The sequence below is a fragment of the Paenibacillus sp. F024 genome, from assembly GCF_057814255.1.
Map to the genome: position 1 here is coordinate 172,223 of NZ_JBVASZ010000005.1, position 44,664 is coordinate 216,886.

General features: G+C 47.5%; 49 protein-coding genes (1 of these 49 running past the window's edge). 43 read left to right on the plus strand and 6 right to left on the minus strand.

All coding sequences use genetic code 11. The features are described from left to right. From ACZYR9_RS08125 to ACZYR9_RS08135, 3 genes are all read left to right on the plus strand, one after another. A protein-coding gene (locus ACZYR9_RS08125) for a methyl-accepting chemotaxis protein (RefSeq protein ID WP_488977961.1) crosses the window boundary here: on the plus strand, positions 1-1,580 show its 3' portion. Its footprint begins 34 nt before the window's first position; the window shows 1,580 of its 1,614 coding nt (coding positions 35-1,614); its start codon lies off the left edge, out of view; it ends in the stop codon at positions 1,578-1,580. Between the two features lie 285 nt (positions 1,581-1,865). Then, positions 1,866-2,858, plus strand: a complete 993-nt coding sequence (locus ACZYR9_RS08130; RefSeq protein WP_488977962.1) for an ABC transporter substrate-binding protein — start codon at positions 1,866-1,868, stop codon at positions 2,856-2,858. A 62-nt stretch (positions 2,859-2,920) separates the two neighbouring features. Next, positions 2,921-3,586 (plus strand): isochorismatase family protein, encoded by a 666-nt coding sequence (locus ACZYR9_RS08135; protein WP_488977963.1) that lies wholly within the window; start codon positions 2,921-2,923, stop codon positions 3,584-3,586. 109 nt (positions 3,587-3,695) lie between these two features. Here the strand turns inward: ACZYR9_RS08135 and ACZYR9_RS08140 are convergent, their stop codons facing one another. The 5 genes from ACZYR9_RS08140 to ACZYR9_RS08160 form a co-directional block, all read right to left on the minus strand. Further along, entirely contained in the window at positions 3,696-4,880 is a 1,185-nt protein-coding gene (locus ACZYR9_RS08140; protein ID WP_488977964.1) for an FAD-dependent monooxygenase, read from the minus strand. A gap of 66 nt (positions 4,881-4,946) precedes the next feature. Then, positions 4,947-6,059, minus strand: a complete 1,113-nt coding sequence (locus ACZYR9_RS08145; RefSeq protein ID WP_488977965.1) for a cupin domain-containing protein — start codon at positions 6,057-6,059, stop codon at positions 4,947-4,949. A gap of 30 nt (positions 6,060-6,089) precedes the next feature. Beyond that, positions 6,090-6,575: a DinB family protein gene (locus ACZYR9_RS08150; RefSeq protein ID WP_488977966.1), complete on the minus strand. Its 486-nt coding sequence runs from the start codon at positions 6,573-6,575 to the stop codon at positions 6,090-6,092. A 2-nt stretch (positions 6,576-6,577) separates the two neighbouring features. Further along, the gene (locus ACZYR9_RS08155) at positions 6,578-7,519 is read right to left on the minus strand and encodes a fumarylacetoacetate hydrolase family protein (protein WP_488977967.1); all 942 of its coding nucleotides are present in this window, start codon (positions 7,517-7,519) and stop codon (positions 6,578-6,580) included. A gap of 40 nt (positions 7,520-7,559) precedes the next feature. Next, complete coding sequence (locus ACZYR9_RS08160; RefSeq protein ID WP_488977968.1) at positions 7,560-7,814, minus strand: YciI family protein; 255 nt, start codon at positions 7,812-7,814, stop codon at positions 7,560-7,562. Between the two features lie 686 nt (positions 7,815-8,500). On the opposite strand from ACZYR9_RS08160, the gene ACZYR9_RS08165 reads away from it, so the two are divergent. From ACZYR9_RS08165 to ACZYR9_RS08360, 40 genes are all read left to right on the plus strand, one after another. Continuing rightward, positions 8,501-9,529, plus strand: a complete 1,029-nt coding sequence (locus tag ACZYR9_RS08165) for a TRAP transporter substrate-binding protein (RefSeq protein WP_488977969.1) — start codon at positions 8,501-8,503, stop codon at positions 9,527-9,529. A 59-nt stretch (positions 9,530-9,588) separates the two neighbouring features. Further along, entirely contained in the window at positions 9,589-10,605 is a 1,017-nt protein-coding gene (locus ACZYR9_RS08170; RefSeq protein ID WP_488977970.1) for a TRAP transporter substrate-binding protein, read from the plus strand. A 139-nt stretch (positions 10,606-10,744) separates the two neighbouring features. Then, on the plus strand, positions 10,745-11,239 hold the full coding sequence (locus ACZYR9_RS08175) for a TRAP transporter small permease (RefSeq protein WP_488977971.1): 495 nt from the start codon (positions 10,745-10,747) through the stop codon (positions 11,237-11,239). Continuing rightward, entirely contained in the window at positions 11,240-12,514 is a 1,275-nt protein-coding gene (locus tag ACZYR9_RS08180; RefSeq protein WP_488977972.1) for a TRAP transporter large permease, read from the plus strand. It abuts the gene before it with no gap. Between the two features lie 111 nt (positions 12,515-12,625). Further along, positions 12,626-13,387: an IclR family transcriptional regulator gene (locus tag ACZYR9_RS08185; protein WP_488977973.1), complete on the plus strand. Its 762-nt coding sequence runs from the start codon at positions 12,626-12,628 to the stop codon at positions 13,385-13,387. A gap of 169 nt (positions 13,388-13,556) precedes the next feature. Further along, positions 13,557-14,237, plus strand: coding sequence for a nitrile hydratase subunit beta (gene nthB, locus ACZYR9_RS08190; protein WP_488977974.1), 681 nt, complete (start codon positions 13,557-13,559; stop codon positions 14,235-14,237). Positions 14,238-14,251: 14 nt separating this feature from the next. Further along, the gene (gene nthA, locus ACZYR9_RS08195) at positions 14,252-14,863 is read left to right on the plus strand and encodes a nitrile hydratase subunit alpha (protein WP_488977975.1); all 612 of its coding nucleotides are present in this window, start codon (positions 14,252-14,254) and stop codon (positions 14,861-14,863) included. A gap of 21 nt (positions 14,864-14,884) precedes the next feature. Then, positions 14,885-15,238, plus strand: coding sequence for a nitrile hydratase accessory protein (locus ACZYR9_RS08200; RefSeq protein WP_488977976.1), 354 nt, complete (start codon positions 14,885-14,887; stop codon positions 15,236-15,238). 310 nt (positions 15,239-15,548) lie between these two features. After that, on the plus strand, positions 15,549-16,208 hold the full coding sequence (locus ACZYR9_RS08205) for a GntR family transcriptional regulator (protein WP_488977977.1): 660 nt from the start codon (positions 15,549-15,551) through the stop codon (positions 16,206-16,208). Between the two features lie 281 nt (positions 16,209-16,489). Continuing rightward, entirely contained in the window at positions 16,490-17,959 is a 1,470-nt protein-coding gene (locus ACZYR9_RS08210) for an aldehyde dehydrogenase family protein (protein WP_488977978.1), read from the plus strand. A 60-nt stretch (positions 17,960-18,019) separates the two neighbouring features. Then, the gene (locus ACZYR9_RS08215) at positions 18,020-19,054 is read left to right on the plus strand and encodes a TRAP transporter substrate-binding protein (protein WP_488977979.1); all 1,035 of its coding nucleotides are present in this window, start codon (positions 18,020-18,022) and stop codon (positions 19,052-19,054) included. Positions 19,055-19,113: 59 nt separating this feature from the next. Next, on the plus strand, positions 19,114-19,644 hold the full coding sequence (locus ACZYR9_RS08220) for a TRAP transporter small permease (RefSeq protein ID WP_488977980.1): 531 nt from the start codon (positions 19,114-19,116) through the stop codon (positions 19,642-19,644). Further along, positions 19,641-20,915, plus strand: coding sequence for a TRAP transporter large permease (locus tag ACZYR9_RS08225; protein ID WP_488977981.1), 1,275 nt, complete (start codon positions 19,641-19,643; stop codon positions 20,913-20,915). Before ACZYR9_RS08220 ends, ACZYR9_RS08225 begins: the two co-directional genes overlap by 4 nt. Before the next feature lie 69 nt (positions 20,916-20,984). Beyond that, positions 20,985-22,073, plus strand: coding sequence for an amidohydrolase family protein (locus ACZYR9_RS08230; protein WP_488977982.1), 1,089 nt, complete (start codon positions 20,985-20,987; stop codon positions 22,071-22,073). A 19-nt stretch (positions 22,074-22,092) separates the two neighbouring features. After that, positions 22,093-22,488 carry a Rieske (2Fe-2S) protein gene (locus tag ACZYR9_RS08235; protein WP_488977983.1) on the plus strand — a complete coding sequence of 132 codons (396 nt, stop codon included), beginning with the start codon at positions 22,093-22,095 and terminating at the stop codon, positions 22,486-22,488. 64 nt (positions 22,489-22,552) lie between these two features. Next, positions 22,553-23,212 (plus strand): cyclase family protein, encoded by a 660-nt coding sequence (locus ACZYR9_RS08240; protein WP_488977984.1) that lies wholly within the window; start codon positions 22,553-22,555, stop codon positions 23,210-23,212. Between the two features lie 31 nt (positions 23,213-23,243). Next, positions 23,244-24,107: a 4Fe-4S binding protein gene (locus ACZYR9_RS08245; protein WP_488977985.1), complete on the plus strand. Its 864-nt coding sequence runs from the start codon at positions 23,244-23,246 to the stop codon at positions 24,105-24,107. A gap of 24 nt (positions 24,108-24,131) precedes the next feature. Next, on the plus strand, positions 24,132-24,830 hold the full coding sequence (locus tag ACZYR9_RS08250; RefSeq protein WP_488977986.1) for a hypothetical protein: 699 nt from the start codon (positions 24,132-24,134) through the stop codon (positions 24,828-24,830). Between the two features lie 50 nt (positions 24,831-24,880). After that, on the plus strand, positions 24,881-25,912 hold the full coding sequence (locus tag ACZYR9_RS08255; protein ID WP_488977987.1) for a TRAP transporter substrate-binding protein: 1,032 nt from the start codon (positions 24,881-24,883) through the stop codon (positions 25,910-25,912). 41 nt (positions 25,913-25,953) lie between these two features. Beyond that, the gene (locus tag ACZYR9_RS08260) at positions 25,954-26,742 is read left to right on the plus strand and encodes a cyclase family protein (RefSeq protein ID WP_488977988.1); all 789 of its coding nucleotides are present in this window, start codon (positions 25,954-25,956) and stop codon (positions 26,740-26,742) included. A 22-nt stretch (positions 26,743-26,764) separates the two neighbouring features. Then, the gene (locus ACZYR9_RS08265; RefSeq protein ID WP_488977989.1) at positions 26,765-27,676 is read left to right on the plus strand and encodes a fumarylacetoacetate hydrolase family protein; all 912 of its coding nucleotides are present in this window, start codon (positions 26,765-26,767) and stop codon (positions 27,674-27,676) included. Positions 27,677-27,995: 319 nt separating this feature from the next. Then, entirely contained in the window at positions 27,996-29,204 is a 1,209-nt protein-coding gene (locus ACZYR9_RS08270) for an ABC transporter substrate-binding protein (protein WP_488977990.1), read from the plus strand. Between the two features lie 23 nt (positions 29,205-29,227). Next, the gene (locus tag ACZYR9_RS08275) at positions 29,228-30,085 is read left to right on the plus strand and encodes a branched-chain amino acid ABC transporter permease (protein WP_488977991.1); all 858 of its coding nucleotides are present in this window, start codon (positions 29,228-29,230) and stop codon (positions 30,083-30,085) included. Beyond that, positions 30,082-31,017, plus strand: a complete 936-nt coding sequence (locus ACZYR9_RS08280) for a branched-chain amino acid ABC transporter permease (protein ID WP_488977992.1) — start codon at positions 30,082-30,084, stop codon at positions 31,015-31,017. The genes ACZYR9_RS08275 and ACZYR9_RS08280 overlap by 4 nt, the downstream gene beginning before the upstream one ends. A gap of 38 nt (positions 31,018-31,055) precedes the next feature. Further along, positions 31,056-31,826: an ABC transporter ATP-binding protein gene (locus ACZYR9_RS08285; protein WP_488977993.1), complete on the plus strand. Its 771-nt coding sequence runs from the start codon at positions 31,056-31,058 to the stop codon at positions 31,824-31,826. Further along, complete coding sequence (locus ACZYR9_RS08290; RefSeq protein ID WP_488977994.1) at positions 31,819-32,526, plus strand: ABC transporter ATP-binding protein; 708 nt, start codon at positions 31,819-31,821, stop codon at positions 32,524-32,526. Before ACZYR9_RS08285 ends, ACZYR9_RS08290 begins: the two co-directional genes overlap by 8 nt. A 27-nt stretch (positions 32,527-32,553) precedes the next feature. Further along, positions 32,554-33,936 (plus strand): phenylacetate--CoA ligase family protein, encoded by a 1,383-nt coding sequence (locus tag ACZYR9_RS08295; RefSeq protein ID WP_488977995.1) that lies wholly within the window; start codon positions 32,554-32,556, stop codon positions 33,934-33,936. 21 nt (positions 33,937-33,957) lie between these two features. Then, on the plus strand, positions 33,958-34,143 hold the full coding sequence (locus ACZYR9_RS08300) for a hypothetical protein (RefSeq protein WP_488977996.1): 186 nt from the start codon (positions 33,958-33,960) through the stop codon (positions 34,141-34,143). Between the two features lie 35 nt (positions 34,144-34,178). Continuing rightward, positions 34,179-34,577: an acyl-CoA thioesterase gene (locus ACZYR9_RS08305; protein ID WP_488977997.1), complete on the plus strand. Its 399-nt coding sequence runs from the start codon at positions 34,179-34,181 to the stop codon at positions 34,575-34,577. Next, positions 34,577-35,038 carry a MaoC family dehydratase gene (locus ACZYR9_RS08310; RefSeq protein WP_488977998.1) on the plus strand — a complete coding sequence of 154 codons (462 nt, stop codon included), beginning with the start codon at positions 34,577-34,579 and terminating at the stop codon, positions 35,036-35,038. The genes ACZYR9_RS08305 and ACZYR9_RS08310 overlap by 1 nt, the downstream gene beginning before the upstream one ends. Before the next feature lie 27 nt (positions 35,039-35,065). Continuing rightward, on the plus strand, positions 35,066-35,656 hold the full coding sequence (locus tag ACZYR9_RS08315) for a TetR/AcrR family transcriptional regulator (protein ID WP_488977999.1): 591 nt from the start codon (positions 35,066-35,068) through the stop codon (positions 35,654-35,656). 21 nt (positions 35,657-35,677) lie between these two features. Then, the gene (locus tag ACZYR9_RS08320; protein ID WP_488978000.1) at positions 35,678-36,847 is read left to right on the plus strand and encodes a thiolase family protein; all 1,170 of its coding nucleotides are present in this window, start codon (positions 35,678-35,680) and stop codon (positions 36,845-36,847) included. 41 nt (positions 36,848-36,888) lie between these two features. Further along, the gene (locus ACZYR9_RS08325; RefSeq protein WP_488978001.1) at positions 36,889-37,806 is read left to right on the plus strand and encodes a Phenylacetic acid catabolic protein; all 918 of its coding nucleotides are present in this window, start codon (positions 36,889-36,891) and stop codon (positions 37,804-37,806) included. Positions 37,807-37,821: 15 nt separating this feature from the next. Then, positions 37,822-38,097, plus strand: a complete 276-nt coding sequence (locus ACZYR9_RS08330; protein WP_488978002.1) for a hypothetical protein — start codon at positions 37,822-37,824, stop codon at positions 38,095-38,097. A 13-nt stretch (positions 38,098-38,110) separates the two neighbouring features. Then, positions 38,111-38,887 carry a Phenylacetic acid catabolic protein gene (locus ACZYR9_RS08335; protein ID WP_488978003.1) on the plus strand — a complete coding sequence of 259 codons (777 nt, stop codon included), beginning with the start codon at positions 38,111-38,113 and terminating at the stop codon, positions 38,885-38,887. A 20-nt stretch (positions 38,888-38,907) separates the two neighbouring features. Continuing rightward, on the plus strand, positions 38,908-39,363 hold the full coding sequence (paaD, locus tag ACZYR9_RS08340) for a 1,2-phenylacetyl-CoA epoxidase subunit PaaD (RefSeq protein ID WP_488978004.1): 456 nt from the start codon (positions 38,908-38,910) through the stop codon (positions 39,361-39,363). A 41-nt stretch (positions 39,364-39,404) separates the two neighbouring features. After that, the gene (locus ACZYR9_RS08345; RefSeq protein WP_488978005.1) at positions 39,405-40,262 is read left to right on the plus strand and encodes a 3-hydroxyacyl-CoA dehydrogenase; all 858 of its coding nucleotides are present in this window, start codon (positions 39,405-39,407) and stop codon (positions 40,260-40,262) included. 16 nt (positions 40,263-40,278) lie between these two features. Beyond that, the gene (locus ACZYR9_RS08350) at positions 40,279-41,481 is read left to right on the plus strand and encodes a thiolase family protein (RefSeq protein ID WP_488978006.1); all 1,203 of its coding nucleotides are present in this window, start codon (positions 40,279-40,281) and stop codon (positions 41,479-41,481) included. A gap of 19 nt (positions 41,482-41,500) precedes the next feature. Continuing rightward, positions 41,501-42,982 (plus strand): NAD-dependent succinate-semialdehyde dehydrogenase, encoded by a 1,482-nt coding sequence (locus tag ACZYR9_RS08355; protein ID WP_488978007.1) that lies wholly within the window; start codon positions 41,501-41,503, stop codon positions 42,980-42,982. Positions 42,983-43,039: 57 nt separating this feature from the next. Next, the gene (locus ACZYR9_RS08360) at positions 43,040-43,825 is read left to right on the plus strand and encodes an enoyl-CoA hydratase-related protein (protein WP_488978008.1); all 786 of its coding nucleotides are present in this window, start codon (positions 43,040-43,042) and stop codon (positions 43,823-43,825) included. Positions 43,826-43,898: 73 nt separating this feature from the next. Here ACZYR9_RS08360 and ACZYR9_RS08365 read toward each other — a convergent pair whose 3' ends face one another. Next, entirely contained in the window at positions 43,899-44,288 is a 390-nt protein-coding gene (locus tag ACZYR9_RS08365; RefSeq protein ID WP_488978009.1) for a RidA family protein, read from the minus strand. Positions 44,289-44,664 lie beyond the last annotated feature (376 nt).

A 44,664-nucleotide genomic window follows, 5' to 3' on the forward strand; every position in this document is an offset into this window, starting at 1 on the left:
TAGCCAAAGTACAATTCATGGCTGCAAAGATCGGTAAGCTCTTGGAAGGACACGATTTGTCTGAACGGTCCGAAGACATTCGGGCGCTATTGGACAGCGATCTTCAGAATGATGAATATTTTTTGCTCGTAGAGCATCAGGGGCTTTCCCTCCTGCATACCAATCGGCTGAGAGAGGGCACGGTCTTCAACGATACTGTAGGCCTGGCGGCTGCACAAACGAGCGAACCGTTAGCTCAGATTTATCACCGGAATACGGGAGAGGTCTTATTAGATGCATCGGTCCCCGTAAACATCCCCGGGAGGAAGGAATCGCCGTATAATTTGCGGTTGGGTGTCGTTGTGCAGTCTTTATCGTTTCGAGCTTCATTTTATACCATCTTCAGCATTCCGCTGCTTGTCGGATTGGCCGGGCTTTGGCTGGTCGATTCAGCGGGTGAACGCGTCTGGATGAGTCTTCTTTTAGTAACTGCATTTGTCTGTGCAGGCGTTTACTTTCATCAAACCGTGCTTCAGAGTTTGAAGAGCTGGATAGCAAGGATGAAGGAGGTGTCTTCCGGAAAGCTCATGTCCGCATCGGCAGGCTCCAAGCGTAATGAGCTCGGACAAGTTTCATTTGAAATCAACAAAATTGTCATTGGCATGAGAGCGATGTTGTCGGACATGAAGGAGGCTTCCGCATCGGTCAATAACATTGGCTCCGAACAGGCAGATGAGCTCCGCCAGCTTCTATCCTCGGCCGAGCAGCTGTCAGCGGGTATGCAGGAAGTGAGCGCAGGAGCGAATGAGCAGCTGCAGCTTATCGAACAAAACAGCAGCCTAATGAATCAGATTCAAAGCATGGTCAGCCGAGCCGCTCAAGAACTGGAGCTTTCCGGCAAAATATCCGAAGAAGCACGTGAGTCCTCACATATCGGACTGCAAAAAACATTGGGGCTGCGCAAGGAAATGAATGATTTGCAGGAGACCAGCAGGCGGAGCGTCAGCTCCATGGAACAGCTGGAACGGCAATCGCAGGAAATGGGAGTGTTCATCACCCGCATACGCGAAATCGCTGAACAAACGAACCTGCTGGCGCTCAACGCAGCGATCGAAGCGGCAAGGGCAGGGGAAGAGGGCAAGGGCTTCGGGGTGGTGGCTGATGAAGTACGCAAGCTTGCCGCTACATCGAATGAGGCGGCAGACCGAGCGATAGAGCTGACGCTTAATATGGCACTGAAATCCAAAGAAGCCGCAGCTAGTGTAAAAGCGGAGCAGCTGGCTGTAGAACGGGGAATCCAAACGCTAAGCGAGCTCAATGATATGATTCGCAACGTCGCGGACACATGCAGTCAAACGGCTGAACAAGCGAGCGCTCAATCCACGGAAATGCGCGAAATTCAGCTTAGTCTCCATACCATGGAAGACAGCATGAAAGCGGTTTGGGATATCTCCCAGCAGTTTACTGCGTCTGCACAATCCATGGCGGTCAGCGGAGAACAGCATCACATGGCCACGGAGCTTATTGCCGAGCAAGCGGATTTGCTCAAAAGCATTTCCGCGAATCTTCAAAAGATTACCGGTCGGTTTGTCATGGAATAATTTGTTGGAGAGCGACACTTTCCTGTGAAGGAGAGTGTCTTTTTTAATGAGGGGTTTTGTATATTTTCGGTTGAATTCCGATGATTCCGTGAATTATAATGAATATAGTATAAATAGTGAATTATGTTCACTATTTATAGAAAATAAGGAGGTGTTATGTCTGGGATGACGCAGGCATTCGCGCAGCAGGACGTTAGGTTACTCTCCGAATGCATATTAACGTTAACGCTTTCAAAATGATCCAAGTACAATGAAAAGGACAGAACAAATTGAGGGAGGCATAACATGTCAAAACTGCCATTAAGCTTTGCTTGCTGGAATTATGATCGGGTACAGGGATTAGCGGACGGCACGATCAAGCCTGAAGGCATCGAGCTTAACTTTTTAAAATTACCTGTAGAAGAAACGTTCTTTCGGATGATGCGTCATCAAGAGTTTGACGTATCCGAAATGTCCCTTTCTTCCTATTTAATTGCGCGTGATCGTGGGTTTCCGAAATTCACGGCTATTCCCGTCTTTCCGTCTCGTTCTTTCCGCCACTCAGGCATATATATTAATGTAAATTCAGGGATTAAAGAACCGAAGGATTTACGCGGGAAACGAGTAGGTATACCGGAATACCAGGTCACAGCCAGTGTTTTTATTCGGGGTATGCTTCAGCATGAATATGACGTCCACCCTTCGGAGCTTCTTTGGTTCAGCGGTGGTCAAGAAAAACCGGGACGAATTGAAAAAATAAATTTAAGCTTGCCTCCGGAAATTAAAATTCAGCCGATCGATCCGCACAAGACCTTGAACCAAATGCTCGAAGAGGGCGAGATCGACGCACTCGTCTGCCCGCGTGCTCCCTCTTGCTTTGTTAAGGGTTCGTCTAACGTCAAGAGGCTCTTTGATGATCATGCCGCCGTTGAGCAAGAATATTTCCGCAAGACCGGAATATTTCCCATTATGCATCTGGTGGCCATTAAGGATGAAATATTGGAGAAGAATCCTTGGGTGGCGCAAAATCTGTATAAAGCCTTTGTACAAGCCAAAAACGACGTATACGAAAGCTTTAATCAGAATGTGGCATTAAATGTGATGCTTCCGTGGCTTTCGGCGGAGGTTCAAAGGACGAAAAAGCTGATGGGCGACGATTTTTGGCCTTACGGGCTGGAAAAGAACAGAATGACATTGAAAGCGATGGTGGAGTATTCCTTTGAACAAGGACTTATCAAAAGCAAGCCGACATTGGAAGACCTCTTTGCCAAGTCGACGTTGGAGGAGTTCACGATTTAGAAGATGAAGCAATGAAGTCATACTCGTAGAGAAAGCGCTTAACTATATAAGGGAGGATAAATATGGAAGGGAGTACCACGGTGCAGGAGCAGCAGTTTTTTAAGGACAAAGGCTTTGGGTTGTCTATGGGTTTTGGTCAACGTCCGGCTCTAATTCTGATTGATCTCACCCCTGCTTTTACGGATTATCACAATCCCGAGATGCTCCTTGCATCTAATTTGGAATCGCAGTTAAGCGAGAACAAGCGGCTTCTTGATGCGGCACGTACTCGTAAAATTCCAGTTATATTTACCAGAGTAGCTTATGAAGATCACGAATTTAGGGATGCAGGGATATGGTCCTTAAAGCAGAAAGGAATCGAAACCTTAAGAGCAGGTACTCCAGCCGTGGAAGTAGATCCGGCGCTTGAATTCCAGAAGGGCGATATGCTTTTGACCAAAAAATACGCTTCCGCCTTTTTCGGAACGGATCTGGTTTCCCGTCTGGTCTCACAAGGCGTCGACACCATCATTCTTACCGGATGCTCTACCAGCGGTTGTGTACGTGCGACGGCTGTAGACGGAATATCTTATGGATTCCGGCCGGTAGTTGTAAAAGACGCCGTGGGAGACCGCTCCCAAACCGCGCATGAACAAAGCTTATTTGACCTTCAGGCCAAATATGCCGAGGTCGTCGGCGTGGAGGAGGTATTGGATTATTTGTTGAACCAAATTGCAATGAAGATATAGGATTAAGTCAGCCGGTCATCCCTCAAGGAAGACCGGCTTTTCCTATGCATACGAAAAACAACAGGCTGAGATGACTCAGCCTGTTGTTTTTCAATGCGGATCGGATCTTTTAAATGTATCTGCGTCCGTACAGCCAATCGCTGGCCTCAAAATCCTGAGGACTGCGCTTGGTTAATATCATATTCCGCAAAAATGCAGCCATCTCATCCTCCGTATGGAGGAATTCACCCCATAGACGCGCGCTGCGCTGTACTTTTGCCGTGCGTGGAATACGGTCCTCTTGATAAGCCAAGAAAGCTTTCTTCGTATCATCGCTATGCAAGCTAAGCTGTTTTGTCAAGCAAGCCGCATCCTCCAAGGCCTGACAACCGCCTTGAGCGAGATACTGGAGCATAGGGTGTGCGGCATCCCCAAGAAGGGTGATTCGGCCGGCCGTCCAGTTGTCGATCGGTTCCCGATCGTACATGGGCCAACGGCGCTGACGCTGGATGAAAGTTACTGCATGACGTACGGGCCCACAGCATCTTCCAAAATGCTCATCCAACTCCTCCGGAGTGCCCCAATCATCGGAATCTTCCTTGTAGCGGAAGCTCTTGAACACAACCACCTGGTTATAAAGCTCCTTGCGGCGTACAGGGTACTGCACCAGATGGAGGTTAGGTCCGATCCACATGATCACATCGTCCAGGTCGGCGCTCGGAGTAATCTCGGACATTGGGATCGCACCGCGGTAAGCCACGTACTGTGAACAGATGGCTTTATCTTGGCTGAACAGCTGGCGAGTCCTGGACCATAGTCCGTCAGCGCCAATCACCGCATCAGCAAGATAAGCCGTACCGTCATTGCAGGTCACCCGGGCCTTATCTCCAACATTCTCTACCTTGTTTACGGTTTTGTTGTTCGTTAGCGTAATCCGTTCATCAGCGATGCAAGCATCTAGCAAAGTCTTGTGCAAGTCGGAACGGTGAAGAACAATATACGGATATCCATAACGCTCCCGGAAGGAGTCTCCCAAGTCTAATGCGCTGAGCTCTTTGCCGGATACCGCATCCATCAGTACCAGACGTTTGGGAAAAACGGCATATTCGGATATCGCATCAAGCACTCCTAATTGATCCAAGACGGCTGTAGCATTGGGCGCAAGCTGTATTCCCGCACCGATCTCGCCAAATTCGGGGGCCTGCTCCAACACCTGGACGGATCGTCCCGACTGGGCAATACCGAGTGCAGTGGCGAGACCGCCGATGCCGCCGCCAACGATCAGGAACGGAACGTCTTTATCTTTCGTCATCATGATATGCTCCTTAACTAATGTAGGTTTGAACTAAAACGTATGATGGATGGAATGAATCTGGCACGTTTATGGCAAAAGAGGGTTAAAATCCTCGATAATTTTTTGCTTTCCTTGATTCTCTTCATAATGTTCTTCCCGCTGAAGCCCGAATTTCTCCATGATCGGCAGGTCGCTTACGGAGAACAAATAAGAATCTTCCGCAGCGCAATGCTCATGCCAAGCCCAGTTAGGAACGACAAGGAAATCACCTTGGGACCAATCATATCGAGTTCCGTTGATAACGGTATAACCGGTACCTTTGAAGACCTGATAAATGGTTGAACTGGTATGTCGGTGTGCTCTTGAATGAAATCCTCCAGGCAGCTTCTGCATCCAGGAGGCGATGTTCGGATTCGCCGTTTTCCCATTGGAAGGATTGATGAATTCTACAGCATATCCGTCATACGGATCAGGCTCAAATCGGCTTAAGCCTTCGAGTGCCGCCAAGGTCTGCGACCATTTATAAGCCCCGAGCGGCGCGACCTTGGGATGACGATCGGAGATCGGACGAACCATGCCGCCTTCATAGCGTTGAGCGGTATAATTATCCGGCACATTCGGCTGCTCGATCTTTTCAGGGTAGCTTTCAAAGAATGTCCCGCCGATCGCGTAAATGGTCGGTATATCCAGACAATCCATCCATATCATCGGCTGATTCCCGGGATGGGCATGACCATGCCAAAGCCCCCCGGGTGTAGTCAAAAAGTCTCCTTCTTCCATAAAAAGACGCTCGCCTTGAACGATAGAATAAGCTCCTTCGCCTTTCATGATGAAGCGCAATGCACTCTGCGTATGACGATGTGAAGGTGCCGTTTCACCGGGCAGGATTAACTGAACCGCCGCATAAAGAGTTTGGGTAGTGGAGGCCCAACCCCAGGGCTGGCGATAAGTTAACCCGGGGTTTTGCAAATAGATGGCTCTTCTTTCACCACCGCGATCAGGGGTGAAAATTTCACTGGCTTCCATGAGTTTGGCGTACAGCGTTTCCCATTTCCACAGATAAGGTACGGCTTGCGGTGTAGGCTGCTTATGCATCAGGTCAGGAATGGCATTCCAAAGAGGTCCCAAATGGTACTTCTCAATTTCTTTGTTAAAGTCTTTTACCGTCTGACTTTGAAAAAACTCCAATTTATCTGCCATTGGTCCACACCCCATTTGTTAGATTATGGATTATGCTTTCTTGAATTGCCCGATAATCTGATTGATTTGGTTTAAATGTGTAGTAAGATGCTCTACCAGCAGATGATCCACTATAAATTGCAGCGGCTTCGTTCCAAAACGTGGATTGCGGCTTGGAGACTCTGCTTTTAAATCGTCCTCGCTAATAGCGCCGAGAATTGCCTGTACCTGATCTTTGGATTTCTCGATGCCCTGCAGTACATCGCTGGCAGAGCGCTCACCGGCTCCGGCAACGGCGGCTAACCGGCCTTCATGCTGCAGCCCGCGCCCCCACTCGATGCCAGGGGACTTTAACAGCGCTTGCACTTCGTTCAACCAATAAGGAGTGGCTTCTTCTACATGACACAACACTTCCATAACGGACCATTGATCTTCCGCAGGCTTCCAGCGAATCACTTCTTCGGATAACCCTTTGGATACGCGGACGATTTCATCTATCGTTTCCTGGATAGAACGGATGGCCTCTTGGATACTCATGCTTATTGGCCTCCTTCCGCTTTGGATACCCGGTTTTCCAGCGCTCCAATGCGGTCGATTTCAATGCGGACTACATCTCCGTCTTTCAAGAACACTTGAGGATCACGGGCTACGCCTACCCCGCCCGGTGTGCCTGTCAAAATCACATCACCCGGCTCAAGAGTCATCAGATTGGATAAAAATTCGACCAAATAGGCTACGGAAAATACCAGATTTTTGGTGTTGGAACGTTGACGCTCTTCGCCGTTGACGGTAAGCACAACCTCCAAGCCGGCCGGGTCATCCAACTCATCGGCAGTGACTAACCATGGCCCCATTGGAGCCGAGCCTTCAACAGTTTTTCCTTGCAGCCATTGAAGCGTTCTTCTTTGGAGGTCACGGTACGTCACATCATTGACGATGGTGTAGCCGGCTACATAATTCAGCGCTTGCTCCTGGGATACATTTCTGGCGCGTTTGCCGATGACAAAAGCAAATTCAGCTTCATAATCCAGCTGCTCGGAAATCGGGAAGAAAGGGATATCGTCTTGAGGTCCGATAATCGTATTGCTGAATTTCGCAAATACGACAGGAACCGGTGGGAGTCCGCGTCCCATCTCCAAGATGTGCTCGCGATAATTATGGCCGACGCAAATCATTTTCCCGGGATTGAGGACCGGCGCTTCTATTTTTACATCTGAAACGGATTGGACAGCTTTGTATTTGTGCCGGTCATTATTCTTCACGAATTCAACCGCTTGTTTGGCTAATTGGAGACTGTGTTCTCCGCCTTGAAGGAATTCGACCATGTTGGCGGGGATATAAGCTTGTGCGATTTGCTCAGCACGAATCACGCCTTGGGCTTCAAGCATGCACCGGTAGGCCAAATTCAAATCGATGATTTGATTCTCATGAATGGATCCAATCCGGGTATTCCCATGGGTACTAAAGCTCACTAATTTCATGTCCAAAACCCCTTTTATATGATTTTAAAGCCCTTACATTTTACTGAACGTTCCATTCTTTGATCGTATAGATACATTCGTTCTCGATGTACATTGGATCCTGTTTCATGGTTTGGGCAGCGTTTTCAAGAGAATCGGCTTGAAGGATATAGGCGCCGCCGGTTTGATCGCTAAACCCGCCGGCAGACACCAGGGTTCCGCTTTCGCGCAAGCCTTGAATAAAATGGCGATGCTCCGGGATGGAATTTCCGGAAAAGCTCGGTTTACGTTCAATGAATACGAGAAATTTTTTCAATGGGCTTCACCTCAATATGATTTTGGCTTGATAACATTTCAAGCAGGGTATCCCTGTGGAAAGATTAACGATAGATCACCTCAGTCCATTGTATTCCACAAATAGAGAATTAAGTTCATCTTTTATGATTCTATTATAATAATCATCCCTAGATGATTGTCAATATCAAAACAAAAATAAATACTCAAGTACTTGAATCCATCGTTTTATTGAATTAAACAGGCGAACAATAATCGAGGCAGGCAAATTTAGACCGTATGATTTCCATTGTAGAGTGATCTCTGTGTTGAAAAAATAATATTGACAGATTCTTCAGAACATAGTTATATAATATAAACATAGAGAACTTAATTCACAATTTTACCCCAAAAAATACAGGAAGGAGACGATGGAGAGCTTAAAGCAAGCTTTATTGCCCTAAATGTACACGCTTGCACGCGTCGGCATCGCTGTGGTCAGAATTGTAGGATACAAAAACGATGCGCCTTAAGCTAGGTAAGTTTCTATGCGGGTTTGCACTCGAAGCGTATAAGCTTGATGGCCGCAACCTTCCCTACAATGAATTTGAAAACGATTTCTTTGAGACGATAGCAACTTGGCTACCTATGCAGCGAAACCGTCATTCATCACTGAAGCTCCATGTAATAAAGCTATAACGAAATTACACTTTATAGGGGGATTTCATAATGAAAAAGAAATTTTCACTCGTATTGGCCGCAGCTTTAAGCACGTCTTTGATTCTTGCCGGCTGCGGAGGAGGCTCTCAGCCCCAAGAATCCAGTGGAGGTGAAGCTCCAGGACAGGAAGGTAAAACATATACGTTCAAACTGGCACATATTACGCAGCCTACACACATTTGGCATAAGACCGCTGATAAATTCAATGAAGAATTGAAAGCGCGTTCTAACGGACGAATGAAAGTGGAGACGTTCCCGGCCGGACAGCTTGGAGCAGAAAAAGACATGGTCCAGCAGCTGGAGACCGGTACGCTTGACTTTGGAATTATTACAAACGCTTACATGAGCACCCGTTCTGAAGAATTCAATGCCTGGTTCATGCCATTCCTTTTCAGCGATATTGAGAAAGCTGCCGCTGCGCGAAATGCCGAGCCCGGTCGGAAAATTCTGGAGGGTTTGAGCAATCAGGGTCTGGTGGGAATGGATTATATTTTCGCAGGCAACCGTCATGTATTGATGAAAAATACATCGGTAGCCCAGCCGGAGGATTTGAAAGGGAAAAAGATCCGTATTCTCGGCAGCCCGTCGATTCAAGATTTCTGGAAAGCTGTAGGTGCGGGACCGACTCCGATGCCTTTGCCTGAGGTATATACCGGTTTGCAGACCGGCGTGATCGACGGGATCGATATTGACCTTGACGCTTTGATGACCGAGAAATATTACGAAACCGCTAAAAACTTTACGCTGACCAACCATATGGCGTGGCCGGGTGTAGTTATGGCAAACAAAGCAAAATTAGAAGCCATGCCGGCGGAAGATCAAAAAATTGTAACCGAAGCGATGAAAGCAGCTGTGGAGTGGGGAAATAAGGAATCGGTGAATTTGGAAAAGAAAAACCTGGATGATTTGAAAACAAAAGGCGTAACGGTTACGGAATTGACCAATAATGAAAGCTTTAATGCAATCCGCGATCAACTTTATACAAAGTATTCCGGCAACCCGCTGATTAAAGAGTTTATTGAAGCCAACAAAAAATAACATGGTGAATGGAGAGCTGTACATTAGCCATGTGCGATTTGATAGGGAGAGTGAATGAAATGAAAAAGAAGCTATCTACCGCGTTGGTTTTGATCCTGAGCTTGTCTATTCTACTGACTGCCTGCGGAAGCGGATCACAAGACAAGGGAGCAGGCGAAGCTCAGAGCGGTAAAACGTATTCGTTCAAATTAGCCCATACGACTCAACCGACACACGTTTGGCACAGAACCGCCGAAAAATTTAATGAGGAATTGAGTACACGCTCCAATGGACGAATGAAAGTGGAGCTCTTTCCGGCGTCACAGCTTGGCCCCGATAAGGACTTGATGCAGCAGTTAGAAACGGGATCGCTGGAATTCGGAATTATTGCCGGCGGGTACATAGGAACTCGTTCCGAAGCATTTAATGCTTGGTATATGCCCATCCTGTTCCAAAATCTTGAGGCAGCTGTAGCAGCGCGTAATTCCGAACCGGCGAAGAAAATCTTAGCGGAGCTGGACAAGCAGGGGCTTGTTGGGATGGATTATATTTTTGCAGGCAACCGTCATGTCCTGATGAAAAATGCATCCGTCATCAAAGCGGAAGATATGGCAGGAAAAAAGATTCGGGTTTCCGCAAGTCAAGTCGTTCAAGAATTCTGGAAAGCGGTAGGTGCGGGACCGACTCCGATGCCTTTGTCTGAAGTTTACACCGCCTTGCAAACCGGTGTGATCGATGGTGTGGACATTGACCTCGACGCTTTAATGACTGAGAAATATTATGAGCTGGCTAAACACCTCACCTTAACCAATCATATGGTGTATCCGGGCATCGTGATGATGAACAAGGCGAAATTCGATGCGATGCCGCAGGAAGATCAAAGCATAGTCACCGAAGCGATGAAAGCGGCCGTTGAGTGGGGAAATAAAGAGCAAATTTCCATGGAGCATAAGCATTTGGAAGAGGCCAAAGCCAATGGCATAACGGTTACCGAGCTGCCTCACGCGGAAAGCTTTAAACCGATCCGGGATGAACTCTATGCGAAGTATTCCAAAAACCCGTTAATTAAGGAATTCATTCAATCCAACCAAAAATAACGTACAGTAAGCTTCGTGCTCTACGTTTATGTCATGAGTCCGACGAGGGAAAATTTCAGCCCTCGTCGAGGGACTCATGAAGTCAAACCTTGGGAAGCCTCAATTAGATACTTTTTTTCATTCATAAGGAGCTGGAAGGATGACGTTCGTTCGCAAGCTAAGTGATGGAGTCTTTTTTATAGAACGAATTTTGGTCTGTATCTTTTTGTTGTTTATGGTTACCTCTCTTATTCTGGGGGTCATTTTTCGGTATTTTCTGCATTCACCCCTCAGTTGGTCGGACGAATTCGGGATGTTTGCTTTAGTATGGATTACCTTTATAGGCGGTAGTATGAGCATTAAGACCAAGAGGGCGGCGGCAGTTAGTTTTATCATGGAGAGGCTTTCAATAGCCTTGAGGAAAATCATTTTTGGAATTGCCTTTCTGATTTCACTGCTTTTTTGTATGTTTCTCCTCTATTTATCGATGAAGTGGATAACGAATCCCTCTATTCTGCTGCAGAAATCACCGGCTGTCGGCTTGCCGATGATCATCCCTTACATTGCTATCCCTTTAGGTTTTTTATTTATGTCTGTGCACTCTCTGGATTTGTTCGCCAGCGTATTTCAAAAACAGCAGGGAGAGGAAATATAGATGCATATCTTACTCATTTTTTTCATTCTAATGGCCATCCAGATTCCTATAGCCTTAGTGCTTGGGATCACAAGCATAGCCTATATCGGGATAGACGGTAACGCGGGTTTATTCAATAATGTTCCTCAGCGTCTTTATTCCGGAGTGGAAAGCTTTAGCTTGCTGGCGATACCGCTTTTTATGCTCGCAGGAGAACTCATGAATTCCGCCGGAATTACCGGACGATTAATTGATTTTTCGAAAAAAGTCGTAGGCCATTTCCGCGGAGGCTTGGCATACGTTAATATTATTGCCAATATGTTTCTGGCCTCCATTCTTGGTTCGGCGACGGCTCAAACGGCCATGATGTCGCGGGTTATGGTTCCCGAGATGGAGAAGGCGGGCTATACCCGTCAATTTGCGGCAGCAACGACGGCATCGGCAGCGTTGTTAGGACCGATCATCCCCCCGAGTATGCTTTTTATCATTTATGCCGTCGGATCCGGGGTGTCGGTTGGCAAAATGTTTTTGGCCGGCATTCTTCCAGGGATTTTGCTTGCCGGATCTTTTATTCTATTAATTGCCTATTTGGGCTACAAATATAATTTCCCCCAATCAGAGAAAGCGACCTGGAAACAAATCGGTATCAGCTTTATCAAGGTTCTGCCGGCCCTATCCGTTCCTCTCATCATTGTAGGCGGGATCATAAGCGGCGTGTTTACAACGACAGAGTCTGCGGCATTTGCCTGCTTCATCGCCATCATCATTGGTTTTTTTATCTACAGGGATCTTAAGATCAAGCATTTCCCCCAAATATTGGTCGGTGCGGCCATCTCGACTTCAACGGTAACCCTGCTGATCGCGATGGCAAATTTGTTTGGATGGATTATGACGTTTGAGCAAATCCCCCAAAAAATGGTGGAATTTATGGGGATGCTGACTTCAAACCCATTAGTTTTCTTACTGCTGGTTAATATTTTCTTATTGCTCATCGGTATTATTATGGATGAGATGGCAGTATTGATTGTCCTGCTGCCGATCTTTATGCCGCTGGTTGCCGCATTTGAAATTGATCCGATTCATTTTGGCGTTGTCATTTGTATTAATGCCACCATCGGACTGCTTACACCGCCGGTTGGAGCGGGTTTATTTATTGCCTCAGCGGTAGGGGAAGTGAAATTTGAGACCTTGGCACGTTCGGTCATGCCATTTCTTGCCGTTGCTCTTGTCGTTCTTATGTTGATTACATTTTATCCTCCGCTTACAACATGGCTGCCGAACTTGTTGGATAAATGATTGAAAACCGGGCAACCCCAATTCGTTGCCTAACCATGTTGGGAATATTGATCATTGGATATGATTATTTTATATTGTATACATAGGTCAATTACAGAAGGGTTGTCTAATATGCCTGCTTCCAAAACAAGTACAACAATTCAGTCTTTGCAGATTGGCAATGAGATACTTGAATTAGTCGCTTCTTATGAGAAACCACTAAAGTTCAACGAGATATACGAAAAAACAAAAATCACCAAAAGCAATCTGTATAAGTATTTAAATACACTTACGCAAATTGGCATGCTTTATCGGGATAAGGAAACCGGCTTATATTCTCTCGGGAGCAAGCTGGTCGAGTACGGAATGAAGGCGATCAATCAGGAGAACATGGTCGAGCGGGTGACGCCTTTTCTTCAGGAAATCAACCGAACCTGCAAAAACACGGTGCTGCTGACCACTTGGTCCCATAACGGACCGATGGTAGTTAGAATTATCAATAGTCTGCAGGGGCTTAACATCGGTGCTCAAATCGGCACGTTTCTTCCGATTACGTCGGCAACGGCCAAGGTTTTTGCAGCTTTTATGGAGGAGCATCTCATTTCGGAATGGAAACAGCAGCAGCTGGCCAAGTTTGATGAGGAGCAGAGGCGGCATCTGGAATCGGAAATCCTGGTTGTCCGCGAACACGGTATATCCTTTGCGAAGGAACCGCTGGTCCCGAGTATATCCTCTATTGCGATACCGGTGTTTAACTTCGAAAAGCGATTGCTTTCGGTGATCGTTGTTGTCGGCTTTTCCCATACGATCCCAACGCAAATCGATGATGTAACCAGCCAGTATTTGTTAAAGATGATGAAAGAGGTATCCGGATCCTTCGGTTATAAAGCATAATAATGAAGCATTGTGCCGAAGCCGCGTGTTTAAGTGAGGTGATATGCCTCGATACCAGGAAACAGCCTTTACTAAGGTTGTTTCTTGGATTCATTTTCCTAATCTCGTTATTGTTTAGTTTGAATGCGTTTTCATTTTGGGAAAATCACATAAACAGAAGGGATGTCATATGATGAATGGCGTTCATGATATGGGAGGTATGCAAGGGTTCGGACCCGTTATTCGCGAAGAGGATGAACCTGTTTTTCATGCGGATTGGGAACGGAAAATGCGGGCGATGATGGTCTGCCTGGACAAAAATAAAGTCATTAAATTAGATGAGGTACGGCATGCGATTGAAAGAGTCAGGCCTGATTATTACGTATCCATAAGCTACTATGAACGATGGTTTATGGCATTAATGATCTTGCTGCTAGAGAAGAATGTATTGAGCGAAGATGAAATTAACGAAATGAAAAGAATACTATTCGTTGATGAAAAACAGGATTTGTTGGATACTTTGACTCTATTAAAACGCTCGCCGGAAAATGCTCAAACTGTGGTTGAACCTGCAAACAAACCATCGCCATTGTTCAAGCCTGGAGATAAAATCAAGACGAAGCGGATCCATTCGAAGGGCCATATTCGTCTTCCCGGATATGCCAAAGGGAAGTACGGGACGGTAAAGGAAATCGAAGGGGATTACAAACTCCCCGAAACTAATATTTATACGGAGCAAGCGATAAAAGAACCTGTATATCTTGTTGAATTTGAAGCTTCCGAGTTATGGGGGCCGCATACGCCGCAAAAAGATAAAGTCCTGATCGATCTGTGGGAGAGCTATTTGGAACCGGCCGGCAATTCATTATGAAAGGGGATACGACGATGTCCGACCATCACAGCCATCATCATGCCAGGGAAATGACCGAAATTGAATATAAAGTTCAAGCGCTGGAATCGATCCTTCTGGAAAAGGGATTAATCACAACGAAGGAATTGGATGGTTTAATCGATCTTTTTGAGAACCAGATTGGTCCGTTGAACGGGGCTAAATTAGCTGCACGGGCTTGGAGCGACCCGGTGTTTAAAGCGCGATTACTCGAGGATGGCACACAAACGCTGGTGGAATGCGGCATTAAAAATTTGCAGAACACCAGATTTGTAGTGGTGGAAAACACCCCCCAAGTACATAATGTGATCGTTTGTACTCTATGCTCGTGCTATCCATGGAATGTATTGGGATTACCGCCGACATGGTATAAAAGCAACGCCTACCGTTCAAGAGTCGTCATTGAGCCGAGGGAGGTTTTAAAAGAGTTTGGTTTGGAGCTGGATGAAACCATTGGGATCCGTGTATGGGACAGCTTGGCGGAAACACGTTACATGGTTCTGCCTGAGCGGCCGCAGGGTACGGAGAACATGACGGAAGAACAATTAGTGAAGCTGATCACAAGAGATGCATTAATCGGAGTGGCTAAAGTTACAGTCGATCAATAAACGACAGGAGGGTGAGTTCAAGTGGAAGCCCCATCTTATATATCTCATATGGAAGGTAAAAGCTCGCTGCCCCGCAAAAACGGCGAGCTTGTTTTTCAAGAGCCGTGGGAGGGCAAAATCTTTGCTATCGCATTGGCGTTACATCAGAAGGGGATATATGATTGGAATGATTTTAGGGATAAATTAATTGAAGAAATCACCAAAGCGGAAAAAAATAATCCGAATCATGAAACCGAAAAATATTACTACGAGCACTGGGAAAAGGCATTAGAACAATTGCTGATCGAAAAGAACATACTTACTGACGATCAGTTAAGGTCATTGTTCCATGATTTGAAAAACTGTACGGAGCATGAGCATCAACATCGGCATTAAAGGGCCGAATGCGGTGTAGTAGGGGGAATATAGCCGCTTACTATAAGACTAATCATGAGTGTAAGAGGCTATGGGTGGTAGTGCCTGGGATAAAGGCATGCTTCCATAGCTTTTTTTGTACATATCCTGCATTGCCGCATCATACGAGGTTTGGGGTTAACCAGCTCACTATCTCATAAAAATAAATAATTGACAATATTCAGAATATTACCTTATAATCAAACCTGTATACAGGATGGTGGATGGTAAATACTATATTGAAAAGAGTTGATTTCGCTTATCATTACCGTGGTTGAAAGAAGGAATGAATATGGATTTAACGACGACGACACCTTTAACAAGAAAAATTCCGTTGTACCAGCAAGCATATAACGAAATCAAAAAAGCGATCCTGACGGGGAAATTTACCCCGGGAACCAAAATTAGCGAAAATATTTTGGCCGAGCAATTTCAAGTCAGTCGTACACCCTTAAGGGAAGCGATTCGTCAATTGCAGCAAGAAGGTTTAGTAGTTTCGGATGGTGTTAGCACTACGATTGTAGAATTGAATGTGAAGGATTTTGAAGAGCTTTGCCACTGCCGCTTGATCTTGGAAAGAGAGATCATTAAGCTGTCTTTGAAGAATATTACGGATGAGGACATTAAAATCTTGGAGGGATTTCTGGAGCAGGCGGAATATCATAGCGCGAATCCGGAAGATTATTTGGAGGTTTTGAAATATAATGCTCAATTTCACGACCATATTATCAACTGCTGCGAAAACAAGAGGCTAGTTCAGCTGCTGAGTCAAACCCGGTCGCTTCTGCTGTTATATAGGGCCACTGCCTTGTTTAAGGCGTCCAATAAATTGGACTTTATTAATGAACATCGGGAGATTTTAAATGCGCTTAGAGTGCGCGATGCAAGTAAAGCCATTGCCGCGGTAGAAGCCCATTCCAAAGGTGATTTGGAAAGGGGGATGCAATTTTAACCATTTATAAACTGAAAGCTAGGCACATTAGCACCGATGTAAAGGCACCGAAGAGATCAAGACCAACGATATCACCGGAAGACGCAGTCCGGTTGAATGAGGAATCTTAATCGCATTTGGCTGCCCCATTACCGGTGCTTATTTTATGTGCCGGGCCGATACTGTTCGTGGTTGCCAAGACACATCGTTAATCCCATAGGAGGAAGTGATGATAAACAATATATATTCTAGCACAATGAAAGCGCTTACTATATAAAATTTTACAGAGAGGATGTTGTGAAATGAGTGCATATTCAAGGGAGCTTATGTTGGTTAACGGTAAAGAAACGGTCAGTGTTAACGAGGAATTCATTCCCGTTGAGAACCCTGCACAAAGAGGTTCCGTGATTGCTGAAGTGCCAAGAGCAAAAGCTGCGGATATAGAGATTGCTGTCAAGGCTGCATCTAAAGCTTTTGAAAGCTGGAGATATACACCGGCACGTGAACGGGGAAAGCTCTTGATGAAAATGGCGGATGCGATTGAAGCGAAGATCGAGGAGATTGCACGAACGCTTTCTATGGAAACCGGTAATGCCATACGTACGCAGTCTAGAGCAGAAGTCAAGAACGCAGCTGATTTTATTCGGTACTTTGGAGGGGTAGCCGGCGAATTAAGAGGCGATACCATGCCTATCGACCAACATTTGCTTGCCTATACGCAGCGCGAACCGTTAGGTGTGGTCGGAGGGATTATTCCATGGAACTCACCGGTGGCCTTAGCTGCATTGAAGTTCGCACCGGCGCTTGCTGCCGGTAACACCATGGTGTTAAAAGCTGCTGAAGACGCTCCGCTTGCCGTATTGAAAATAGCCAAAATCTGCTCGCAATTTCTTCCTGCTGGAGTGCTAAACATTGTCACCGGATTAGGACAAGAATGTGGTTCACCTCTAGCCCAGCATCCATTGGTAAGAAAACTCACCTTTACCGGCTCTACGGAAGTCGGAAAGCTCATTATGCATTCCGCAGCTGACCGCATTGTACCGGTTTCGTTGGAATTGGGAGGAAAAAGTCCGCAGATTGTGTATCCGGATTCCGATACCGACAAAGTAGCGGAGGGCGTCATATCGGGAATGCGGTTTGCCCGGCAGGGACAATCGTGTTCAGCTGGCTCGCGTCTTTACCTGCACAGTTCCATCGCGGAATCATTCATCGGCAAATTGGTAAACCAATTGAAGCTTCTCAAGGTTGGAGATCCCTTGGAAGAGGATACCGATATGGGAGCTATCATTAACAAAAAACAATTTGAATCGGTATGTTCCTATATAGAAGAAGGGATGAATAACCCTAATGCCCGTCTGATTATGGGAGGTCTGCCTCCGAAGGAGGGACGGCTTTCTCAAGGCTATCATCTTGAACCTACAGTTTTTCTTTGCCGGGATAATGACTGGAAGCTTGCCAAGGAAGAAATTTTCGGGCCGGTTCTCGTTGTCATTCCATGGGAGGATGAAGCCGAGCTTATTCGGATGATCAATGACAGCAGTTATGGATTAGCCGCTTTTATTTGGTCAAAGGATACCACGCGGGCCATTCGAGTCGCAAGCCAAATCGAATCCGGATGGATCCAAATCAACCGGGGCGGGGGAATGATGATCGGTCATGCTTACGGGGGGTACAAACAGAGCGGGATTGGACGGGAGTATTCTTTGGCGAGCATGCTTGATAGCTTCACTCAAGTAAAGAGTGTGATGATTAATTTGGAGGAGCAGGTTTGAGGTCATTTCGTGTGAAATGAAACATCATTAACCAATCCAATGAAGGAAGTGCATGCGGTCGTGAAAAAACAAAAGCTTTCCCTGATGTTGTCATTGATATTGAGCGTTTCCGTCGTTGTGGCAGGCTGCGGCACCAGCTCTAATCCTCAGGCCCCCCAAAGCCTGCAAACCAATGCGGAAGGCAGCTCAAAGCCAAAGATTGAATTTAGGTACGGTTACGAAGCGCCAATTGATCATCACGGACATAAAGCGGCACAGAAATTTGCAGAAGCATTAAATAAGGAATCTAACGGCCGAATCAAAGTAAAGCTATTTCCGGCCTCCCAATTGGGAGGTGCACGTGAACTGATGACCAGTGTGATGAACGGCAGTATTGAAATGGTAGCCGTAGCCACGTTTGGCACAGTTGAGCCGAAGATGCTGCTAACTGATATGCCGTACATGTTTAGAGATTTTGATCATGTCAGTAAGTTCGTCAAAAGTGAGGAAACTACTAAACTTTTATCTTTATTAAATCCTCATGGTGTACATGGGATGGGGCACTGGCCTGTTGGATTTAGAAATATCGGTAACACTAAACGTCCGGTCAGTTCACCCGAAGATTTAGACGGCTTACTGATCCGCGCATTTGAGAATGAAATGTTAAAGGATACGCTTACGGCTTTGGGAGCCAATGTAACGGTATTGCCTTATCCGGAGGTATACATGGCTCTTCAAACCGGTACGATTAACGGGGAAGAAAATCCTTATGTGAACACCGTTGCCATGAAATTTTATGAAGGTGAAAAATATAAAACCGAAACCCGGCATATGAATAACTTCAATATTATCGGCGCCAATCTGAGATGGTGGGATGCCCTTTCCAAGGAAGATCAGGATATCATCACCAAAGCCTTTAACGATGCAACCGATCTGTATATGCAGTTGCAGAAAGAGTTGGAGGAATCAAGCAAAAAAACGTTGATGGAGAAGGGGATGACCATAACGGAAATTAAAGATTATAAACCTTGGGTAGATGCCGTGAAGCCGGTATATGACAAATGGGAAGCGAGGTTTGGAGCGGATTTAATCAAGTCCATTCAAGAGATTAGATAATAGCGAGCGTAACGAATGACCGAACCTATCCTGCTATCATTGAAGAAGGAAGTGAAACCATGGGACTTAAATTTCTCAGCGATGTTTTGGATAAGATGATCAGAATACTGGCCATTGTTTTGCTAAGTCTGATGTTTGCAAATGTATTTGGAACGGCAGCATTGAGATATTTACTTGATATCAGTTTTGTGGGCTCTTATGATTACTCGCGGATTTTGTTTGTTTGGTCTACTTTTTTGGGTACAAGTGTGGTGTATAAGCAAAGAGGGCACGCCAAATTTGTATTTCTCCATATGCGCACCAAAGGGGGTGTAAGAGTTGCCTTGGACCTCATTATTAATGTTCTGTCGATTGCGTTTCTCGTTGTTATTCTCAACGTCGGAATGAAACTTAGCGCCTCTACCAGCGTGCAGGTTCTTCCTGCGTCCGGGATCTCTGCGGCTTGGCTGTATGTACCGATTGCCGTTTCCGCCTTTGTGATGCTGATCCATGAATTGACCTTTTTGCTTACAAAGATTTTTGCAGCAGATCATTCAAAACAAGAAACGAATGGCACAGGAACAGCAATTGGAGGGATAAAGAATATATGACTCTAACCGTACTTATCGCACTGTTTGCCGGGTTATCGGTCATTGGCATGCCGTTGGCTCTGTCATTAGGAATTGCCACGATCGCAGCCATACTGCTTATGGGAGTACCCTATACCATTGTAGTGGAAAGAATGCTGCTTGGTGTGGATTCGTTCTTGTTGGTTTCCGTTCCCTTGTTTATTTTAGCGGCAGGCATTATGAACAGGTCGGGGGTTTCCGAACGGATACACAATTTTGCCGGTGCCATTGTAGGGTCGCTTCCGGGAGGCATGGGACATGCCAATGTCGTGGCGAGCGTCATTTTCGGAGGGATATCCGGTTCAGCGGTTGCAGATACCGCAGCTTTAGGGAAGCTCGAAGTCGAAGCTATGCAGAAGCATGGTTATCCCAAAAAATTTGCGGCCGCATTAACCTGTGCGTCGGCGACTATCGGGCCAATCATTCCACCGAGTATCCCGATGGTTATTTTTGGAGGAATTGCGGGAGTTTCTGTAGGCAAGCTTTTTTTAGGGGGAATTATACCCGGTCTGCTTATCGGATTGGCCTTATTGGCAATGGTTTATTATATATCTCTTCGTAAAAACTATCCCAAGTCCGAGCCCTTTTCGCTGAGAAGAATCCAAAAACAATTCATAGTGTCATTTTTTCCTATATTGACTCCCGTACTCATCATAGGCGGAATCGTACTAGGCATATTTACACCTACAGAAGCGGCCGCATTTACTGTATTTTATGCTTTTGTTTTAGGGTTTTTCGTTTATCGAGAGTTGAAGTTGTCCATGCTGCCATCCATACTGATGGAAACCCTTGTGACTTCTGCCGTCGTATTGTTTATTATTTCGACCGCATCTGCATTTTCTTGGGTGTTAACTGTGGAAGAAGTTGGAATAATTCTTTCTGAATGGGCTGCGAACGCGGCAAATCCGCTTTTGTTCTTGGTCATCATTAACATTATTTTGCTTTTGTTAGGTATGGTGATGGAAACGACAGCCTTGCTTATCATCTTGACGCCGTTCGTCGTGCCTGTAGCCGCTGCCTTAGGCATTGATTTGGTTCATTTCGGGGTCATGATGGTGCTCAATTTGATGATCGGCTTGTCAACTCCGCCGTTTGGTTTAGGACTTTTTACAGTAAGCGAAATTACAGATATGTCATTAGAAGAAGTGATGAAGGCTATATTGCCCTTTATCCCCATTTTATTGATTGTGCTGATATTGGTTATGGTTTTTCCCGGGATGACGTTGTGGATTCCGAATATGTTTTTTAAGTAATTTATCTGGCTCGGTACTTTTGGATATCATCATGAAAGAAAATACAATTTTGTTCGAGGTGGTTGTATGATGACACAAAATCAAACATTGCAAGCTGAAAAAAAGAGCCAGAAACGAACCGGGGTGATCGATTGCGATGTACATGTCGCACCTGTCTCCATTCATGAAATTAAAAGCTACATGAAGCAGCCTTTCCGGGATGCTTTTCGTTTCTGGGGAAGGGGAATATTCGATAACCCGTTCCCGGTCGTCCGGCCTGATGCTAGGCCGCCTTCAGGAGGCCCTAACGGATCGGATCCCGATTTTTTGCGGTCTCAGCTGATCCATCCTTTCGGAATCGAACGGGCGATTTTGAATCCTTGGACCTATGGGAATTATTACCCGGATCCCGACTTGTCGGCAGCGATTTGTTCAGCATACAACGATTGGCTCCATGATACGTGGTTAAGCCAATACAATCATGACGGGTTGTTTAAAGGATCGATTGCGATTTCCCACCAGGATCCGAGCTTGGCCGTCAAGGAAATTGAACGCTGGGCCGGCCATCCGCATTTCGTTCAAGTCATTGCAGATTCCGGAGCGCGTGCTCCATTCGGACAAAGGCATTACTGGCCGATCTATGAGGCATGCGAACGTCACGGACTTCCTTACGCGTACCACCCGGGCAGTGACGGGCTGGCGGCAAGCGCCCTGTTTACACCGGGGATTCCGACGCACTTCATTGAATGGGGCACGACATTGGTCTGCGGCTACATCTCTCATTTGGTCAGTTTGTTGACCGAAGGCGTGTTCGAGCGATTCCCCGGCTTAAGAGTCGTATCCCTGGAAGGGGGAACCGCTTGGCTGCCAAGCATCATGTGGAGGCTTGATTCCCATTGGAAATCGTTCCGATTTGAAGTTCCCTGGATCAAGAAGCTCCCGAGCCAGTATCTTCGCGACCATGTGCGGTTTGGATCGCAGCCGCTCGAAAGACCGGCCAATGACCAGCATTTGCTGCAGAACCTCGAGATGATGGATGCCGAAAATCTGTTGATGTTTTGCAGCGACTATCCGCATTACGATACCGATGTACCGGATCAAGTTTTCCCTAGAATCGTTCCGGAACAAATGAAAAACAAAATTTTATACGAAAATGCCCACCAGTTCTACAAGTTTTAAGAAAAGGAGATCCGCTGCTATGGGAAGACATGTCATTTGCAAGGCATCCGAATTACCACCGGGAGAGCGCAAAATTATAACACTGGAAGGGCGTTCCATCGGCATCTTCAATATAGAGAAATCTTACTATGCGCTGAAAAATGTTTGCCCCCATTATGCGGCTCCACTTTGCCAAGGGATGGTAACGGGGATGTCCTTTCCTTCGGAACCTAAGCAATTTCATTGGGGAAGAGAAGGGGAAATCCTGCGCTGTCCTTGGCACGGGTGGGAATTTGACATCAAAACCGGTAAATCGATTTTTGATCCGCACAAGTGCTTGGTCAAAACGTATGATGTCACGGTAGAAGAGGGGGAAGAAAGCGTGGAAACCTTTGAGGTCACCGTGGAATCGGGTTTGGTTATCGTTCATATTTAAGCTGGGGGCTGCCACTTCAAACTGCAGCCCGGGATGAGTCGAAATGTCGAAGGAGGCCGTACTTTTGAGAACGATCGATCTGTCGATGACGATCAGAGACCATTGGCGCTGGAAAATAGAACATGATGTGGCGGCCAAAGATAGCTTTAGATCGTCCTTCTTTCGAATGGGAGCGCATGCTTTCACTCATGTGGATACGCCTTTACATTGCAAAGAAGGAGAGGCGACCATTGATCATTTGGCTCCCGATGCCTACAGCGGAGAAGCTGTAGTGATGGACCTCTCCTATAAACGAGCCGATGAACCGATTACCGTGGAAGATCTTGAGAATTGCCGGCATGTACGAAGGAAGGAACAAATTATATTACTTAAAACATGCTGGGATAAGCAATTTAGCCCTTATGGCAAGGATTACTGGGAAAAGTCTCCTTATGTGACGGAGGCGGCGGCCATCTGGCTCAAAGAAAGGAATCCTAAGGTTGTGGGCTTCGATTTTCCACAAGATTATCCTTTGAAATGTATTGATCGCAAAGGGGAGGTTCCTTTGAAAGAGATGCCCACCCATTATTATTTGTTAAACCAGGGAATTTTAATGGTTGAATACTTATGTAATATGTCTTCCGTAACCAGGGATCGTATCCAATTTATATGCTTGCCTATAAAGCTGGAACGATTTGAAGGTGCTCCAACTCGTGCTTTAGCCATAGAACCACCATGGCATTAACACATAATAATGATATAAGGAGGAGTTTGGCATGAAGATTGACAGCAGCAAATGTGTAGGCTGCGGGAATTGCGTTGCTGCATGCCCGATGGAGGCCATTCACGTCAAAGGGGCCTATGGTAAGGGCATTGCGACGATCGATCAAGAGGCGTGCGTGGAGTGCGGCGCTTGCATCCGGTTTGCCACGCCGGAAGACGCGAATCCGACGATGGTTCGTTTATCCAGAATGGTCTTTTCCTTCTTCAAACTCAGATATGATCAGCCGATTGATATCTGCCCGACTTCGGCGTTGGTTCAACCGGAGTTGGAATGGCCTCGTGTCATTCGTAAAGTATTCAGCGACCCGACAGCCAAGCATATTAGTACCGATGTGAAAGGAAGAGGAACCGAAGAGATCAAAACCAATGATGTGACCGGAAGATTAAAGCCCGGAGAATGTGGAATCTTAATCGAATTTGGCCGTCCGAATATCGGTGCTTATTTTCATGAAGTCGAATTGATTTCGTCTGCGCTCGCCCCATTGAAAAACGTGCGGTTTGAAGAGAAAAATCCGATTACACAGCTGATGACCGACCGCAAAAAAGGTCTCTTAAACCCTACGGTCCTTAACGAAAAGGTCATGTCATGCATTTTGGAGGTGTTGGTGAAAACCGAAAACGTGCCTGAAGTATTAAGTGAGATCGAACGGGTGGCGGCTGATATGAAAACCGTCATTACGCTTAATATCAATGCCAAGGCTGGAGAAAACGGAGAAATCCCATATGAAGAAGTGATGAAACAAACGAATTTTCGCTTGAGTCTGAATGGAAAGATCAATCTGGGTCTGGGAAGAATACTGGAAAAAGAAAATGCGGTTATCATCGATAAGAATACGAATGTAAAGAACATTGTCTAAATCCTACAAGGAGGAGATAACGGTATGACGAACACGATGCATCGGCAGGGAAGCCGGGAATCATTAAGAAGGGATTGGGTAATCTTTACCCATTCCGCAGCCGGATACAACAAGAAAGGAAGCGGTCCGCTGCATAAACGGTTTGCAGAAATTTGTCTGAAGCATAAGCCGAGCAACATGGGAATCGGTGAATATACGGAAGCGAAGACTCATTTTCTCAAAGAATTGTTGAGGGACCGGTCGAACAGCACGAAGTATGCCGAGGGTGCGCCCACTGCAGATCAGCTACAGCAGTGGAAGCGGATGGTTGAAGGAATGGGGGAAGAGCATGCGTATGCGGTATTCAGCTCGGTAGAGCAGTTGGAGAAGGTGATAAAGGAATTAAAAGCAGCGGATTTAGGAATCTCCATCTGCATCAATGCGCTGCATGATGAAGCCGACCATATGCTAAGACAATGTGGAATCATCCGTCACAGTGTGGAGCACTCCTTAGGCTTTAGCGGAAATACCAAGAGACTGCCGTCCAAGGAGGTGATGGAAATATCGACCATGTGCGGACATGGAATGGTAAGCTTCAATCTTTCGAAAAAAATGCTGGATAGCGTTCGATTAGGGCAGATGACGCCGGAAAGAGCAGGGGAATACTTAATGAAAACCTGTACCTGCGGCATATTCAACCCGGTCCGTGCAGCGGAAATTATGAAAGAGCATATAAAGCTGTAAGCGCTATAGTTTAGAAAATGACTGATCATTCAAAAAGGGAAGTGTCAGCCATGGTAAAAAAACGAAAAATTTCTATGGTTTTGCTGCTCATTCTCAGTATTTCCTTGATGGTCACGGGCTGCGGCTTCGGAGCCACTAACCAAGGCTCCTCTACAGGAAGCAAAGAAGAGCCGGCCAATAAAAGTATAGAAATCCGCTTTGGTCATGTGATGCCTGTTGATCATCCCGAGCATAAGGCAGCACAAAAATTTGCAGAGCTCTTGGACAAAACTACGAATGGCCAAATCAAGGTTAAAATATTTCCATCCTCGCAATTGGGCGGTTCACGCGAATTAATGACAAGCGTGATGAACGGCACAATTGAAATGGCGGCGACGTCTACTTTCGGGACCGTTGAGCAGAAGCTGCTGGTTCCCGAGATGCCTTACATGTTCAAAGATTTTGATCATATCAGCAAGTTTGTACGTAGCGAACAGTCCGCTGAACTTTTATCCTTGTTGAATGCTCATGGCGTGCACGGTATGGGCTATTGGACGGTCGGCTTTCGGAATATCGGAAATACGAAGCATGAGGTGCATAAGCCGGAAGATTTGAAAGGACTGCTCATCCGTGCATTTGAGAACGAAATGTTAAAGGACACGCTAACGGCTTTAGGAGCTAATGTAACGGTGCTGCCTTACCCTGAGGTATATATGGCATTGCAAACCGGTACGATTAACGGGGAAGAAAATCCCTACGTCAACACGGTTGTCATGAAGTTCTATGAAGGTGAAAAATATAAAACGGAAACCCGCCATATTAACAATTTTGAAATTGTCGGCGCCAATTTGCAATGGTGGAACACACTCTCCAAAGAGCGGCAGGAAACGATTACGAAGGCTTTCGCCGAAGCTACGGATGTTTACATGCAGCTTCAGAAGGATGCAGATGCACAGAATAAAAAGGCTTTGATCGACAAGGGAATGATCATCACGGAAATCAAAGATTATAAGCCATGGGAAGATGCCGTGAAGCCGGTATACGACAAATGGGAATTGAAATTGGGTGCCGACCTTATTAAGTCCATCAAAGATTTAAATTAGCGATTCTAAAAATCACAATACATTTTAGGAGGAAAAATATCATGGCAAAATGGATCGATTTAACCTTACCTTTATACGATTATATGCCGGTAGGCAATGTTTGGGCGTGGGATGTGCCTTTTCAAACGGAAGCGATTACCAAGGACTCGCATAACGGCTATGAGCTTACTATGATTACCATGTTTTCCGAAACAGGAACAAGATTAATGATTCGGGCCATGCAGGATCCTCATGCGCCAAAGGTTCATGAACTCCCTTTGGAAACGTTAATGATGCGTGATGCTGTTGTAGTAGATTTGCCCTGCGAGGCAAACTATGAAATCATGGCATCGGATATCGAAAGGGCGTTCAAGGAAGTGGAGATCCGTCAACATGATGCAATATTGATCCGGACCGGCTGGGGGGATGATGAAAGATGGGTTAGATTAGGTGATGATTATGCGCGGACGGCCCCCCATGTTTCCAAAGAAGGCGCTGAAAGGCTGGTAGAAATTATGAAAGCCCATCAATCCGATTTAGTGGGTGCCGATGTGCCCTATTGGGGAGGCGGTAGAAAATATCAGCTTCTGGAATGGGGCTCCAAACCCGCCTGGGAAAGAAGTCCTTTCCCATCTATAGAAGCCAGACGTTATTTAGCAAATTATACAATGGAAAAAGCGTATGAAGATTTTCCTTCACCCTACATTTTAAACTCCGCCGATGTGATGTATTTAGGTGCAATGTGCAACCTGGGTGCCATTACAAAGCCAAGAGTCAAATTTTCCGTACTTCCATTGAAAATTCAAGGGGCACGGGGGGCAACCTGCAGGGCTGTAGCATTGGAAGAATGAATACAACCATAGGAGGCATGTTATGCGTATTATCCGTTTTTTAAATGAAATTCATCGACCCATTCTTGCCGCCGTTACGGATCAAGACGAAGTATATTTGCTTCCATATTCGGATTTGGTACAGCTGGCAAATACAGCGGAGCAGCAGGGGATTTTGCCGGTCCAACTGATTCAAAGTTTCATCGAAGGGACCGACCCGCTGCAGACAGGCTTGGATGGGCTTCGGCTACTTGTTCCGATTGACGCCCCGGAGGTCTGGGCTGCAGGCGTAACCTATGAAAAAAGCAGGGAGGCCCGAAACTATGAATCGACAGGAGGCCGTCTTGATGCCGTTACCTGTTACGACAAGGTGTATGATGCTGAAAGGCCAGAATTGTTTATGAAATCGACAAGCGCGCGTACAGCAGGTCCGGAAGAGGAGGTTTATTTGCGCAGTGATTCGCACTGGCAGATTCCCGAGCCAGAGCTGGGGCTGGTTCTGAACCGGCATGGCCGCATTCTCGGATATACGATTGGAAACGACATGAGCAGTCGTGACATCGAAGGGGAGAACCCGCTCTATCTGCCCCAAGCCAAAATTTGGCGCAACTCTTGCTCGATCGGCCCCGTGATCCGGCTGGCCGAAACCTTGGAGGACCCTTATAATCTTGAATTTTCCTGCCGGATTTACCGCGAAGGCCATAAAGTGTTTGAAGGCACAGCCAATACGGGACAGCTGAAAAGAAAGTTGGATGAGCTCGTCGGCTTCCTTGGCAGGGACAATATCATATTTGACGGCACCGTTCTTCTGACGGGAACCTGTGTGGTCCCTCCCAACGATTTCACTCTGACAGACGGGGATCGTGTTGATATTGAAATATCCGGAATCGGGATATTGAGCAACCCGGTCAAACAACAGCAGTCTCAGCAGCATGGAATAGAATCTCTTGTTTAATCGTAAGGACCAAAAAACAACAGGCGACGATTGCGGCCTGTTGTTTTTTCATTGAATAAGAAATCAGAATAGCGCGAAAAATCAATTGACAAAAAACAATTTCTACCGTATATTTTACTTAACATTCATTAAAATTTTAAAATCCAGGGGGTGAAGCTTGATGTGAATGTACCGTGCTGAGAAGAGGAATGGTGCAGCTCTGACAGCCGAAGTGTATTGAATTAGAACTAGAACGTACATTGCAGCTCCCTTATTTTTTATTCCAAAAAGAAAGCGCTTTATTCGAGAAAAACTTTCCTTAGAGGGGGAAATGCCAGTGGTGAAAAAATTCAAATTTCCTTTTATTTTCATCATGATCTGTTTGCTTATCGCTGCCGGATGTGCTGCTCCATCCGCTAATCATGAGACGGCGACGAATCAGAATTCCAACAATCCGCCTGCCGAACCCAAAGCGAATGAGCCTTATAAAATCGGCACCATACTCTCGCTAACAGGTCCTGCCGGGTGGCTGGGACAAAGCACACAGCGTGCGGTTGAAACCTTGAAAAAACAAATTAACGAATCCGGCGGCGTGAATGGCCATCCTCTCGAGATTATCGTTTACGATGACCAATCCAAACCGGAAGAGGCAAGCCGATGGGCCAAACGTCTGATTAATGAAGACAAGGTAATTATGATTATCGGCCCGAATGGAACGCCGACTTCCAATGCGGCCGAGCAGGTGGCGGGGGCTGCCGGAATTCCGATGATCTCCATGTCGGGCGGTTACGTCCCGAATCCGAAGGTTGGCTGGGGTTGGTCGGTCGTGCATTCCACGGATCAGGTTATTGAGCGACAATTTCAGTACTTCGCCAAAAAAGGGTTGAAAAATATTGGAGTTATCAATCCCAACGACGCATTGGGACAGATCGCAGACAAAGCGATTGCTCAATACGCAGAGAAATACAAAGTCAATATCGTGAAACGCGAATCATTTAATATGAATGATATCAATGTGAAACCGCAGCTTACTTCCATTATGTCAGCCAAGCCGGATGCCGTCATTTCATTCGTGACAGGCGAACCTGCCGTCAAAGTAAGGAAAGAAATGAATGAAATCGGACTGAATGTGCCGATGCTTCCTCCTCACTCCTCAGCAACGCAAGCTTTCTTGGACTTAATCGGGAAAGTCGATAATGATAAGGTGCTAGCCGCCGGCGGGATTATTACGGCATTCGAGCAGATTCCTAACGACCATCCGCAAAAGCAAGTATTAGAAAAATTCATCTCCCAATTTCAAAAGGATCACAATTATATACCCGGTTATATCGAAGGCTTTGGTTACGATGCATTAAATACCGCTTATCACGCTTTGAAAAAGGCGGGAACCGACCCGCAGAAGATTAAAGATTATATGGAGAACGGCGGTGAGAGCATTATCGGCGTGAATGGAACCTTTAAATTCACGAAGGATAATCGGATCGGGCTGTCCCCGGAAACGCTGAGAATTGTAGAGATTCGCGATAATAAATGGTCCTTACTCGAGTAAATTTGTTTTAAAGGGGATTTCCTATGGACAATGTATTGCAAAGCCTAATCACGGGAATCAGTTTAGGCAGCATTTACGGCTTGATCGGGATGGGCTTTACTTTAGTCTTCTCAATCTCCAAAGTGATTAATTTGTCTCAAGGCGAATATTTTACAATGGGAGCGCTTTCTTTCGTTGTACTCAGCGGGTATATGCCTTCCGTATTAGCTTTTTTTGCAGCTATATTCATTGCGGTATTCGTTGGATTGATCATCGAGCGTTCATTGATGAGACCGATTTCTTCCTCTCCTTTAATTAATCAAATTATTATGACCTTGGCCATTATGATTACTTTACAAGGGATTTCCATGCTAGTTTTCGGCAAGCAGTCCAAAAACACGGAGCCGGTTTGGGTGGGCGCGGTCAAAATCGGAGACATCACGATTCAGAATCAGGTCCTGATTATTGTTGCCGTGATGATATTGATTAACGGCGGGCTCTACTATTTTCTGCATAAAACTTATTATGGGAAAGCGTTTCGTGCCTGCTCCTCTAATCCCGAAAGCGTTAGGCTTGCCGGTATCCGCGTGAATCAAATGAGAATGACCGCCTATGGCTTGAGCGGAGCGATCGGGGCCATCAGCGGCATCGTGATCGCGCCCCTGCTGCTGATGAATTACACCTTGGGACTTGTATTTGTCGTCAAAGGCTTGGTGGCCTCGATTCTCGGAGGGTTAGGCAGCCCGGTCGGAGCATTGCTCGGAGGATTGCTGCTGGGCATATTCGAAAGCAACATGGCGGGATTCGTGTCATCGGAGTATAAGGATGTGATGACGCTGGTATTTTTGCTCCTGCTCCTTATTTTTATGCCAAGAGGGTTAGTAGGAGGGCTTAAACGATGAGAAAAAAACAAATCGCCGGATGGAGTATTGTCATGGTTTTGGTTGGGATAATGCTCATAGCGCTTCCGCCCAATCACTATCTGTACAGCTTGCTTACCTTTGTCGGGATCTATGCTTTAGCGGCCACCGGTCTGGAAATGCTCATGGGATACGGGGGACAAATATCGCTTGGCAACGGAGGTTTTATCGCTCTTGGCGCCTATATTACGGCTATACTCAGCAATCATGAGCTGCATCCGATCCTTATCTTTGCGGCAGCTCTTATCGGCTCTGCGTTGGTGGCATTCATTATCGGATATCCGATTTTAAAGCTGGAAGGCTATTATCTCGCCATCGCCACGCTGGGATTTGCTCTGCTAGTTCAGGCACTCGCCATATCGATGTTTCCGATTACCGGCGGCTCTTCGGGCATGTCCGTGAACTCTTTGACCGTATTTTCGAACAGCTTGGGAGAGAGAGGCTATTTTATCTTAGCCTGGGTCATCTTCGGGGTCGGCTTTATCCTGGCTCGCAATCTGACCAAAACACGTACGGGGAGGTCCCTGGTCGCCATCCAAAGCAATGAAGAAGCGGCGTCGGCCTTGGGCATTTATACGGGGAAGGTGAAGCTTCAGATTTTCGTGGTCAGCGCGATGTATGCGGCTGCGGCCGGTTTTGTGATGGCGAATTACTTGAGTTTTATCGCACCGGACATTTTCGGCTTGGCCCTTTCCGTCGATTTGGTCGTCATGTCCTTGCTTGGCGGTCACGGTGTGATCTATGGTCCTTTGTTGGGATCCTTCGTATGGGTACTTTTGGTCGAAACAACGCATTTGTTTAAGGATTATAAAATATTGCTTACCGGCGCTGCGCTCATTGTCATTTTGCTTTTCATGCCCAAGGGCATATACGGTATCCTGCAAAAAAGATTCTTTCAACGGCGCAAAGTGTGACAAGACCGAATCTGCCCGAAAGGTATGGAGGTGTTCCTATGCTGCAGGTACAAAAAATGTCTAAAGTGTTTGGCGGTTTGAGAGCCGTGGATCAAGTGAGCTTTGATATCGAAGAAGGAAGCATTAAAGCGCTCATTGGCCCTAACGGAGCGGGCAAAACAACCATGTTCAACATGATATCGGGAAACTTTGCTCCAACGGAGGGTCAAGTGATTTTTGAAGACCGGGTCATTACGGGGAAAAAGCCGCACCAGATCGCCCATGAGGGCATCATTCGGACCTTTCAAGGCGTCAAAATGTTTGACAGCAACGGATTTACCGTACTGGAGAATTTATTGGTCGGTTATGATAAGCGCTTTCAAGCGGGGATGCTCCGAAGCAGTATACGCAGTCTCATCTCCCGTAAAGAAGAACAGGAAGCTTTGGAAGAAGCGCATCGGGTGAGTGAGCAAATCGGACTGTCGAATTGGCTGTATGCGCCGGCAAGCGAGCTCCCCTGCGGGTACCAGCGTTTGCTTGAGCTGGCAAGAGCCCTGATGGCAAAGCCTAAGCTGCTGCTGTTGGATGAACCGGCTGCAGGATTAAACGACAGCGAGACCAAACGTTTGGTTGGCGTTCTCCGCGAAATTCGCCAAATGGGCATTACCATCTTATTGGTGGAGCATCATATGGGACTTGTCATGGAAGTCTCGGATGACATTGTGGTCATGAATAACGGAGAGAAAATCGCTCAAGGGAGCCCGGAAGAAATTAACCGGAACCAGGATGTCATTCAGGCTTATATGGGAGAGGAGGATATCAGTGCTTAGGGTGGAAAGCCTAGAGTCGGGCTACGGTAAAATCAATGTTTTGCAGCAGGTACAACTGGAAGTGTCGGAAGGCGAGATCGTCAGTATTTTGGGCGCCAACGGGGGCGGCAAAACGACGCTGCTTCGAACCTTATCCGGATTAAATCCCGCCAACAAAGGCAGCATCATCTTTATGGACCAGGATATCACCCATGTCCCCGATTACAAAAGAGTCGAGGCCGGATTGATTCATGTGCCGGAAGGCAGGGGTGTCATTAAGGATCTCACTGTTATTGAAAATTTGGAGCTGGGTGCCTTTCGCTGGAGAAAGGAAAAGGAAAAAGTAGCCCGAAAAATCAAGGAAGCGTTCGAGCTGTTTCCGAGACTTTATGAACGAGTACATCACAAAGGCGGTACGCTAAGCGGTGGAGAGCAGCAGATGCTGGCGATTGCACGCGGCTTTATTGCACAGCCTAAACTACTGATGCTAGATGAGCCTTCCTTAGGGATTTCACCTATTATTACAAAAGAAATTTTCAAAATCATACGCATGCTGCGGGATCAACATATTTCGATTCTACTGGTGGAGCAAAATGTAAAGGCGGCATTAAACGTATCGGACCGATCTTATGTCTTGTCAAACGGAAAGGTTTTAAAGGAAGGAAGCTCTTCCGAATTATCTGCAGATTCTGATATCCAAAAAATGTATATGGGTGCATAATTAATCCAACATGGCGGAGGAATGAAGATGAATCATCGCGTATTCAATCCGAGATTGGAACAACTGTCACGGGAAGAAATCAAACAGCTCCAATGGAAAAAGCTCAAGCTTTTGCTGGAGCATCAATATGCGCGCAACCCGTTTTACCGGAATTTATTTGATCAGCATAAGATAAAACCCGACGATATCCGTCATTTTGATGATTTCCGCAATAAGGTTCCTAGGATCAGTAAACAAGACCTGATTGCCGACCAGAAGGCCAATCCGCCCTTCGGCAGCCGGACATGGATGAAAAAGGAGCAATTGATCGGCCTTTATACGACAAGTGGAACCTCCGGATTGGGACAGGAAGTGTATGGCCGAAGCCGTGCAGACCAGGAATACGCGGGCCAAACATGGGCGATGGGCCTGCATTGGTCCGGGGTAAACCGGGGGGATACCTGTTATAATACTTGGCCCGGATCGGCGGGACAATTGGCGGGGCCGGATTCTTTGACGCAATCCTATGTACACCTTGGTGTGTTAAGCATGCATGTAGGGACGCAAAGATCTGAAGACAAACTCAAAATGATGCTTCGTTTCAAACCGAATCAAATCACGGTCGTGCCTGCTTACCTCACACGGTTAGCCGTGCTGTGTACTGAAATGGGGATTGACCCGCGCAAGGAATTTCCGGATCTTAAGAGCATCATGCTGGCGACGGAAAGCTACTCCACCGCATGGGTCGAGAAAATGGAAGCCTTTTGGGGCGCGAAGCTTTTTGAAATGTACGGTTCAACGCAGCAGGGCGGCGGACTAGGATTTACTTGCGAGCATGGGGTTCTTCATAGCGGGACGCGAGGACACATTCATATTTTCGAACACATGTCCTATGTCGAGTTGCTCAACCGGGAAACAGGCGAGCCGGTGAAACCCGGTGAAGAAGGCGAAATCGTATTGACGAATCTGGACCGCGAAGCGGCACCGCTTATTCGATTCTCGACTGATGACAAGGTCGTATTCCTGCCGCATCAGACCTGCTCCTGCGGCCGTGCCTTCGATGCTTTTGAAGCCGGAAGCATCGCGAGATACGACGATATGATCAAAATCAAGGCCGTGAATGTATGGCCTGCCGCCATTGAATCCATTCTGTTCAATTACGATGAAGTGGAGGAATACCGGGGCAAGGTGTACATGGAGGAGAACGGGACGGAAGACGTGTTGATCACATTGGAATTCAAAAGCTTTGTTTCGGAGGAAAGAAAGCGGGAAATGCTCTGCTCCTTGGAGGATCAAATCCGGCATAAGGTAGGGGTTCGGATGAAGGTTACGGAAGCGAAGGAAAGTCTGCCCCGGTTTGAATTTAAAGTCCGCCGTTGGACCGACGAGCGCAGCAAAGACCGCGACCGCATTTTCTATACCGCAAAATAAGAATCGGAAGGAGAATCGAACATGAGCAAGCAACTGGAAATGAACACGGATGAATTGGTATTTCAAACGCATGAAAATCTTAAACTGCTTTGTCAGCATGAGGTGCCCGGCATTAAAAATTTAGCGATTCTCATGTTGGCTCTTTCGAGACAATTGGTCATGACGGTAGATCCTTTCCATGTGGAGCATATCCACGATTATGAATAATGAAGCGAGGGGTTGCATTGGAGTATCGGCTGATTGTGGATTTTGACGATGTAGATTACGCCCGGGTGGTCTATTTTGCAAGATATTTGGCATTTGCGGAAAAAGCGCAAGCTCACGTCTTACGCCATTACAATCTATCGCACAGAAGACTGGCGGAACAATACAATGTGGCCACGCCGGTGATTCGTTCGGAGTTTTCCTATCTTTCGCCGGCACGATTGGATGACGAGCTGATCATTCATGCCCTATTCGAAAATGTATCGCCAAAAGGCTTCGATTGCGAGTATAAAATTAGCCACGCGGACCAGGAAAAAATGATCTGCAGCGGTAAAACCTATCATCGTTTTATTGACCTTGAATTTTTTAAAGCTACTGAAATTTCTGGAGATTTGTATCGAATGTTTGATACAATAAGAAAGGAAGTTAGGGTATAATGGCAATTATTGGTGTCGCCGAGGGGAAATATTTCGACGATTTGCAGGTGGGCGATGAGTTTGGCTCCTCCGTTACATTGACCGAAACGCATCTGGTGTTGGGAAGTGCCTTGTTAGGCGACTTCAATCCTGTGCATGTGAATGAAACGTTTGTTCAAAACGGCCCTTTTCCAAAGCGGATTTTCCCCGGACCTTTCACGCTTGGCGTGATGGCGTCGTCTTTAGGAAACTTTTTTGCGGGAACGGCCGTGGCGAATACGAACATCAGCGGCAAATTCCTCAAGCCGGTATTTGCCAACGATACCGTAACGACCAGATGGACCATCGAAGCATTAACCTATAAAGAAAAGCTGAAAGCGGGATTCGTTGAGCTTGCGGGGCGATGCGTGAACCAGCATGGGACTGAGGTTGTGGAGTCCAAGGCGGTCGTATTGGTCAATTCGAAGCCGAATGCATCCTAGTATATTTTGTTAGAGGTGTTCTAAGTCATGGGTTCTAAAAGCCAAAAATATCATCTCCGTCGTGAGGAAATCATAGACCAGGCGGCCAAAATATTTCAGGAAAAAGGATATAAAAGCGCTACCTTAAAGGATGTTGCCGACCGCCTGGAAATTACCGCGCCCGCTGTTTATTATCATTTCCATAGTAAGCAGGAGATCCTGTACGAAATTTTCCAACGGACGATGAGATTAGGGCTGGATTCCATGAGTCGGATCGCTGAGAATTCCATGAATCCAAGAGACAAATTGAGAATGGTTATAGAGGAGTACTCAGCTCTTGTAGCCAATAATCTTGATTTCTTCACGGTATTTTTTCAAGACAAATATGAATTGTCCCCAGATCATACGGAGCTGATTACCGCACGAGAGAGAGAGTTCGTCGCTATTCTTCGAAATATTTACTCTCAGGGGGTAAAATCCAACGATTTTGTCGATTTGGATCCTGTACTGGTCGTCAACGGAATTCTGGGGATGTGCAGCTGGCTTTACAAATGGTTTAAGCCGGGCAACAAATACAGCATTGAGGAAGTCAGCGGGCAATTCAATCAGATGATTCTAAGCGGTTTGGAAAAGAAGTAGTTGAGAGAAGGGGGCTTCAGCATGAACCCTGTGAAAGTTCTCGGAGTCGGGATGACCACATTTGCCAGGCATGAGCATAAAACCCTAAGGAGTCTGGCACAACGTGCTGTAACGGAAGCTCTGGCAGACGCTCAAATCGACAAAAAAGAAATACAGGCAGTATTTTTTGCGAACTCCATGGCCGGATTTGTGACCGGACAGGAATGCGTTCGCGGACAGGTTAGCCTTTGGGATTCCGGATTGTCCGGACTTCCCGTCTATAATGTGGAAAATGCCTGCGCAAGCGCGTCTACGGCGTTCAACCTGGCCCAAATGGCGGTCAAGTCCGGACAATATGATGTGGTTCTTGTAGTTGGGGTCGAAAAGCTGTTTCATCAAGACCGCACCAGAACATTAAATGCTCTTGCCGCCGCAACCGATGTGGAGCTGATGAAGGACCGTGAGATGCAAGGGAGTATTTTTATCGAATCCTATGCACAAAGAACAAGAGCATATATGGATAAATACGGGGTGGGTCCGTTGGATTTTGCCAGAATATCGGAGAAGAACCGGCTCCATGCTTCACTAAATCCATATGCCCAGTACAGAAATCGGATTACCGTCGAGGAAATACTAAGCTCACCTATGGTCAGCGATCCTTTGACCCGGCTGATGTGCTCGCCTATAGGCGACGGTGCCGCTGCAGCCGTCATCTCCAGCCACGGGTATGCCAAGCGCAAACCCTTGAGCGATACGGTGGAGGTCCTGGCTTCCGTAGTCAATTCTTCAGGGCCTTATACCGAAGACAGCGAGCGTGCGGCAGAGCGGGCGGCCAGGCGCGCATATGAAATGGCGGGAGTGGGGCCATCCGATATTGACGTCGCGGAGGTTCACGATTCCGTGTCTCCGGTGGAGTTGTTCATCTATGAATCATTGGGCTTTTGTAAAGAAGGGGAAGGTATTAAGCTTCTACAGGATAAAGCAACGACGTTGGGCGGAAAAATTCCGGTCAATACGAGCGGGGGACTCGTTTCGAAGGGCAATCCCAGCGGAGCGACCGGATTGGCTCAAATCTGTGAGATTGTGTGGCAGCTTAAAGGTCAAGCCGGAGCCAGACAGGTGGAAGGCGCCCGGATCGGGTTAACGGAAAATGCCGGTGGAAGAGTAGGTAGGGATTCTGCTGCTCTGGCCGTGCATATTTTTTGCAAATGATTTTAATGAACAGTCATTAAAAAAATAGGAGGTCATGCGATATGATGACGGCAGAAGCTTTTTATCGGCATGTGGAAAGCGGAGGGAAAGTCGATTCGACCGATTGGATGCCTGAAGATTACAAAAAGGAAGTTACGAGAGTGATGGGCTTTCAGGCTTTGGCGGAAATTGTGGGCGCGATGATGCTGTCCCAGTGGATTCCTTATACCCCTTCGATTGTCAGAAAGATGATGTACGCGGCAAAATCGCAGGACGAAATGGGTCATGCCCACATTCTCATTCGGGCCTGCGAGGATTTGGGCTACACCCGGGAAGAAATTATAGAAGGGTACATTGAACGCAAGAACAAGCTTCTCAATATCTTCCATTACTCTTTTGGTTCTTATGAGGAAATGGTCGCCGCCATGCTGCTGCAAAATACAGGGGCGATCGTACAATTTCAATCGCTGGTGCAGGGCAGCTACCTCCCTTATCAGCGCGCATTGAGAAAAATTATGAAAGAAGAGTCCTTTCATTACAACCTGGCCGTGAATATGATTCAGCAGCTCACTACACATGGCACCGATCAGCAGCGGCAAACCGTACAGTACGCCTTCGATATCTGGTATCCGCGGATGCTGGCCTACTTTGGGCCATCGGAGAAAGGCAAGGCGCCAAGCAACGCTTTAAAATGGAAGATTAAGGTCGACACCAACGATACCATTCGTACACGCTGGTTGGATAAGATTGTGCCTCTGATAGAATCTCTGGGCTACAGGATTCAAGATCCGGAATTAGCTAAAGATTCCGGCACAGGGACCTGGTCTTATACCGAGCCGAATTGGGAAGAGGTCAAGGCGGTGATTAACGGCGGAGGTCCCTCCTCGGAATACTGGCGGGAAAGTGTAGGCAAAAGCTATGAAAACTATCAATGGATCCGGGAATTGATGAACAAAAGAAGCATAAATCAAACGGCATGAAACGAGGTGAGCCACATGATACAGGATCAACAGGTTACGAGTGAGCAGCAACTATATGAGGTATTCATTCAGGAAAAAGCAGACCGTTCTGCCATTCATGTGGGGAGTGTGAGGGCGCCAAGCGAAACCTTGGCCCTTCACAGCGCCAGGGAAATTTTTGCCCGCCGTGAAAATTGCGTGAAGCTGTGCATTGTGAACCGCAAAAATATGATCTATTTTCAGGACACCGAATTTTTGGGCCTGTCCAAAGAAAAAAAATATCGTTTGGCTTCGATGGAGTACAACGTTTGAATGGGGGGCTATCATGCAAGCAAATATGGTGCTGGTCGACTTTTTGAATCAATGGGCGGAAGACGAGTTTTGGGTTGGTCATCTGCTGACCAAAAAAATATACGAATATGGACCGGACCTAGAGGAAAATATCGCCATCGGTTCGATCTCCCAGGATGAGATCGGGCATTGCAGGATGCTGTTGAATCTTCATACCACCAGTGAAAAACAGATGGATCATCTGATCTACGGGAAGCCGCCGGAACAGGTTAGGGTCTCCCGATTAGCCGAATATTGGTATGAATACGATTGGGCGCGTCTGGTTATGAAGCAGCTCATCTACGAGGTATGCGACGGTGTACGCTTGTCCTTCGCAAGTGAAATTCCTGATCCGGCGCTGCAGGATGTTCTGAGGCTGATGAAGCGGGAGGAAGCCGTTCATCTGGAGCATTGGATGGAATGGGCCTTGCTGATCTCCGAAGACAGCAAGGGCAAGGCGCTTTTGCAAAAGGCGGTCGAACAGATTTACCCGCTGATTTCCGACTTTTTTGCCGATCCGTTAATTGAGCGTGCCGCCGCGGAGTATGGTCTGAATTCCATCAGCGCGCAGTCCCTGCTAAAGCAGTGCCTGGGTCTTATTCACCCCCGCTTAAGCCAGCTGGGACTATCCATTGCATGTACGGAGAAGGACATGATCGGCAGCCTGTCGGTACAAGGCGGACGTTATGGACTGCACTCTCCCGGTTTTATGCCTTTGTACGACGAATTTACGGAAGTCTACCGTCAAAATCCGGACATGGTCTGGGGATAAAATGAAGGTGGTGATTTCGCGTGGATATACAGAAGCAAGCGGTACGCGAGGTGTTAAAAACGGTGGAGGATCCCGAGCTGCCCGTCAGCATCGTGGATCTGGGCATTGTCGAGAACATTGACTGCGGTCCGGAGCACATTCAGGTTGTTCTTACGCCCACGTTCTCGGGCTGTCCCGCATTGGAGCATATTCGTAAGCTGGTGATCGACGCCTTGGAAGCGCAGTTTCCGGACAAGCGAGCCGAAGTGAGCTGGAGCTTTACTTCATCCTGGACCTCCCGGAAAATCAGCTCCGACGGGGAAGCGGCATTAAAATCCTTCGGGGTTGCGTTGGCTGCGGACGGGATCGTCCATTGCCCCTATTGCGGCTCTAAACACATCGTTAGGGACAGCCCCTTCGGGTCATCGCTGTGCAAGGAAATTTACTATTGCAAGCATTGCAAAAACCCTTTTGAAAAGATGAAGCATTTGGCCTAAGACGGTATGAAAGATCCGCTTTATGTGAGGGGGAGCAGGCTTTGATCGAACATTTGGTGGTTGTCGGCGGTGGCGTGATGGGCAGAGGAATCGCCTACACAGGGGCGGTTTCCGGTTTTCATGTGAAGCTGGTCGATAAATATGAGCGGGTGCTGCAAAGCGCCCGGAAGGAAATGGAAGAGCTTTTTGCAGGTGCGGTTGAGCGAAATAAATTAACACTTGAAGAAGCGGCATTGGCCAAGGAACGCCTATCCTATGAAGCGGATTTGGAAGGAAGCGTCCAAGCGGCGGACCTGGTGATTGAAGCCGTAACGGAAAAGCTTGATTTGAAAAAGCAAATTTTTGAAGCACTCGATCAGCATGCTCCGGCGAACTGTTTGCTTGCCAGCAACACGTCCACCTTGAGCCCTACCGAACTGGGCTCGTTCACGAGGCGTCCCGATAAAGTCATGGCCATGCACTTTTTTAACCCTGCCTACAAAATGAAGCTGATCGAAATGGTGCGGGGCTTGGAAACGAGCGATGAGACGGTGCGGCTGATCAAGCTGGCTGCCGAACGCATGAATAAAGAAACGGTAACGATTAACGAGTTTCCCGGGTTCGTTACAAGCCGGATGAGTGCCTTAGTAGGCAATGAGGCCTTTTATATGCTAATGGAAGGACTCGGAACTCCCGAGGAAATCGATAAAGCGGTCAAGCTGGGCTTGAATTATCCGATGGGGCCATTGGAGCTAGCCGACCTTGTGGGGCTGGATGCGCGGCTGAACAATTTACGCTATTTGCATCAAACCCTGGGGGAGAAATACCGGCCTTGTCCTCTTCTGGTGAAATATGTGCAGGCCGGCCGTTTAGGGCGCAAAACGGGAAGAGGCGTATACGAGTACGGGAAAATCGAATAAGTGACGGTGATCGTTCATGAAAGAGGTTGTGATCGTCGATGCGGTCAGAACTCCGATAGGCAAGTACAAGGGCTCGCTGAAATCGGTACGTCCGGACGATTTGGCCGCCGCCGCCATACGGGCTATTCTTGAGCGGAATCCGCAGGTACCGGTTCAAGACATTGAAGATGTCATTCTGGGCTGCGCGAATCAAGCGGGGGAAGACAATCGCAATGTAGCCCGGATGGCGGTTCTTTTATCCGGTCTGCCGCTTGAAGTCGGCGGAACGACAGTAAATCGGTTATGCGGATCGGGCTTGGATTCGGTGATGTACGCCGCAAGAAGCATCAGCGCAGGTGCAGGAGATATTTATCTGGCTGGGGGAACGGAAAGCATGACGAGGGCGCCGCTTGTCATGGGCAAAGCGGAGTCCGAGTATCCCCGCGGCGAAGTGAAAATGTACGATACTACGATCGGCTGGCGGTTCGTCAATCCTCAATTGGAGCGCTTGTACGGCTCGACAAGCATGCCCGGAACGGCCCAAATCGTAGCCGACCGGCATCACATCTCCCGGGCGGATCAGGATGAATTTGCTTGGCATAGTCAGCTCAAGGCACAGCGTGCCTGGGAATCGGGCCGGTTTGCCGATGAGATCATCCCCGTTCCGGTGAAGGATGCCAAGGGAGGCGAAACGCTCTTCGTACAGGATGAGCATCCCCGCTTTAACCTTAAGCTGGAGCAGCTGGAGAAATTGCCGCCGCTGTTTACCGGCGGCACCGTTACCGCAGGCAACGCTTCCGGCGTTAACGACGGCGCTTCCGTGCTGCTGCTGATGAGTGCCGATAAGGCCAAGGAACTGGGTGTAAAACCGTTAGCCCGATTTGTAGCTGGTGCCGTTGCCGGATTGGAGCCCGATGTTATGGGTCTGGGACCGATTCCGGCCGTGCAAAAGGTGCTCCAAAGGGCGGGGCTCAGCATTGCCGGCCTGGACTTGGTCGAACTCAACGAGGCGTTCGCTTCCCAAGCGCTTCAGTGTATCCGGGGATTGGAGCTGGATCCGTCCGTCGTGAATGTTAATGGAGGAGCGATTGCTTTAGGGCATCCTCTGGGCGCCAGTGGGGCTAGAATTTTGACCACTCTGGTGCATGAAATGAAACGCAGACAGGCCAAAAGGGGCCTGGCCGCCATGTGTATCGGCGTAGGTCAGGGCATCGCCGCGGTAGTTGAAGGCGTGCAATGAAATGGGGGAGAGATTGCATATGATCACAGAAGGCTTTCCTTGGTTGGAATTCATCAAGCACGGTGAACAACTGAAAATGTACATTAACGGACAATGGATCGAGGGCCGGTCAGGAGAATGGGAGCCGGTCGAAGATCCTTCTGTGAAGAACGTGATTGCCTATGTCTCCAAAGGGGGCGCCCAAGAGGCGGTTCAAGCGGTTGAAGCCGCCCAGGCCGCATTCGGCAGCTGGTCGATGGTCACTGCGAGGGAACGCTCGAAATATTTATACCGGTTAGCCGGTTTGCTGAGGGAGCACGCATTGCCACTGGCGTCTTTGTTGACCGCGGAATCGGGCAAGGTTCTGAAGGAAGCGATCGAGGAAATCCGCTCGGCTTCCGCTTACGTAAGCTGGTATTCGGAGGAAGCGAAGCGCATTAACGGAAGCGTGGTTTCGCCTGCAGATCCGAAAAACCGGATTTTCGTACTGCAACGCCCCGTTGGTGTCGTCGTGTCCATCTGTCCCTTTAATTTTCCGTTTGGCATCTTAGCCAGAAAATTGGCTGCGTCCGTCGCCGCAGGCTGCACATTTGCGGCTAAGCCCGCCCCGGAAACGCCGTTAACGGCGTTGATGCTTGCCCGTCTTGTGCAAAAAGCAGGATTTCCCCAAGGGGTCGTGAATATCATTACCGGTGATGCTGCAGCGATTGGCCGGGTGTTCTGCCAGCATCCCGCCGTTCGGAAAATCACCTTTACCGGATCTACTCATGTCGGACGTCTGCTAACCGCACAAGCGGGACAGTATCTAAAGCAGACGCATATGGAGCTTGGGGGCAATTCCCCGTGCATTATTTTTCCGGATGCGGATCAAGAGAGGGCCGTGAAGACCCTGCAGTATGCCAAATTCAGAAATACCGGACAGGTTTGTGGTTCACCCAACCGTATTTACGTACACGAATCCATAGCGGAGGAGTTTATCGACCGATTTTCCCGGCATATTGACAGGTTGAAAGTGGGACCGGGACATCATGAGGACGCGAATATCGGTCCGCTCATCCACCAAAAAGCGATAGAGAAGGTGGACCGGCTGGTCAAAAGCGCCGCGGCACAAGGTGCAGAGGTGCAAGGGTGCAGCCGGATGGTGGACGGGATCGATCCGAATTCCGGCTATTATTACCTTCCTACCATCATCAGGGGTGCTCAGGATCATATGGATATTTGTCAGGAAGAGACCTTTGGTCCGGTAGCGACATTTCTTACGTTCAAGGAAGAGGATGAGGTCGTATCCCGTTCCGTCGCGACACCATACGGACTTGCCGCCTTCGTCTATACGAAGGATGTCTCCAGAGTGCTGACCATTTCTGAGAAGCTGGATGTCGGTAACGTAGGTGTGAACGGGGCTGTTTCAGCCAATATCGAATCTCCATTCGGAGGAGTCAAAGAAAGCGGATGGGGGCGTGAGGGAGGAAAAGAGGGGATATACGATTTCTTGGAATCCGTCACCGTCTCGATCCAAGTGTAGAGGTACGATGATTTATGACAATCCGAATCCGGAAAGGTTGGAGGGGAACGAAGGAAGATGGAGGAGTCACGCGTTTTGCTGGATAAGCGGGAGCATTTGGCGGTCATTACCTTGAACCGGGCGGAAAGGCTGAACTGCTTCGACTATCGCATGCTTGGTGAATTGGAGCAAGCCGTCAGCGACATTCGGAAGGACAACAACATCTATGCGGTTATTATTACAGGTGCAGGGGATAAAGCATTCAGTGCAGGGGCCGATTTGAAAGAAAGACAGGCGCTTTCCGAACAAGAGGTTCGCCGCAATGTAATGAAAATCCGCGATGTGTTCATGATGATTGAAGAGCTGCCCCAGCCGACCATTGCCGCGATGAACGGGCATGCGCTCGGCGGAGGCCTGGAATTGGCGCTATCCTGCGATTTTCGGTATGCGGTCCAAGCGGCGCTCTTAGGTTTAACGGAGGTCAGCTGGGCGATCGTTCCCGGAGGCGGAGGAACCCAGCGGCTGCCCCGGCACATCGGGATGGCCCGGGCCAAAGAGCTGATTTTTACAGCAAGGCGGATTACCTCTGAGGAAGCATTGGCGATAGGCCTGCTGAATGGCGTGGCCGGCAGGGAAGAGGATGTGATGCGCCCGGCTGTTGATTTAGCGGACGAAATCATGAAGAACGGTCCACTTGCCGTAAGACAGGCCAAGTATGCGATTCAATATGGAGGCGAGGCTGACTTGAGGACAGGCCTGCGCATTGAATCCCAAGCCTATGAGGCGATTATTCCCACTTCAGACCGGTTGGAAGCATTGGCTGCTTTCAAGGAGAAGCGCTCTCCCCGGTTTACGGGAAAATAACTGCTTTCCATAGATTGACCCTTCACTTTAGCTGTTCGGCTAGAGTGAAGGGGTGCCTATGGGGATGTACCGTTCAATTTCCCAAATAGACCATGGCTTCAATCTCCATCATCGCGTCAGGGTGAGCAAGCTTGCTGATTTCCAGTAGTGTACTGGCCGGCTTGTCATCGCCGAAATAGCGTGTGCGAACCGAGGAAATTTCAGATCGAAGTTGGATGTCCGTCAAAAAAATGCTCAGCTTGACGATATCGGAGAAGTTGGCTCCTACCATGTCTAACACGGCCCGGATATTTTGAAACACCTGATCGGCTTGAGCTTTAGCATCTCCCAAGCCGACAACTCGGCCGGAGTCATCAGTAGGCAGCATACCGGAAATCACCATTAGATTACCGAAGATGACCGCGTCGCTGTATAGAGCCGTACGACTTTTGTACGGCATTTGAATACGTTTAATCGCATTCATAGGTAAGTCAGCTCCTTTACATTCCCGATTTACTGTTCTTTCGACCGGGGATATAAATACTACTTCAAGTAAAAAGCGAATAGACCATCATTTCAATTCCGCTGTTCTTCTATATTAAACGGGCTGCATCTTTCTATTCGCGGTCCCGTTATTAATTTATTTTAAGACTTGCGTTTTCTAAATGGATATGATAAATTACTACACCTGAGCTGCTGCGAGGCAGTAAGACGAGCTGATCAGTTATTCTGAGCTTGCGGATGATCCCAAGATTGGAAAACAAAATATGCTTGCAAAATGAAATTGAATATGGTAAATTAACTAACCGTGACTCCGAAACGGATCAACTGAAAACAGCTTCTAGACGAAAGGATTCGTT

Coding starts and splice junctions, on each gene's coding strand:
- ACZYR9_RS08130 (WP_488977962.1), top strand. CDS start 1,866: ATGTCAAAACTGCCATTAAGCTTTGCTTGCTGGAATTATGATCGGGTA.
- ACZYR9_RS08135 (WP_488977963.1), top strand. CDS start 2,921: ATGGAAGGGAGTACCACGGTGCAGGAGCAGCAGTTTTTTAAGGACAAA.
- ACZYR9_RS08140 (WP_488977964.1), bottom strand. CDS start 4,880: ATGATGACGAAAGATAAAGACGTTCCGTTCCTGATCGTTGGCGGCGGC.
- ACZYR9_RS08145 (WP_488977965.1), bottom strand. CDS start 6,059: ATGGCAGATAAATTGGAGTTTTTTCAAAGTCAGACGGTAAAAGACTTT.
- ACZYR9_RS08150 (WP_488977966.1), bottom strand. CDS start 6,575: ATGAGTATCCAAGAGGCCATCCGTTCTATCCAGGAAACGATAGATGAA.
- ACZYR9_RS08155 (WP_488977967.1), bottom strand. CDS start 7,519: ATGAAATTAGTGAGCTTTAGTACCCATGGGAATACCCGGATTGGATCC.
- ACZYR9_RS08165 (WP_488977969.1), top strand. CDS start 8,501: ATGAAAAAGAAATTTTCACTCGTATTGGCCGCAGCTTTAAGCACGTCT.
- ACZYR9_RS08170 (WP_488977970.1), top strand. CDS start 9,589: ATGAAAAAGAAGCTATCTACCGCGTTGGTTTTGATCCTGAGCTTGTCT.
- ACZYR9_RS08175 (WP_488977971.1), top strand. CDS start 10,745: ATGACGTTCGTTCGCAAGCTAAGTGATGGAGTCTTTTTTATAGAACGA.
- ACZYR9_RS08180 (WP_488977972.1), top strand. CDS start 11,240: ATGCATATCTTACTCATTTTTTTCATTCTAATGGCCATCCAGATTCCT.
- ACZYR9_RS08185 (WP_488977973.1), top strand. CDS start 12,626: ATGCCTGCTTCCAAAACAAGTACAACAATTCAGTCTTTGCAGATTGGC.
- nthB (WP_488977974.1), top strand. CDS start 13,557: ATGATGAATGGCGTTCATGATATGGGAGGTATGCAAGGGTTCGGACCC.
- nthA (WP_488977975.1), top strand. CDS start 14,252: ATGTCCGACCATCACAGCCATCATCATGCCAGGGAAATGACCGAAATT.
- ACZYR9_RS08205 (WP_488977977.1), top strand. CDS start 15,549: ATGGATTTAACGACGACGACACCTTTAACAAGAAAAATTCCGTTGTAC.
- ACZYR9_RS08210 (WP_488977978.1), top strand. CDS start 16,490: ATGAGTGCATATTCAAGGGAGCTTATGTTGGTTAACGGTAAAGAAACG.
- ACZYR9_RS08220 (WP_488977980.1), top strand. CDS start 19,114: ATGGGACTTAAATTTCTCAGCGATGTTTTGGATAAGATGATCAGAATA.
- ACZYR9_RS08225 (WP_488977981.1), top strand. CDS start 19,641: ATGACTCTAACCGTACTTATCGCACTGTTTGCCGGGTTATCGGTCATT.
- ACZYR9_RS08230 (WP_488977982.1), top strand. CDS start 20,985: ATGACACAAAATCAAACATTGCAAGCTGAAAAAAAGAGCCAGAAACGA.
- ACZYR9_RS08235 (WP_488977983.1), top strand. CDS start 22,093: ATGGGAAGACATGTCATTTGCAAGGCATCCGAATTACCACCGGGAGAG.
- ACZYR9_RS08245 (WP_488977985.1), top strand. CDS start 23,244: ATGAAGATTGACAGCAGCAAATGTGTAGGCTGCGGGAATTGCGTTGCT.
- ACZYR9_RS08250 (WP_488977986.1), top strand. CDS start 24,132: ATGACGAACACGATGCATCGGCAGGGAAGCCGGGAATCATTAAGAAGG.
- ACZYR9_RS08255 (WP_488977987.1), top strand. CDS start 24,881: ATGGTAAAAAAACGAAAAATTTCTATGGTTTTGCTGCTCATTCTCAGT.
- ACZYR9_RS08260 (WP_488977988.1), top strand. CDS start 25,954: ATGGCAAAATGGATCGATTTAACCTTACCTTTATACGATTATATGCCG.
- ACZYR9_RS08265 (WP_488977989.1), top strand. CDS start 26,765: ATGCGTATTATCCGTTTTTTAAATGAAATTCATCGACCCATTCTTGCC.
- ACZYR9_RS08275 (WP_488977991.1), top strand. CDS start 29,228: ATGGACAATGTATTGCAAAGCCTAATCACGGGAATCAGTTTAGGCAGC.
- ACZYR9_RS08280 (WP_488977992.1), top strand. CDS start 30,082: ATGAGAAAAAAACAAATCGCCGGATGGAGTATTGTCATGGTTTTGGTT.
- ACZYR9_RS08285 (WP_488977993.1), top strand. CDS start 31,056: ATGCTGCAGGTACAAAAAATGTCTAAAGTGTTTGGCGGTTTGAGAGCC.
- ACZYR9_RS08295 (WP_488977995.1), top strand. CDS start 32,554: ATGAATCATCGCGTATTCAATCCGAGATTGGAACAACTGTCACGGGAA.
- ACZYR9_RS08300 (WP_488977996.1), top strand. CDS start 33,958: ATGAGCAAGCAACTGGAAATGAACACGGATGAATTGGTATTTCAAACG.
- ACZYR9_RS08310 (WP_488977998.1), top strand. CDS start 34,577: ATGGCAATTATTGGTGTCGCCGAGGGGAAATATTTCGACGATTTGCAG.
- ACZYR9_RS08315 (WP_488977999.1), top strand. CDS start 35,066: ATGGGTTCTAAAAGCCAAAAATATCATCTCCGTCGTGAGGAAATCATA.
- ACZYR9_RS08320 (WP_488978000.1), top strand. CDS start 35,678: ATGAACCCTGTGAAAGTTCTCGGAGTCGGGATGACCACATTTGCCAGG.
- ACZYR9_RS08325 (WP_488978001.1), top strand. CDS start 36,889: ATGATGACGGCAGAAGCTTTTTATCGGCATGTGGAAAGCGGAGGGAAA.
- ACZYR9_RS08330 (WP_488978002.1), top strand. CDS start 37,822: ATGATACAGGATCAACAGGTTACGAGTGAGCAGCAACTATATGAGGTA.
- ACZYR9_RS08335 (WP_488978003.1), top strand. CDS start 38,111: ATGCAAGCAAATATGGTGCTGGTCGACTTTTTGAATCAATGGGCGGAA.
- ACZYR9_RS08350 (WP_488978006.1), top strand. CDS start 40,279: ATGAAAGAGGTTGTGATCGTCGATGCGGTCAGAACTCCGATAGGCAAG.
- ACZYR9_RS08355 (WP_488978007.1), top strand. CDS start 41,501: ATGATCACAGAAGGCTTTCCTTGGTTGGAATTCATCAAGCACGGTGAA.
- ACZYR9_RS08360 (WP_488978008.1), top strand. CDS start 43,040: ATGGAGGAGTCACGCGTTTTGCTGGATAAGCGGGAGCATTTGGCGGTC.
- ACZYR9_RS08365 (WP_488978009.1), bottom strand. CDS start 44,288: ATGAATGCGATTAAACGTATTCAAATGCCGTACAAAAGTCGTACGGCT.